Origin of the sequence: Neptunomonas concharum (assembly GCF_008630635.1) — a bacterium.
Taxonomy (GTDB): domain Bacteria; phylum Pseudomonadota; class Gammaproteobacteria; order Pseudomonadales; family Balneatricaceae; genus Neptunomonas; species Neptunomonas concharum.
In genome coordinates this window covers 3,175,001-3,232,500 of sequence record NZ_CP043869.1, presented here as the reverse complement: position 1 = coordinate 3,232,500, position 57,500 = coordinate 3,175,001, and the positions used below count along the sequence as shown (strand labels likewise).

Annotated in this window: 48 protein-coding genes, 2 tRNA genes and 2 rRNA genes (2 of these 52 running past the window's edge); 30 read left to right on the top strand and 22 right to left on the bottom strand. The window is 47.1% G+C overall.

Translation table 11 applies throughout. The features are described 5' to 3' along the window. The 5 genes from F0U83_RS15315 to greA form a co-directional block, all read left to right on the top strand. Window positions 1–2,690, top strand: a 23S ribosomal RNA gene (locus F0U83_RS15315); it begins 200 nt to the left of the window's first position. Between the two features lie 114 nt (window positions 2,691–2,804). After that, a 5S ribosomal RNA gene (gene rrf / locus F0U83_RS15310) occupies window positions 2,805–2,920 on the top strand. 302 nt (window positions 2,921–3,222) lie between these two features. Then, entirely contained in the window at window positions 3,223–4,359 is a 1,137-nt protein-coding gene (gene carA / locus F0U83_RS15305) for a glutamine-hydrolyzing carbamoyl-phosphate synthase small subunit (protein ID WP_138989052.1), read from the top strand. A 48-nt stretch (window positions 4,360–4,407) separates the two neighbouring features. Further along, window positions 4,408–7,614, top strand: coding sequence for a carbamoyl-phosphate synthase large subunit (carB, locus tag F0U83_RS15300; protein ID WP_138989053.1), 3,207 nt, complete (start codon window positions 4,408–4,410; stop codon window positions 7,612–7,614). Window positions 7,615–7,624: 10 nt separating this feature from the next. Beyond that, a complete protein-coding gene (greA, locus tag F0U83_RS15295; protein WP_138989054.1) occupies window positions 7,625–8,101 on the top strand; it encodes a transcription elongation factor GreA in 477 nt (158 codons plus the stop codon). 41 nt (window positions 8,102–8,142) lie between these two features. Here greA and F0U83_RS15290 read toward each other — a convergent pair whose 3' ends face one another. Further along, a complete protein-coding gene (locus F0U83_RS15290; protein ID WP_138989055.1) occupies window positions 8,143–8,445 on the bottom strand; it encodes a YhbY family RNA-binding protein in 303 nt (100 codons plus the stop codon). Window positions 8,446–8,542: 97 nt separating this feature from the next. On the opposite strand from F0U83_RS15290, the gene rlmE reads away from it, so the two are divergent. From rlmE to F0U83_RS15210, 16 genes are all read left to right on the top strand, one after another. Then, window positions 8,543–9,160, top strand: a complete 618-nt coding sequence (gene rlmE / locus F0U83_RS15285) for a 23S rRNA (uridine(2552)-2'-O)-methyltransferase RlmE (RefSeq protein ID WP_138989056.1) — start codon at window positions 8,543–8,545, stop codon at window positions 9,158–9,160. Window positions 9,161–9,246: 86 nt separating this feature from the next. Beyond that, window positions 9,247–11,214 carry an ATP-dependent zinc metalloprotease FtsH gene (ftsH, locus tag F0U83_RS15280; RefSeq protein ID WP_138989057.1) on the top strand — a complete coding sequence of 656 codons (1,968 nt, stop codon included), beginning with the start codon at window positions 9,247–9,249 and terminating at the stop codon, window positions 11,212–11,214. 68 nt (window positions 11,215–11,282) lie between these two features. Further along, a complete protein-coding gene (folP, locus tag F0U83_RS15275) occupies window positions 11,283–12,143 on the top strand; it encodes a dihydropteroate synthase (protein WP_211343723.1) in 861 nt (286 codons plus the stop codon). Continuing rightward, window positions 12,136–13,491 carry a phosphoglucosamine mutase gene (gene glmM, locus F0U83_RS15270; RefSeq protein WP_138989058.1) on the top strand — a complete coding sequence of 452 codons (1,356 nt, stop codon included), beginning with the start codon at window positions 12,136–12,138 and terminating at the stop codon, window positions 13,489–13,491. The genes folP and glmM overlap by 8 nt, the downstream gene beginning before the upstream one ends. A gap of 38 nt (window positions 13,492–13,529) precedes the next feature. Then, the gene (tpiA, locus tag F0U83_RS15265; protein ID WP_138989059.1) at window positions 13,530–14,297 is read left to right on the top strand and encodes a triose-phosphate isomerase; all 768 of its coding nucleotides are present in this window, start codon (window positions 13,530–13,532) and stop codon (window positions 14,295–14,297) included. A gap of 1 nt (window position 14,298) precedes the next feature. Further along, window positions 14,299–14,655 (top strand): preprotein translocase subunit SecG, encoded by a 357-nt coding sequence (gene secG / locus F0U83_RS15260; RefSeq protein WP_138989060.1) that lies wholly within the window; start codon window positions 14,299–14,301, stop codon window positions 14,653–14,655. Between the two features lie 28 nt (window positions 14,656–14,683). Next, window positions 14,684–14,769: transfer RNA gene (locus F0U83_RS15255), tRNA-Leu, on the top strand. Window positions 14,770–14,821: 52 nt separating this feature from the next. Beyond that, window positions 14,822–14,898, top strand: a tRNA-Met gene (locus F0U83_RS15250). 115 nt (window positions 14,899–15,013) lie between these two features. Then, window positions 15,014–15,469, top strand: a complete 456-nt coding sequence (rimP, locus tag F0U83_RS15245; RefSeq protein WP_150036817.1) for a ribosome maturation factor RimP — start codon at window positions 15,014–15,016, stop codon at window positions 15,467–15,469. Between the two features lie 33 nt (window positions 15,470–15,502). Continuing rightward, complete coding sequence (nusA, locus tag F0U83_RS15240) at window positions 15,503–16,993, top strand: transcription termination factor NusA (RefSeq protein WP_138989062.1); 1,491 nt, start codon at window positions 15,503–15,505, stop codon at window positions 16,991–16,993. A gap of 23 nt (window positions 16,994–17,016) precedes the next feature. Further along, window positions 17,017–19,560, top strand: coding sequence for a translation initiation factor IF-2 (infB, locus tag F0U83_RS15235; protein WP_138989063.1), 2,544 nt, complete (start codon window positions 17,017–17,019; stop codon window positions 19,558–19,560). A gap of 9 nt (window positions 19,561–19,569) precedes the next feature. After that, window positions 19,570–19,956, top strand: coding sequence for a 30S ribosome-binding factor RbfA (rbfA, locus tag F0U83_RS15230; RefSeq protein ID WP_138989064.1), 387 nt, complete (start codon window positions 19,570–19,572; stop codon window positions 19,954–19,956). 2 nt (window positions 19,957–19,958) lie between these two features. Then, window positions 19,959–20,909, top strand: coding sequence for a tRNA pseudouridine(55) synthase TruB (gene truB, locus F0U83_RS15225; RefSeq protein ID WP_138989065.1), 951 nt, complete (start codon window positions 19,959–19,961; stop codon window positions 20,907–20,909). Window positions 20,910–21,040: 131 nt separating this feature from the next. Continuing rightward, entirely contained in the window at window positions 21,041–21,307 is a 267-nt protein-coding gene (gene rpsO / locus F0U83_RS15220) for a 30S ribosomal protein S15 (RefSeq protein ID WP_138989066.1), read from the top strand. Between the two features lie 182 nt (window positions 21,308–21,489). Beyond that, a complete protein-coding gene (pnp, locus tag F0U83_RS15215; RefSeq protein WP_138989067.1) occupies window positions 21,490–23,595 on the top strand; it encodes a polyribonucleotide nucleotidyltransferase in 2,106 nt (701 codons plus the stop codon). 125 nt (window positions 23,596–23,720) lie between these two features. Continuing rightward, window positions 23,721–24,947: an NnrS family protein gene (locus F0U83_RS15210; RefSeq protein ID WP_138989068.1), complete on the top strand. Its 1,227-nt coding sequence runs from the start codon at window positions 23,721–23,723 to the stop codon at window positions 24,945–24,947. Between the two features lie 2 nt (window positions 24,948–24,949). On the opposite strand, the gene F0U83_RS15205 is transcribed toward F0U83_RS15210, so the two are convergent. Genes F0U83_RS15205 through F0U83_RS15195 form a run of 3 tightly spaced genes read right to left on the bottom strand, consistent with a single transcriptional unit; the run spans window position 24,950 to window position 28,278 of the window. Next, window positions 24,950–25,996 (bottom strand): class I SAM-dependent methyltransferase, encoded by a 1,047-nt coding sequence (locus F0U83_RS15205; protein ID WP_138989069.1) that lies wholly within the window; start codon window positions 25,994–25,996, stop codon window positions 24,950–24,952. Further along, on the bottom strand, window positions 25,993–26,691 hold the full coding sequence (rsuA, locus tag F0U83_RS15200) for a 16S rRNA pseudouridine(516) synthase RsuA (RefSeq protein ID WP_138989070.1): 699 nt from the start codon (window positions 26,689–26,691) through the stop codon (window positions 25,993–25,995). Before rsuA ends, F0U83_RS15205 begins: the two co-directional genes overlap by 4 nt. Before the next feature lie 57 nt (window positions 26,692–26,748). Then, complete coding sequence (locus F0U83_RS15195) at window positions 26,749–28,278, bottom strand: DUF3369 domain-containing protein (protein WP_138989071.1); 1,530 nt, start codon at window positions 28,276–28,278, stop codon at window positions 26,749–26,751. 122 nt (window positions 28,279–28,400) lie between these two features. Between F0U83_RS15195 and F0U83_RS15190 the strand changes: the two genes are divergently transcribed. Then, on the top strand, window positions 28,401–29,237 hold the full coding sequence (locus tag F0U83_RS15190) for a 6-carboxytetrahydropterin synthase (protein ID WP_138989072.1): 837 nt from the start codon (window positions 28,401–28,403) through the stop codon (window positions 29,235–29,237). A gap of 47 nt (window positions 29,238–29,284) precedes the next feature. Here F0U83_RS15190 and F0U83_RS15185 read toward each other — a convergent pair whose 3' ends face one another. The 10 genes from F0U83_RS15185 to dksA all read right to left on the bottom strand — a co-directional run bounded on the left by F0U83_RS15185 (window position 29,285) and on the right by dksA (window position 40,615). Beyond that, on the bottom strand, window positions 29,285–30,466 hold the full coding sequence (locus tag F0U83_RS15185; protein ID WP_138989073.1) for an acetyl-CoA C-acetyltransferase: 1,182 nt from the start codon (window positions 30,464–30,466) through the stop codon (window positions 29,285–29,287). 251 nt (window positions 30,467–30,717) lie between these two features. Further along, window positions 30,718–31,566 carry a pantoate--beta-alanine ligase gene (gene panC, locus F0U83_RS15180; RefSeq protein ID WP_138989074.1) on the bottom strand — a complete coding sequence of 283 codons (849 nt, stop codon included), beginning with the start codon at window positions 31,564–31,566 and terminating at the stop codon, window positions 30,718–30,720. A 4-nt stretch (window positions 31,567–31,570) separates the two neighbouring features. Further along, complete coding sequence (gene panB / locus F0U83_RS15175; RefSeq protein ID WP_138989075.1) at window positions 31,571–32,365, bottom strand: 3-methyl-2-oxobutanoate hydroxymethyltransferase; 795 nt, start codon at window positions 32,363–32,365, stop codon at window positions 31,571–31,573. 44 nt (window positions 32,366–32,409) lie between these two features. After that, window positions 32,410–32,907, bottom strand: coding sequence for a 2-amino-4-hydroxy-6-hydroxymethyldihydropteridine diphosphokinase (gene folK, locus F0U83_RS15170; protein ID WP_138989076.1), 498 nt, complete (start codon window positions 32,905–32,907; stop codon window positions 32,410–32,412). Then, window positions 32,888–34,300 (bottom strand): polynucleotide adenylyltransferase PcnB, encoded by a 1,413-nt coding sequence (pcnB, locus tag F0U83_RS15165; RefSeq protein WP_138989077.1) that lies wholly within the window; start codon window positions 34,298–34,300, stop codon window positions 32,888–32,890. Before pcnB ends, folK begins: the two co-directional genes overlap by 20 nt. A 455-nt stretch (window positions 34,301–34,755) precedes the next feature. After that, on the bottom strand, window positions 34,756–36,138 hold the full coding sequence (locus F0U83_RS15160) for a sigma-54-dependent transcriptional regulator (protein ID WP_138989078.1): 1,383 nt from the start codon (window positions 36,136–36,138) through the stop codon (window positions 34,756–34,758). A gap of 42 nt (window positions 36,139–36,180) precedes the next feature. After that, the gene (locus F0U83_RS15155) at window positions 36,181–39,081 is read right to left on the bottom strand and encodes an ATP-binding protein (protein ID WP_138989079.1); all 2,901 of its coding nucleotides are present in this window, start codon (window positions 39,079–39,081) and stop codon (window positions 36,181–36,183) included. Beyond that, the gene (locus tag F0U83_RS16980) at window positions 39,078–39,248 is read right to left on the bottom strand and encodes a hypothetical protein (protein ID WP_170221950.1); all 171 of its coding nucleotides are present in this window, start codon (window positions 39,246–39,248) and stop codon (window positions 39,078–39,080) included. The genes F0U83_RS15155 and F0U83_RS16980 overlap by 4 nt, the downstream gene beginning before the upstream one ends. Window positions 39,249–39,254: 6 nt before the next feature. After that, the gene (gluQRS, locus tag F0U83_RS15150) at window positions 39,255–40,133 is read right to left on the bottom strand and encodes a tRNA glutamyl-Q(34) synthetase GluQRS (RefSeq protein ID WP_138989080.1); all 879 of its coding nucleotides are present in this window, start codon (window positions 40,131–40,133) and stop codon (window positions 39,255–39,257) included. Between the two features lie 50 nt (window positions 40,134–40,183). Further along, complete coding sequence (gene dksA, locus F0U83_RS15145) at window positions 40,184–40,615, bottom strand: RNA polymerase-binding protein DksA (RefSeq protein ID WP_138989081.1); 432 nt, start codon at window positions 40,613–40,615, stop codon at window positions 40,184–40,186. 265 nt (window positions 40,616–40,880) lie between these two features. Between dksA and F0U83_RS15140 the strand changes: the two genes are divergently transcribed. Continuing rightward, the gene (locus tag F0U83_RS15140; RefSeq protein WP_138989082.1) at window positions 40,881–42,044 is read left to right on the top strand and encodes a pyridoxal phosphate-dependent aminotransferase; all 1,164 of its coding nucleotides are present in this window, start codon (window positions 40,881–40,883) and stop codon (window positions 42,042–42,044) included. 2 nt (window positions 42,045–42,046) lie between these two features. Here the strand turns inward: F0U83_RS15140 and F0U83_RS15135 are convergent, their stop codons facing one another. After that, entirely contained in the window at window positions 42,047–42,361 is a 315-nt protein-coding gene (locus F0U83_RS15135) for a Rieske (2Fe-2S) protein (RefSeq protein ID WP_138989083.1), read from the bottom strand. A 203-nt stretch (window positions 42,362–42,564) separates the two neighbouring features. On the opposite strand from F0U83_RS15135, the gene F0U83_RS15130 reads away from it, so the two are divergent. Together F0U83_RS15130 and F0U83_RS15125 are read left to right on the top strand one after the other, a co-directional pair. Next, a complete protein-coding gene (locus tag F0U83_RS15130; protein WP_138989084.1) occupies window positions 42,565–43,521 on the top strand; it encodes a FecCD family ABC transporter permease in 957 nt (318 codons plus the stop codon). After that, window positions 43,518–44,273 carry a heme ABC transporter ATP-binding protein gene (locus F0U83_RS15125; protein WP_138989085.1) on the top strand — a complete coding sequence of 252 codons (756 nt, stop codon included), beginning with the start codon at window positions 43,518–43,520 and terminating at the stop codon, window positions 44,271–44,273. The genes F0U83_RS15130 and F0U83_RS15125 overlap by 4 nt, the downstream gene beginning before the upstream one ends. 18 nt (window positions 44,274–44,291) lie before the next feature. Here the strand turns inward: F0U83_RS15125 and F0U83_RS15120 are convergent, their stop codons facing one another. Further along, window positions 44,292–45,839 (bottom strand): bifunctional aminoglycoside phosphotransferase/ATP-binding protein, encoded by a 1,548-nt coding sequence (locus F0U83_RS15120; protein ID WP_138989086.1) that lies wholly within the window; start codon window positions 45,837–45,839, stop codon window positions 44,292–44,294. Window positions 45,840–45,885: 46 nt separating this feature from the next. Between F0U83_RS15120 and mrcB the strand changes: the two genes are divergently transcribed. Together mrcB and F0U83_RS15110 are read left to right on the top strand one after the other, a co-directional pair. Then, a complete protein-coding gene (gene mrcB, locus F0U83_RS15115) occupies window positions 45,886–48,240 on the top strand; it encodes a penicillin-binding protein 1B (RefSeq protein ID WP_138989087.1) in 2,355 nt (784 codons plus the stop codon). A gap of 2 nt (window positions 48,241–48,242) precedes the next feature. Continuing rightward, the gene (locus F0U83_RS15110; RefSeq protein WP_138989088.1) at window positions 48,243–48,833 is read left to right on the top strand and encodes a tetratricopeptide repeat protein; all 591 of its coding nucleotides are present in this window, start codon (window positions 48,243–48,245) and stop codon (window positions 48,831–48,833) included. 44 nt (window positions 48,834–48,877) lie between these two features. Here F0U83_RS15110 and F0U83_RS15105 read toward each other — a convergent pair whose 3' ends face one another. From F0U83_RS15105 to F0U83_RS15090, 4 genes are read right to left on the bottom strand one after another with little or no spacing between them, the layout of a single operon-like run. Then, window positions 48,878–49,501 carry a hypothetical protein gene (locus F0U83_RS15105; RefSeq protein WP_138989089.1) on the bottom strand — a complete coding sequence of 208 codons (624 nt, stop codon included), beginning with the start codon at window positions 49,499–49,501 and terminating at the stop codon, window positions 48,878–48,880. Further along, complete coding sequence (hemL, locus tag F0U83_RS15100) at window positions 49,498–50,784, bottom strand: glutamate-1-semialdehyde 2,1-aminomutase (RefSeq protein ID WP_138989090.1); 1,287 nt, start codon at window positions 50,782–50,784, stop codon at window positions 49,498–49,500. The genes F0U83_RS15105 and hemL overlap by 4 nt, the downstream gene beginning before the upstream one ends. 20 nt (window positions 50,785–50,804) lie before the next feature. Continuing rightward, window positions 50,805–51,428 carry a thiamine phosphate synthase gene (gene thiE / locus F0U83_RS15095; RefSeq protein WP_138989091.1) on the bottom strand — a complete coding sequence of 208 codons (624 nt, stop codon included), beginning with the start codon at window positions 51,426–51,428 and terminating at the stop codon, window positions 50,805–50,807. Continuing rightward, window positions 51,425–53,143 (bottom strand): chloride channel protein, encoded by a 1,719-nt coding sequence (locus tag F0U83_RS15090; protein ID WP_138989092.1) that lies wholly within the window; start codon window positions 53,141–53,143, stop codon window positions 51,425–51,427. The genes thiE and F0U83_RS15090 overlap by 4 nt, the downstream gene beginning before the upstream one ends. A gap of 88 nt (window positions 53,144–53,231) precedes the next feature. Between F0U83_RS15090 and argC the strand changes: the two genes are divergently transcribed. Both argC and erpA read left to right on the top strand, forming a co-directional pair. Continuing rightward, on the top strand, window positions 53,232–54,263 hold the full coding sequence (gene argC, locus F0U83_RS15085; RefSeq protein WP_138989093.1) for an N-acetyl-gamma-glutamyl-phosphate reductase: 1,032 nt from the start codon (window positions 53,232–53,234) through the stop codon (window positions 54,261–54,263). 64 nt (window positions 54,264–54,327) lie between these two features. Continuing rightward, a complete protein-coding gene (gene erpA / locus F0U83_RS15080) occupies window positions 54,328–54,678 on the top strand; it encodes an iron-sulfur cluster insertion protein ErpA (RefSeq protein WP_138989094.1) in 351 nt (116 codons plus the stop codon). A gap of 36 nt (window positions 54,679–54,714) precedes the next feature. On the opposite strand, the gene F0U83_RS15075 is transcribed toward erpA, so the two are convergent. Together F0U83_RS15075 and F0U83_RS15070 are read right to left on the bottom strand one after the other, a co-directional pair. Further along, window positions 54,715–55,827, bottom strand: a complete 1,113-nt coding sequence (locus F0U83_RS15075) for an anhydro-N-acetylmuramic acid kinase (RefSeq protein ID WP_138989095.1) — start codon at window positions 55,825–55,827, stop codon at window positions 54,715–54,717. Beyond that, the gene (locus F0U83_RS15070) at window positions 55,824–57,230 is read right to left on the bottom strand and encodes a peptidoglycan DD-metalloendopeptidase family protein (protein WP_138989096.1); all 1,407 of its coding nucleotides are present in this window, start codon (window positions 57,228–57,230) and stop codon (window positions 55,824–55,826) included. The genes F0U83_RS15075 and F0U83_RS15070 overlap by 4 nt, the downstream gene beginning before the upstream one ends. A 184-nt stretch (window positions 57,231–57,414) precedes the next feature. Between F0U83_RS15070 and tyrS the strand changes: the two genes are divergently transcribed. After that, on the top strand, window positions 57,415–57,500 hold the 5' portion of the coding sequence (gene tyrS, locus F0U83_RS15065) for a tyrosine--tRNA ligase (protein ID WP_138989097.1). It continues 1,207 nt past the right edge of the window; the window shows 86 of its 1,293 coding nt (coding positions 1–86); it begins with the start codon at window positions 57,415–57,417; its stop codon lies off the right edge, out of view.

Sequence of the window (57,500 nt, the reverse complement as noted above, 5' to 3'; positions counted from 1 at the left end):
AAGTACCCGGAGGAAAAGAAATCAACCGAGATTCCCTTAGTAGCGGCGAGCGAACGGGGACCAGCCCTTAAGCTGTGTTGTAGTTAGAAGAACGCTCTGGAAAGTGCGGCCATAGTGGGTGATAGCCCCGTATTTAAAAACTTATACACAGTGAAATCGAGTAGGACGGGACACGTGTTATCCTGTCTGAACATGGGGGGACCATCCTCCAAGGCTAAATACTCCTGACTGACCGATAGTGAACCAGTACCGTGAGGGAAAGGCGAAAAGAACCCCTGTGAGGGGAGTGAAATAGATCCTGAAACCGTGTACGTACAAGCAGTGGGAGCGGTTCTTGAGACCGTGACTGCGTACCTTTTGTATAATGGGTCAGCGACTTAATTTCAGTAGCAAGCTTAACCGTTTAGGGGAGGCGTAGGGAAACCGAGTCTTAATAGGGCGTATAGTTGCTGGGATTAGACCCGAAACCGAGCGATCTATCCATGGGCAGGTTGAAGGTTGAGTAACATCAACTGGAGGACCGAACCGACTACCGTTGAAAAGTTAGCGGATGACCTGTGGATCGGAGTGAAAGGCTAATCAAGCTCGGAGATAGCTGGTTCTCCTCGAAAGCTATTTAGGTAGCGCCTCGTGTCTCACCATTGGGGGTAGAGCACTGTTTCGGCTAGGGGGTCATCCCGACTTACCAACCCGATGCAAACTCCGAATACCAATGAGTGCAATCACGGGAGACACACGGCGGGTGCTAACGTCCGTCGTGGAAAGGGAAACAACCCAGACCGCCAGCTAAGGTCCCAAAGTTCTAGTTAAGTGGGAAACGATGTGGGAAGGCTTAGACAGCTAGGAGGTTGGCTTAGAAGCAGCCACCCTTTAAAGAAAGCGTAATAGCTCACTAGTCGAGTCGGCCTGCGCGGAAGATATAACGGGGCTAAAACTAGACACCGAAGCTGCGGATGCCATTTATGGCATGGTAGAGGAGCGTTCTGTAAGCCGTTGAAGCGGAAGCCGGGAGGCACCGTGGAGGTATCAGAAGTGCGAATGCTGACATGAGTAACGATAAGGGAGGTGAAAAACCTCCCCGCCGGAAGACCAAGGGTTCCTGTCCAACGCTATTCGAGGCAGGGTGAGTCGGCCCCTAAGGCGAGGCAGAGATGCGTAGTCGATGGGAAACGGGTTAATATTCCCGTACTTTTTATAACTGCGATGGAGGGACGGAGAAGGCTAGGCTAGCGCGGCGTTGGTTGTCCGCGTTTAAGGTAGTAGGTTTAGGACTTAGGCAAATCCGGGTCCTTTTAAGACTGAGAACTGATGACGAGCTCCCATGTGGAGTGAAGTAGTTGATGCCATGCTTCCAGGAAAAGCTTCTAAGCTTCAGGTTATAAAGAACCGTACCCCAAACCGACACAGGTGGTCAGGTAGAGAATACTAAGGCGTTTGAGAGAACTCGGGTGAAGGAACTAGGCAAAATGGTGCCGTAACTTCGGGAGAAGGCACGCCGCTGATGGTGATCGGATTTACTCCGTAAGCTGTTGGTGGTCGAAGATACCAGGTGGCTGCGACTGTTTATTAAAAACATAGCACTCTGCAAACACGAAAGTGGACGTATAGGGTGTGACGCCTGCCCGGTGCCGGAAGGTTAATTGATGGGGTTAGCTTCGGCGAAGCTCTTGATCGAAGCCCCGGTAAACGGCGGCCGTAACTATAACGGTCCTAAGGTAGCGAAATTCCTTGTCGGGTAAGTTCCGACCTGCACGAATGGCGTAACGATGGCCACACTGTCTCCACCCGAGACTCAGTGAAATTGAACTCGCTGTGAAGATGCAGCGTACCCGCGGCTAGACGGAAAGACCCCGTGAACCTTTACTATAGCTTCACAGTGGACTTTGACATTACTTGTGTAGGATAGCTGGGAGGCTTTGAAGCGTGTACGCCAGTATGCGTGGAGCCAATCTTGAAATACCAGCCTGGTACTGTTGAGGTTCTAACTCAGGTCCGTAATCCGGATCGAGGACATTGTGTGGTGGGTAGTTTGACTGGGGCGGTCTCCTCCCAAAGAGTAACGGAGGAGCACGAAGGTACCCTCAGGCTGGTCGGAAATCAGCCAATGAGTGCAAGCGCATAAGGGTGCTTAACTGCGAGACAGACACGTCGAGCAGGTACGAAAGTAGGTGCTAGTGATCCGGTGGTTCTGTATGGAAGGGCCATCGCTCAACGGATAAAAGGTACTCCGGGGATAACAGGCTGATTCCTCCCAAGAGTTCACATCGACGGGGGAGTTTGGCACCTCGATGTCGGCTCATCACATCCTGGGGCTGAAGCCGGTCCCAAGGGTATGGCTGTTCGCCATTTAAAGTGGTACGCGAGCTGGGTTTAGAACGTCGTGAGACAGTTCGGTCCCTATCTGCCGTGGGCGTTTGAGATTTGAGAAGAGTTGCTCCTAGTACGAGAGGACCGGAGTGAACGAACCTCTGGTGTTCCGGTTGTCACGCCAGTGGCATTGCCGGGTAGCTACGTTCGGACGGGATAACCGCTGAAAGCATCTAAGCGGGAAGCCCCCTTCAAGATGAGATCTCGCTGGGGCCTTGAGCCCCCTAAAGAGCCGTTTAAGACTAAGACGTTGATAGGCTGGGTGTGGAAGCGTTGTGAGGCGTTGAGCTAACCAGTACTAATTGCTCGTGAGGCTTGACCATATAACGCCAAAGGCGTGTGGAAGAGACAGAGTTGACGTAAAGAAGATAGAGTCCCATAGGGCTTGTGTTAGAGACAGGTTGTTATTCATCGAATCCGTATTGTGACAGTTTATGCTTGGCGACCATAGCGAGTTGGCCCCACCTGATCCCATCCCGAACTCAGTAGTGAAACGACTTAGCGCCGATGGTAGTGTGGGGTCTCCCCATGTGAGAGTAGGTCATTGCCAAGCGCCTTTTAGAGAACCCCGGTTACGCTGTAGCCGGGGTTTTTGCTTTGACACTATGGGAATGAATGTATACCGATAATCCCAGCAACTAGATTTGTTATGATAGAGATCTGAAAATGCCATTCAAGCTACCCTGTTGCTTATAACTAGCATGGACACTGGGTTAACTATCGTCTAGAATACCGCCGTTTACCTGCAGCTTGCAGGACACACAAATCATTCCAGTAAAAAACGAGGCTCTTCCTCGTTTTTTTACAGGTGTCGTATCGTTATCTGTAAGTCGCAACACACGCGGGGAGGTTCAATTGACAAGACCAGCCATTCTGGCTCTTGAAGACGGCAGTGTATTCAAGGGTATTGCTATTGGCGCGGACGGTCAATCTAGTGGAGAAGTGGTGTTTAATACTTCTATGACCGGCTATCAAGAAATTTTGACAGATCCTTCCTATTGCCAACAAATAGTAACTTTGACCTATCCTCATATAGGTAATGTTGGCACGAATGATGAAGATGAAGAGTCAGCTGGAACTTGGGTTTCAGGACTAGTAATTCGTGATCTACCATTGATATCCAGTAATTTTCGTCAGCAGAAGACGTTGGATCAGTACCTGAAAGATCACAATATCGTTGGTATAGCTGATATAGATACTCGCCGTTTAACACGTATTCTGCGTGAAAAAGGCTCTCTTAATGGTTGTATTATGGCGGGTGATCTTGATCAGGATGCGGCGTTGGCTGCTGCAAGAGCTTTTCCTGGTTTGAAGGGTATGGATCTTGCCAAGGTGGTTACAACCCAAGAAAAATATGAATGGAATTCATCTACTTGGAAGCTTGGCGAAGGTCATGCCACTATTGCCCCTGATTCTCAGCCCTATCATGTTGTTGCGTTTGATTTTGGTGTGAAACGTAACATTTTGAGAATGTTGGTCGAACGAGGTTGTCGCCTGACGGTTGTTCCCGCCCAAACTTCGGCAGCTGAAGTTTTAGCCTTGGCTCCAGACGGAGTGTTTCTTTCAAATGGTCCGGGTGATCCAGAGCCTTGTGATTACGCAATAGAAGCGATCAAAGAGATTAATAAAACGGATTTACCTGTTTTTGGTATCTGTTTAGGACATCAGCTCTTGGCGCTTGCCTCGGGTGCTCAGACGGTAAAAATGAAGTTTGGCCATCATGGAGCCAATCACCCGGTTCAAGATATTGATACAGGGCGAGTCATGATTACTAGTCAGAACCATGGTTTTGCAGTAGATGAGGAAACGTTACCTAATACACTACGCGCCACACACAAATCATTGTTCGACCAATCGCTTCAGGGAATAGAGCGAACAGATCGCCCAGCTTTCAGTTTTCAAGGGCATCCAGAAGCAAGTCCCGGGCCTCGTGATGTAGCCCCATTATTTGATCGCTTTATTGCGGAAATGAAAGCAAAAAAACACGCCTGATTAATTCAGATTGATCAGATAAGTAAATAGATTCGACCGGTTTAAACAATGCCAAAACGCACGGATATTAAAAGTATACTGATTCTTGGGGCAGGCCCGATCATTATTGGTCAGGCATGTGAATTCGATTACTCGGGTGCACAAGCATGTAAGGCACTGCGTGAAGAAGGGTATCGGGTTATTCTTGTAAACTCTAACCCTGCCACTATTATGACAGATCCAGCGATGGCTGATGCGACTTACATTGAGCCGATCAACTGGAAAACTGTTGCAAAAATTATTGAAAAAGAGCGCCCAGACGCCCTGCTGCCAACAATGGGGGGGCAAACAGCGCTAAACTGTGCATTGGACCTCGAACGTGAAGGTGTTTTGGAACAGTTTGGCGTAGAGATGATCGGTGCTAATGCTGATACTATCGATAAAGCTGAAGACCGTGATCGTTTTGATAAGGCGATGAAAAAAATCGGCTTAGAATGCCCGCGGGCAGCTATTGCCCACAGCATGGAAGAGGCCTTACAAGTGCAAGCGCAACTAGGCTTTCCTTGTATTATTCGTCCATCCTTCACTATGGGTGGTAGCGGTGGTGGTATTGCTTATAACGTTGATGAGTTTGTTGAAATTTGTGAGCGTGGTCTAGATCTGTCCCCTACCAATGAGCTGCTTATTGATGAATCTCTTATTGGTTGGAAAGAGTATGAGATGGAAGTTGTGCGTGATAAAAACGACAACTGCATTATCATCTGTGCCATCGAAAACTTCGACGCGATGGGTGTTCACACGGGTGACTCTATCACTGTAGCGCCTGCACAAACGCTGACCGATAAAGAATACCAGATCATGCGTGATGCATCTTTGGCTGTATTGCGTGAGATTGGTGTTGAAACAGGCGGTTCAAACGTACAATTTGGTGTTGATCCTAAAACAGGACGCATGGTTGTCATTGAAATGAATCCGCGCGTGTCTCGCTCGTCCGCTTTAGCTTCCAAGGCAACGGGCTTTCCGATTGCAAAAGTTGCTGCTAAATTGGCGGTTGGCTATACCTTGGATGAGTTGCAAAACGACATAACAGGCGGAGCAACGCCAGCGTCTTTTGAGCCAGCGATAGATTATGTTGTTACGAAGATTCCTCGTTTTACTTTTGAAAAATTCCCGCAAGCGAATGATCGCCTTACGACACAGATGAAATCTGTTGGTGAGGTGATGGCAATTGGGCGTACTCAGCAAGAGTCCCTGCAAAAGGCACTGCGTGGTTTAGAGGTCGGCGCTACGGGGTTTGACCCAATCGTAGATTTGAACAGTGAAGATGCCCGTTCAGATATTGTGAGAGAAATGAAACAACCGGGTGCTGAGCGTATATGGTATGTCGGTGATGCTTTCCGTTTGGGTATGTCGGTTGATGAACTGTATGAAATTTCAGGCATCGATCCTTGGTTTCTTGTACAGATTGAAGATTTGATTAAGGAAGAAAAACGCGTATCTGAAATGGCACTGTCCGACTTGGATTCAGATACAATTTATCGGCTGAAGCGAAAAGGTTTCTCTGACGCGCGTTTAGCAACTTTACTGGGTGTTAGTGAGAAGCAGTTCCGTAAACAGCGCCAGAAGTTGAATATTCGACCTGTCTATAAACGTGTTGATACTTGTGCTGCGGAGTTCGCAACAGATACTGCGTACATGTACTCCACTTATGAAGAAGAGTGTGAAGCGAATCCGACGGATCGTGAGAAAATTATGGTAATCGGCGGAGGACCTAACCGTATTGGTCAAGGTATCGAGTTTGATTACTGCTGCGTACATGCGGCGCTGGCTGCTCGTGAAGCTGGTTTTGAGACTATCATGGTTAACTGTAACCCTGAGACCGTTTCTACTGATTATGATACTTCTGATCGTCTGTTCTTTGAGCCTATTACGCTTGAAGATGTTTTGGAAATTGTACACGTTGAGAAGCCTGTCGGTGTGATTGTTCAATTTGGCGGTCAAACGCCACTGAAGTTGGCCGTAGCTTTAGAGCAAGCAGGCGTTCCGATTATTGGTACGTCGCCTGAAGCGATTGATCGTGCAGAAGATCGTGAGCAATTTCAGCAGATGTTAAAACGCCTTGGTTTGAAACAACCAGATAACGCGACTGTGCGCTCCCTTGAAGAAGCAGTGATTGAAGCAGAGAAGCTTGGCTATCCGTTAGTGGTTCGTCCCTCTTACGTCTTAGGCGGACGTGCGATGGAGATCGTTTATAAAGAGGAAGAGCTGCGCCGTTATATGAATACGGCGGTAAAAGTTTCTAACGACGCGCCTGTCTTGCTGGACCATTTCTTAAACGCAGCCGTTGAAGTTGATATTGATGCGGTTTGTGATGGAGAAACGGTCGTGATTGGGGCCATTATGCAGCATATCGAGCAAGCGGGTGTTCATTCCGGTGACTCGGCGTGCTCCTTCCCACCATATAGCCTGCCTTCTGACGTGCAGGATGAGATGCGTGAGCAAGTGAAGAAAATGGCCTTAGAGCTAGGTGTGGTAGGCCTGATGAATACTCAGCTTGCGTACCAAGATGGCGAAATTTATGTCATTGAGGTCAACCCACGTGCATCTCGAACAGTGCCTTTCGTTTCTAAGTGTATCGGAGTATCTCTTGCGAAAGTGGCTGCTTTGGTGATGACGGGTAAGAAATTGGCAGAAATTGGTTTCACGAAAGAGATTATCCCGGCGTTTTATCATGTGAAGGAAGCAGTCTTTCCATTTAACAAGTTTCAAGGTGTTGACCCTATCCTGTCGCCTGAGATGAAGTCTACTGGTGAGGTTATGGGGACTGGTGAAACGTTTGGTGAGGCTTTCATGAAGGCTACTATTGGTGCAGGTGAAAAAATGCCTACGCCAGGGCGGGCTTTCATTTCTGTAAGAAATGTTGATAAGGATGGTGCTTTGCCTGTGGCTAAGTCGCTGATTAATCTTGGCTTCTCACTTGTTGCTACAGGTGGAACAGCAGCGTTTTTGAAGGCAAATGGCCTTGATGTGGATACGGTAAACAAGGTGACAGAAGGGCGTCCTAATGTTATCGATTTGATTAAGAATCGTGAAATTGTTTACGTAGTCAATACAACAGAAGGGCGTAAGGCGATCGCTGACTCAGCTGAAATACGCCGTAGCGCGCTACAGCATAAAATTCCTTATACCACTACGCTGGCAGGTGCTGAGGCAATTGTGATGGCACTTGAATATGGCGAAGAAAAAGTTGTACGCCGCCTTCAAGACCTTCACTAAGGAGATAGATATGAGTCGAGTACCTATGACGGCCGCCGGTGAACAAGCATTACGTGCAGAGTTAGATCGGCTCAAAAGCACAGATCGGCCGAGAGTTATTCAGGCAATCGCAGAAGCGCGAGAGCATGGTGACTTGAAAGAAAATGCTGAATATCATGCGGCGCGTGAAGAACAGGGATTTATTGAAGGTCGTATTCAGGAGCTTGAAGGGAAACTTTCTCATGCTCAGGTGATTGATGTAAAAAGCATCCCGCATTCAGGAAAGGTCATCTTTGGAACAACCGTTGTCATTATTAATTGTGAAACGGACGAATCTGTTCGTTATCAAATTGTCGGTGATGATGAGGCTGATATTAAGTCTGGAAAATTGTCTGTTAATTCCCCGATTGCACGAGGTTTAATTGGCAAGTCTGAAGGTGATGTCGCGGGTATTCAAACACCTAAGGGCATCGTTGAATACGAGATTGAAGAGGTTTTGCACCTGTAATCTTGAAAGTTAAAAAGCCGCCCTCGGGCGGCCTTTTATTATTAGCGGAGCAGGTTGGATAGTTTAGGGTTGGGATCAATCGAAGGTCGGTAGATTAAGGCAATATTGCCAATTTCTTGTACGATAGTGGCTTCAACGATGGTGCAAAGTTCTTTGATTAGCTGTTTTTTAATCTCACGATCTCCAACAGCAAACTTCACCTTGATTAGCTCGTGATCTTCTAAGGCGCGGTCTACCTCTAATTGAATATTTTCTGTCAGTCCTTTACCTGCAACCGTAACGATAGGGTTTAGGTTGTGGCCGATAGTGCGGTACTGTTTCTTTTGCTCGGGCGTCAGGCTCATACTAAAATAGGATTCTCGGGTTAGGTGGCATTTGCCACGTGCTAAAAGATCTATTCTACCTGAGAGCCGCCCAGCGTAAAACAATAGAGATAAATTCGTGTCCAGATCAAAAAGTAGTGGCCAATGGTTGAAAGAACATTTCGATGACCATTATGTGAAATTATCAAAAGAGAAAGGCTATCGCTCAAGAGCTAGCTTTAAGTTGCTTGAACTGCAGGAAAAGGATCGCCTCATTAAGCCAGGTATGATGGTGGTTGATTTAGGTGCAGCGCCTGGAGGTTGGTCGCAAGTTGCAGCGGAGCTTGTTGGGGAAAGTGGACGGGTTGTCGCTTCTGATATATTACCCATGGACTCCATGGTGGGTGTTGAGTTTGTGCAGGGCGACTTCACAGAGGAGGCTGTCCTTAATGAAATCCTCTCTGTGCTGGGCGAAGATTTGGCAGACCTTGTAATTTCGGATATGGCCCCCAATATGAGTGGTATGAACTCAATAGATCAGCCGGCAGCGATGTACTTGGTGGAACTAGCCTTAGATATGGCACGGCAAGTTTTGAAACCAAATGGTGTGTTTGTTGCCAAAGTGTTTCAAGGCGAGGGTTTTGATCAATATTTGGCAGATGTACGTACAAGCTTTAAGAAGGTTGTAACACGAAAGCCTGACTCTTCTCGAGCTCGTTCTCGAGAAGTGTATATTATAGGTCATGGTTATCAATGAGTTTCGTTAGTCAAACACATGAATCTGGTGTAGTTTAGCCGGGGTGTTTGAGGAAGGTTTAATTAGAGGGTTATCTTTTGAACGATATGGCTAAGAACTTGGTGCTCTGGCTGGTTATAGCGGCGGTCCTTTTGACGGTCTTTAATAACTTTGGTGCTGAGGCTGAACAGGGGCGCTTGAACTATTCTGACTTTGTAGCTGAGGTTCAAGCAGACCGTGTATCCAAAGTGGTTATTGATGGATACACCATCTTTGGTGAAAAAACCAATGGGGACCGTTTTCAAACGGTACGGCCAGCATTGCAGGATCCAAAACTAGTAGATGACTTGTTACAACATAATGTCATTATTGAAGGCAAACAGCCTGAGCAGCAAAGTATTTGGACGCAGTTGTTGGTTGCCTCTTTCCCTATTTTGGTCATTATTGCGATTTTCATGTTCTTCATGCGTCAGATGCAAGGCGGTGGCGGAAAAGGTGGCCCAATGTCTTTCGGTAAGTCTAAGGCTCGAATGATGGGTGAGGATCAGATTAAAACAACGTTCGAAGATGTCGCCGGGGTTGAAGAGGCAAAAGAGGAAGTCAAAGAGTTAGTTGATTATCTTCGAGATCCAGGCAAGTTTCAGCGTCTTGGAGGACATATCCCACGAGGTGTATTAATGGCGGGCAGCCCGGGTACGGGTAAAACGTTATTGGCGAAAGCGATTGCAGGTGAAGCTAAAGTTCCGTTCTTTTCAATATCCGGTTCAGACTTCGTTGAGATGTTTGTGGGCGTTGGTGCGTCTCGTGTTCGAGATATGTTCGAGCAGGCTAAAAAGCATGCTCCTTGTATCATTTTTATAGATGAAATTGATGCTGTTGGACGTCATCGTGGTGTTGGTATGGGTGGTGGTAATGATGAGCGCGAACAAACGCTTAACCAGTTGCTTGTTGAAATGGATGGTTTTGAGGGCACAGAAGGTATCATTGTCATTGCTGCGACTAACCGTCCTGATGTGTTAGACCCTGCGCTATTGCGTCCGGGACGATTTGATCGTCAGGTTCATGTTGGATTGCCTGATATTCGTGGCCGAGAGCAGATTATCAAAGTGCATATGCGTAAGGTGCCTATTGGTGATGATGTTAAGCCTGAGTTGATCGCTCGTGGTACGCCAGGCTTCTCGGGTGCGGATTTGGCAAATTTGGTGAATGAGGCAGCACTGTTTGCTGCACGTGAGAATAAACGCACAGTGGGTATGGATCAGTTTGAACGTGCTAAAGACAAAATCATGATGGGTGCTGAGCGCAAGTCTATGGTGATGTCATATAAAGAGCGTTTAAATACCGCTTACCATGAGTCGGGACATGCGATTGTTGGACGCCTAGTTCCTGGGCATGATCCTGTTTATAAAGTTTCGATTATTCCACGAGGCAGGGCATTGGGCGTGACGATGTTCTTGCCAACCGAAGACCGCTACAGCTATAGCCGTGAAACTATTATATCTAATATTTGCTCCCTGTATGGTGGGCGAATTGCTGAAGAGATGACGCTAGGTAAAGAAGGTGTAACTACGGGGGCATCAAACGATATTCAGCGTGCTACTTCCATGGCTAGAAATATGGTCACTAAATGGGGGTTGTCTGAAACATTAGGGCCGCTTCTCTATGATGATGAAGAGGGTGATCCCTTTGGTCGTGGGTATGGCCAGGGCGCTAAACCGCTCGCAGAAGAGACTCAGCGACAGATTGATGCTGAAGTTAGGCGTATCATTGATGAGTGTTATGCTCGGGCTCAGACTATCTTGGAAGAAAATCGAGATATACTAGAGGCGATGACTCAAGCGCTTATTAAATATGAAACGATTAGTAGCGAACAGATTGATCAATTGATGGCTAGGCAGCCTGTCTCTGATCCCGAGGGGTGGGTAGATGACCAAGACCAGTCACCTACAGGTGAAGTTGAAGGTGATGCACCTAGTCCAGTCTCAGAAGCTGACGCCAATGAAACAGATTCAGAACAGCCGGAAAATCAAGAACCGGATGAGCCTGAGTCTGATGGAAATGGCAAGGCTGTATAGTTTGGTAGTTTGAGTATAAAAAGACTGGGTGTGCTACATCCGGTCTTTTTTGTTTTTGGTAGAAAATCATGCAGCTACAATGTGGTAAAAAAGCACTTAACTTAAATCATGCCCATGTCATGGGTATTCTGAATGTTACTCCTGATTCATTCTCCGATGGTGGAAACCTCTATAGTAAGTCTCAACTCTCTGTTGACAGGGCTCTGGTAAAAGCCGCTGAGATGGTGGATGAAGGTGCGACCCTTATTGATGTAGGAGGAGAGTCGACTCGCCCTGGTGCACAAACCGTATCTCTACAAGAGGAACTTGACAGAGTATTGCCGGTGGTCGAGGTGCTAAACAAAGAGCTGGATATTGTAATATCAGTAGATAGTAGCTCTGCACAAGTGATTACAGAAGCGGCTTCCCACGGTGCGGGTTTAATTAACGATGTGCGTGCTTTGACGCGGAGCGGGGCGCTTGCAGCTGCAGTCGAAGTGGGACTGCCCGTATGCCTCATGCATATGCAGGGGAACCCTGAAACCATGCAGGAGCACCCTGAATATGAGAATATTCTCCCCGACGTAGCAGCTTTTCTTGAGGCGCGCATTTTAGCTTGTATGCAAGCGGGTATCCCAAAAGATCGTATCATATTGGACCCTGGTTTTGGATTTGGTAAGACCTTGGAGCATAATCTGACGCTGCTGAATCGTTTGGAACAACTGAATACGATTGGGTTGCCCCTAATGGTAGGCACATCTAGGAAAAGTATGATAGCTGGCGTGCTAGATAAGGAAGTTGATCAGCGTTTGGCTGGGGGGTTGGCAACGGTGGCTATTGCGGTCATGAAAGGCGCTAAAATACTCCGGGTGCATGATATAGCCGAAACTGTCGATGTTGTCAGAATGACTGAGTCTGTAATGCAAGAAAAGCGGGTAAGTTATGAGTAAAAGGTATTTTGGGACAGATGGTATTCGTGGAAAAGTAGGGCAGTTTCCGATTACGCCGGATTTTATGCTGAAGTTGGGTTGGGCGGCAGGTAAGGTGTTTGCTCGAGAGGGGCATAGTAAAATCCTGATTGGCAAAGATACGCGGATTTCTGGATATATGTTTGAATCTGCATTAGAAGCTGGATTGTCGGCAGCAGGGGTTGATGTTCTGTTAACAGGACCAATGCCTACTCCGGCAATTGCCTATTTGACACGAACATTTCAGGCGAATGCAGGGATTGTTATTTCGGCATCCCATAATGCATTTGGCGATAATGGCATTAAGTTTTTCTCTACAGAAGGCACTAAACTTCCGGACGCGTTAGAGCACGCAATAGAGGCACAGATGGATCTGGTCATGACAACAGTGGACTCTGCCAGCTTAGGCAAAGTTCGTCGAGTTCCCGATGCTCCGGGGAGATATATTGAGTTTTGTAAATCTACGGTGCCGTTGGGATTTAGTCTGAGTGGGCTGAAAATTGTGTTGGATTGTGCCAATGGTGCTACTTACCATGTGGCTCCTGAGGTGCTTAGGGAGTTAGGGGCCGTCGTTATTGAAGTAGCTTCCGCGCCTGATGGTCTCAATATTAACGAAGCGTGTGGTGCAACTGCACCACAGCGACTTCAAAAGGTTGTCGTGGCGGAAAAAGCTGACTTAGGTATTGCGCTGGACGGCGATGGCGATCGCTTGATCATGGTGGATCATTTAGGCGAAGTAATCGATGGAGACGAAGTGCTCTTCATTATTGTGCAGAGAATGCATGAACGAGAAGCTTTATCCGGAGGCGTGGTTGGCACATTGATGACCAACTTCGGGTTTGAAAGAGCAATGAATGAGATGAGCGTGCCTTTTATTCGTGCCGATGTTGGTGATCGCTATGTTATGGCGGCTTTGGCTGAACGAGACTGGATCCTAGGCGGAGAAAGTTCCGGGCATATAGTTTGTCGCCATCTCACCAGTACCGGTGATGGTATCATATCGGCCCTGCAGGTGCTTAGAGCGATGCGTGAAACAGGCAAGTCACTACATGATTTGAAGTGCGGGATGAGTAAGCTGCCGCAAGTTATGATTAATGTAAAAATGCCCAAAAGAGTTGATCTGAGGGGGGTTGATGCTGTTCAAAGCGCTGTAAAAGATACAGAATCTCAATTAGGTGATTCTGGTCGGGTATTGCTAAGGCCTTCTGGTACGGAGCCTGTTGTGCGCGTTATGATTGAAGGCGAAGATAAGTGCTTTATTGAAAAACTTTGTAAAGAGCTAGCTGAAGAGGTAAGAAATGCTTTAGAAGCGCTTGTCACCCAGGACTAACTCGGTTAATATCTGCGCCTCTTTTGTGGAGGGTGGCAATGCGTCAGAAAATAGTCGCTGGTAACTGGAAAATGAACGGGAGTCTAGAGTTTGCTAATGACTTCGTTTCTGGTGTAAATCGAGCTGTATTACCTGATGCTATTGATGTTGTAATCTGTCCGCCTGCCCCTTATTTGCTGACTGTATCTAGTCAGATTAAAGGCGCAAAAGTTGGCGCTCAGAATGTTTACTTTGAAACCTCGGGTGCTTATACGGGTGAGTTATCCCCGAAGATCCTTCAAGACGTAGGCTGTAAATATGTCTTGGTTGGTCACTCTGAACGCAGAGCGTTATTGTCAGAAGTTGATGGCCAGATTGCAAAGAAGGTCAAAGCAGCTATTGATTGTGATCTGAAAGTAATTCTGTGTGTTGGAGAAACGTTAGAGCAAAGAGCTTCTGGAAAGCTGGAAGAGGTAATTTCAGCACAAGTTTTAGCGGGAACCAGTCTATTAGATGTAGTGGAGTTTGGTTCTCTTGTTGTTGCATATGAGCCAGTCTGGGCTATTGGTACGGGGCAGACCGCTTCGCCACAACAGGCCCAAGAGGTTCATGCGCTTATTCGCTCGCTTTTGGTGAAACTGGCGGGAGAAACAGCTGCTGAGAATGTCTCCATTTTATATGGTGGTAGTGTAAGTGCTAGTACAGCTGCTGAGATCTTTGCGCAGGCAGATATTGATGGGGGCCTCGTTGGCGGGGCTTCATTGAAGTTAGAAGAATTTTTGGTGATTTGCGATCATTGTGCAAACGCTATAGTAGGTGGTAAATAATATGGAAACTCTTGTTCTTGCTTCGCATGTGTTGCTTGCTGCTGGCATTATTGCTCTAGTATTGCTTCAACAGGGTAAAGGTGCTGAAGCGGGTGCTGCGTTTGGTGGCGGAGCTTCTCAAACCGTGTTTGGAAGCCAGGGTACAGGTAATTTCCTGAGCCGTATGACAGCGGTTTTGGCAACAGGCTTGTTTGTAACAAGCTTTGTTTTGGCTGTGTACGCTAAGCAGCAAGCCGCATCTGTTGGTAATGCTGGAATACCTTCTGTTGAAGTGATCGAAGAGAGTTCAGCGTTGCCGGCTCTTGAGGCTGAAAAGGCTCCAAGTGCTGCAGAAACAGATATACCCAAAACCGAGTGATCTTTTAATATCTGTTGTTAAAGTTTATGCCCAAGTGGTGGAATTGGTAGACACGCTATCTTGAGGGGGTAGTGGCCTACGGCTGTGCCGGTTCGAGTCCGGCCTTGGGCACCATATTTGTTTGCAGCGGGAGTATATTGTATGTATAATATGCCCCTGTTTCTGATGCGGGGTGGAGCAGCTTGGTAGCTCGTCGGGCTCATAACCCGAAGGTCGTTGGTTCAAATCCAGCCCCCGCTACCATATTCTCGAAGGCCCCTTTTAAGGGGCTTTTTCGTAGGTATGTGATTTTTATTTTTCAGAAATGGGTCCAATGGGCCCATTTTTTGTTTCTGCTAAATGTTATTGGGGTTGGTTAGTGTCAGCGAAGCTGAAGTTAATACAGGATATGTTAGAGCCTATTGTGCACTCTTTGGGGTGTGAGCTTTGGGGGGTGGACTATATATCACAGGGAAGGCATAGCACATTACGCATCTATATTGATAAAGAAGATGGTGTAAGTGTTGATGATTGCGCTGCGGTAAGCCATCAAATAAGCGGTATTCTGGACGTAGAAGACCCAATTAGTGGTGAATATGTTTTAGAGGTCTCATCTCCTGGTATGGATAGGCCTCTATTTAAATTAGAACAGTTTGCTGCTTATCAGGGCAACAAAGTACAAATCAAACTTCGTATTCCATTTGAAGGACGACGCAATTTTAAAGGCGTTCTTAATGGGGTCGAAGGGGACGATATTTTGCTGGTTGTGGATGATGAAGAGTTCTTGTTGCCGATTGATTTAATCGACAGGGCGCAGGTTGTTCCACAGTTTTAAGAAGCACTTTCGAGGAATAGGCGAGGCAGTAGCATGAATAAAGAGATCCTACTGGTTGCAGAAGCGGTATCTAATGAAAAGGACGTTGCGAAAGACGTCATTTTCGAAGCAATTGAACTAGCATTGGCAACAGCAACTAAAAAGCGTTATGACGAAGATGCCGAAATTCGTGTGGTTATTGATCGCGCGACGGGCGGCTACGAAACTTTCCGTAGTTGGAAAGTGGTAAGTAACGATGACGTTCCCTTACTGGGGACTGAGTTGACCCTGCAAGAAGCTGAAGAGATTGATCCTGCACTAAAGCCAGGTGATATTTATGAAGAACAGGTTGAGTCTGTCGCTTTTGGACGTATTGCCGCACAAACCGCCAAGCAAGTGATCGTACAGAAAGTACGTGAAGCAGAGCGGACAAAAGTTGTTGAACTTTATCGAGAGCGCCTAGGAGAGTTGATCTCGGCCAGTGTCAAAAAAGTTACACGCGATAATATTATCGTAGACCTAGGTAACAATGCCGAAGCTTTATTACCTAGAGATAACGTGTTGCCCCGTGAAATGTTTCGTATGGGTGACCGAGTACGTGCGGTATTGACGGAAGTGCGTGCTGAAGGGCGTGGGCCACAACTGATTTTGAGTCGAACCTGTGAAGAGATGTTGATTGAGCTTTTCCGTATAGAAGTTCCGGAAATATCCGAAGAGGTTATTGAGATTCGTGCGGCTGCTCGTGATCCAGGCTCTCGTGCGAAAATTGCAGTGAAGACCAACGATGGCCGTATTGATCCTGTAGGTGCTTGTGTAGGTATGCGTGGCGCACGTGTTCAGGCAGTGTCTAATGAGCTGGGTGGTGAGCGTGTCGATATCATTTTGTGGGATGACAACCCTGCGCAGTTAGTTATTAACGCAATGTCTCCTGCAGATGTCGCTTCTATCGTGATAGAAGAAGAGAGTCATTCAATGGATGTTGCGGTTGCTCAAGAGGTTTTGGCTATGGCCATTGGGCGTAACGGACAGAATGTGCGTTTAGCGTCTGAGCTGACAGGCTGGGAACTCAATGTAATGACTGAGGAAGATGCCGCTGCGAAACAGCAGTCAGAGATTGGCTCTGTTATGGATGTGTTTGTGAAGCATCTGGATGTAGATGAAGATGTCGCTGAAGTTTTAGTAGAAGAAGGCTTTAGTACGCTTGAAGAAATAGCCTATGTACCAGTCGATGAGATGCTACAAATCGACGGTTTTGATGAAGATATAGTAAATGAGCTTCGTACTCGTGCAAAAGATGCTCTATTGAATATGGCACTAGCCAACGAAGAGCAGCTCGAGAAATCCGAACCAGCGGATGATCTGCTGGAAATGGAAGGTATGGAACGGCACTTAGCGTTCCTGCTGGCGGCTAAAGGCGTGATTACCATGGAAGACTTGGCAGAGCAGTCTGTTGAAGAACTTCTTGAGATTGAAGGTATGAACGAAGAAAAGGCTGCAGAGTTAATCATGACTGCGCGTGCACCATGGTTCGCGGATGAAGCCTAATTCAACGGAGGAGATATACCAATATGGCAGAAGTCACTGTTAAACAACTTGCCGATGTGGTTGGTGTTCCCGTTGAGCGTTTGATAGCGCAGATGCAGGAAGCGGGAATCGCAGGTAAAAAAGAAGAATCAATGGTCTCTGAATCAGAGCGCCAAACGCTCCTAACGCACCTTAAACGTTCACACGGTGAAGAGGATGAAAGCGTCACCTCACCTAAAAAAATCACTTTGAAGCGTAAGACAACCTCTCAGCTCAAAGTTGCTGGTGCGTCGGGCAAGAAGAAAACGGTTAACGTAGAAGTCCGTAAAACCCGCACTTATGTTAAACGTTCTGAAGTTGAAGGCGAGTCTAAAACTCAAGAAGCGCTAGAGGCGGAAGAGCTTGCACGTAAAGCAGCAGAAGAGCAGCAGCGCTTAGAAGAAGAGCGACTAAAGCAAGAGGCAGCTGCACAAAAAGAAGCTGAGCAGAAAGCACGCGAAGCTGCTGAACAAAAAGCCAAGGAAGAGGCTGAATTAAAGGCAAAAGTTGAAGTTGTTGCGGCTCCGTCCGTTAAGGAAGCCCCTGAGGCTAAGCCTGCTGCAGCACCAAGTAAGCCGGTGAAAAAAGTGGAAGATCAAGACAATAAAAAACGCGCCTTTAGAGGTGAAGATAAAAAGCCTACTAAAAACTCCCGCGGGGGAGGGCGTGGTGGATTTTCTGAAAATGGCGGCGAGCGCCGCGGCGGTAAAATTTCAAGAAATGCATCTAAAGGTCGAAAGTCAGCACCTAAGCATGATAATGCCCATGGATTTACTGAGCCTCAAGCGCCGAAAGTGCATGAAGTCAGTATTCCTGAGAGTATCACTGTTGCTGAACTTGCGAAGAAAATGACCGTTAAAGCGGCTGAAGTGATCAAAGTTATGTTTAAAATGGGCGCTATGGCGACCATTAACCAAGTTATTGATCAAGATACCGCCGTATTGGTTGTTGAAGAGATGGGGCATGTTGCTAAGCCACTTCAAGAGAATGCAATTGAAGAGGCGTTGCTGGAAAGTATGCAGGGCGCAGAAGGTGACGAACAAGAACGTGCACCTATCGTTACCGTGATGGGTCATGTTGACCATGGTAAAACCTCATTGCTTGACTATATCCGTCGCACACGTGTCGCTGCGGGTGAGTCCGGTGGTATTACACAGCATATCGGTGCTTATCATGTTGAAACCGATAATGGCATGGTTACCTTTTTGGATACACCAGGTCACGCGGCGTTTACTGCGATGCGAGCACGTGGTGCTAAGTTAACGGATATTGTTATTCTTGTGGTAGCGGCTGATGATGGTGTCATGCCGCAGACTGAGGAAGCCGTGCAGCATGCGAAAGCAGCAGGCGTACCTTTGGTTATCGCGGTTAACAAAATAGATAAAGAAGATGCAGATCCTGATCGAGTTAAAAACGAATTAGCTCAGCGTGATGTTATCCCGGAAGAATGGGGTGGCGATGTCCAGTTCATCAACGTGTCCGCCAAAACAGGTGAAGGTATTGATGAACTGTTGGAAGCGGTGCTTCTGCAATCTGAAGTACTAGAGCTTAAAGCTGTGCCAAGTGCACCGGGTCAAGGTGTAGTTGTAGAGTCTCGTCTTGATAAAGGGCGTGGTCCTGTTGCTACGCTACTGGTTCAGACCGGTACATTGCGTAAAGGCGATATCGTGTTAGCGGGTCTTCACTACGGCCGAATTCGTGCCATGTTGGATGAAAACGGTAATCCTGTAGATGAAGCTGGCCCTGCGATCCCTGTTGAAATTTTAGGCTTAGATGGTACGCCAGCAGCAGGTGATGAATTCACCATGGTAACTAACGAGAAAAAAGCGCGTGAAGTTGCGTTGTTCCGTCAAGGAAAATATCGTGAAGTTAAGTTGGCGCGTCAGCAAGCATCTAAGCTGGAAAACCTATTTGCCAATATGGAAGCAGGTGAAGTTAAGAACTTGAATATCGTACTTAAAGCCGATGTGCGCGGTTCATTAGAAGCGTTAACGAACGCACTCGAAGAGCTTTCTACTGATGAAGTGAAAGTGGTTATCGTTTCCAGCGGTGTTGGTGGTATTTCAGAAACTGAAGCTAACCTTGCACTAGCATCATCTGCACTGATTGTTGGTTTTAACGTGCGAGCTGATGCTCAAGCCAAAGCTATTGTTGATCGTGAAGGCATTCAATTACGTTACTACAGCGTCATTTACGACATTATCGATGATGTGAAGCAAGCGATGTCAGGGCTGCTATCGCCTGAGTTCCGTGAAGAGATCGTTGGTATTGCAGAAGTACGTGATGTCTTCCGCTCGCCAAAACTCGGTTTGGTCGCAGGCTGTATGGTTGTGGATGGTACGGTATATCGTAATAAGCAGATCCGTGTATTGCGTGACAACGTTGTTATTTACGAAGGTGAATTGGAATCCCTACGCCGCTTTAAAGATGCTGTGAGTGAAGTTCGTCAAGGTATGGAGTGCGGTATCGGGGTCAAAAACTATAACGATGTGAAAGTCGGCGATCAGATCGAGGTATTCTCGACCGTCGAAGTTCAGCGCACACTTTAACGGAGCGCTATGGCACGGGAATTCAGTCGAACTCAACGGATAGCTGACCAGATGCAAAAAGATCTGGCTCAGCTGATCCAGTTTGAAGTTAAAGATCCTCGTATGGGGATGGTAACGATCAGTCATGTCAAGGTAGCAAAAGACCTTGGCTATGCTGATGTTTATATTACGGTATTGCCAATTGGTGAGCAGACTCAGGAGGATGCGGTAGCCGTTTCTCTTGAGGTGCTGCGTAGCGCGGCAGGCTTTCTGCGGCATGAACTAGCAAAGAAAATCAAGTTGCGAGTGATGCCTCAGTTGCGTTTTCATTTTGATGCAAGCATAGAGCGTGGCCGCCACCTACATAGCTTAATTGAAAAAGCAGCGCGTGAATTGCGGGAAAAAGAGAAGGAATAACGGTGGGGCGACGTCATAAGGGTCGTCCTGTGGATGGTATATTCCTGCTCGATAAACCACAGGGCGTTAGTTCAAACTATGTTCTACAGGGGGTTAAGCGCATTTATGGTGCGGCGAAAGCTGGTCACACGGGTGCGCTAGATCCTTTGGCTACGGGTATGCTGCCAATTACTTTTGGCGAAGCAACCAAATTTTCACAGTTTTTATTAGATGCGGATAAGCGTTACATTACCACTGCGAAGTTAGGCGTCCGTACCGATAGTAGTGATGCTGACGGTGAGGTGATTGCGACGGCGGTGATTGGGGAGCATGTTACAAAGGAGCGAATACAAGCGCTGCTGGACGAACACTTCAGCGGAGAGATTGAACAGGTTCCCTCGATGTTTTCAGCCCTCAAACATAATGGTCAACCGCTCTATAAGCTGGCTCGTCAAGGCGTTCAGGTAGAAGTTAAACCCCGAACGGTGATTATCAGAGAGATCCATCTCCTTGATTTTCGTGGCGATGAGGTTGATTTGGATATTCGTTGCTCAAAAGGCACTTATATCCGGTCTATTGTAGAAGATTTAGGGTTGCTGTTAGGCTGCGGTGCACATGTGCAGGCACTGCGTCGATTAGACTCAGGGCCTTACAAAGCAGACCAGATGATGACGCTGGAGCAGTTACGCTCTATGGCTGAAATGAAGCGAGAGAATGAGCCGCTAGAAAGCATACAAAACCGTCTGGATGCGTTATTATTACCCGCTTGGTCAGCAATTAATGATGTGCCTGTGATTCAATTAGATGAAGAGCAGTGCCGTCTGGTGAGAAACGGGATTGTTATCGTTGTCGATGATGAGCCGCAATCACTTGTTCGACTCGTAGAGAAGGGTTCCGAAAAATTTATCGGAATAGCAGAAATTACTCAGGATAAGCGACTGGTTTCCCGGCGTCTATTGTCGACCCAGTCATAATCTCTGAGCGAGTTGGTAGCTCCCCTTCGTTGCCAGCTCACGACGATGAACTGAAAATATGCTCGGTTCACCGTGTCCATTAATCCTGCAACCTCAATGGTTGTCTGCATATTGAAACTGGAGAAAAACACATGTTAACAGCTGAACAGAAAGCTCAGATCGTTGCTGACTTCGGACGTGGCGAAGCTGATACGGGTTCTACAGAAGTACAGGTTGCTCTGCTGAGCGCGAATATTGAAGGTCTGCAAGGGCACTTCAAAGCGCATAAACACGATCACCACTCTCGTCGTGGTTTGATTCGTATGGTTAACCAGCGTCGTAAGCTGCTGGATTACTTGAAAAAGAATGATGCAGATCGTTACCTGGCGCTGATTGGCCGTTTGGGTCTACGTCGCTAATTGTGTTTTCAGGGGCCATACAATGTATGGCCCCTGTTTTATCTGCCTGTAAATAAGAGAATCGTTCAACCGGCCTGTACTCATTTGTGTTTCGTCTATGACTGAATGCAAATGAGTACTGGCAGCAAAGATGGTATTGAAACGGTTTCTCTCAGGTTTTATTTTTTAGAGAGGAAATATTCGTGCAAGCGATTACAAAAACTTTTGAGTTTGGTGGCCAGCAGGTCACATTAGAAACAGGCCGTATTGCTCGTCAAGCAACGGGTGCTGTTTTAGTCACCATGGGAGAGATTCAGGTACTGTGTACCGTTGTCGGAGCAAAAGAAGCAAAAGACGGCCAGGACTTCTTTCCATTGTCTGTTCACTACATCGAAAAAACCTACTCGGTAGGTAAGATTCCTGGTGGTTTCTTTAAGCGTGAAGCGCGCCCTTCAGAGAAAGAGACACTGACGTCCCGTCTGATCGATCGCCCGATTCGTCCATTGTTTCCGAAAGGCTTCATGAACGAAGTGCAAGTGGTTTGTACTGTTATGTCGGCTGACAAGTCGAATGACCCAGATATCGCTGCAATGATTGGTACATCAGCGGCTTTATCTATCTCAGGTATTCCTTTCATGGGGCCTATTGGTGGCGCGCGTGTAGGTTTTACTGAAGAAGATGGCTACATTCTTAATCCTACGTATGAACAGTTGGAAGTTTCTGAACTAGATATGGTGGTCGCAGGTACATCTGACGCTGTATTAATGGTTGAATCTGAAGCACAAGAGCTAACAGAAGATGAGATGCTAGGGGCTGTCCTGTTTGCTCACACAGAGATGCAAGGTGTCATCAACGCCATTAATGAGCTTAAAGTCGAAGCGGGTAAGCCTGTTTGGGATTGGCAGCCAGCTGCTAAAAATGAAGCACTCATTGCGCAAGTCAACGAGTTGGTTGGCCAAGGTATTGCCGATGCGTACCAGGTTGCCGATAAAATGCAGCGTCAGTCAGCGCTGAATGATTTACGTGCGAAAGCTGTTGCTGAGCTGTCTGGTTCTGAAGAAGGTCAGCCTTCTGAGAAAGAAGTGTCTGGTGTTGTCAGCTCAGTCGAAAAGACTATCGTGCGTCAACGTATTGTTGATGGTGCGCCACGTATCGATGGCCGTGATACGAAAACTGTACGTGCTATTGCTGTTGAAATCGATGTGCTTAAAGGCACGCATGGTTCTGCGCTCTTTACTCGTGGAGAAACGCAAGCCATTGCTACTTGTACGTTAGGTACTGCTCGTGACCAACAACTGATTGATGCTTTGGAAGGTGAGCGTAAAGATCCATTTATGCTGCACTATAACTTCCCTCCTTATTCTGTCGGTGAAGCCGGTCGAATGGGTGCTACTGGACGTCGTGAAATTGGTCATGGTCGTCTGGCGCGCCGCGGTGTGGCAGCTATGTTACCTTCTCAGGAAGAGTTCCCTTATACCATTCGTGTGGTATCTGAAATCACCGAGTCAAATGGTTCGAGCTCAATGGCTTCTGTTTGTGGTGCGTCTTTGGCGATGATGGACGCTGGTGTTCCTTTGAAAGCTCCTGTTGCGGGTATTGCGATGGGTCTGGTTAAGGAAGGTGATAAGTTTGCTGTCCTGACAGATATCTTGGGTGATGAAGACCACTTAGGTGATATGGACTTTAAAGTGGCTGGTACGGAACAAGGTATCACGGCATTGCAAATGGATATCAAGATTACGGGTATTACTGAAGAGATTATGGAAATTGCATTGGAGCAAGCGCTGCATGCACGTACCCATATCTTAAAAGAGATGGCTAAAGTTATTGGCTATGCTCGCCCAGAGTTGCCAGATAATGCTCCGGCAATGACTCAGCTGAAAATCAATCCAGAGAAAATTCGTGATGTCATCGGTAAAGGTGGTGCAACCATTCGTGCGCTGACCGAAGAAACCGGCGCGATGATTGATATCGAAGATGACGGTACTGTTCGCATTTATGCAGCTGATAAAGCAGCGGCTAAAGCAGCGACAGATAAAGTAATCGAAATTACAGCTGAAGCTGAAGTAGGAAAAATCTACGAAGGTAAAGTTGTACGTTTAGAAGAGTTTGGTGCGTTTGTAAATATCCTGCCTGGAAAAGATGGTTTGGTGCACATCTCTCAGATAGACAACAAGCGTGTTGAGAAAGTGACTGATTACGTCAAAATGGATGACATCATTAAAGTTAAGGTTCTGGAAGTTGACCCGCGCGGTCGAATCAAACTTTCAATGAAAGACCTAATTGAAGATGAATCTGTTTCTGGCTGATTCTTTTTACTAAAAAAGCCCTCCGAGTGAGGGCTTTTTTGTGTCTGAACGGTCGTGAGATAGACTACCTCTTTGCCTATAAACATGTATAATATTTACATATTATATTTCTTTAGGTGTCTCTAATGGCGACTATTATGTTCGAAAAATATCCCGCCTCTCGCTGGGAAACGCTCTTTAGCAACGCTTTCAGGCCTCTTTTTCTCTGTGTGGGCTTGGGTGGGTTGTTTTTGATGGGGTTATGGCTTTTGTATCTGCAAGGTACGTGGCAGGCCGGGTCGCTAAGGGTGCCAATTATCTCGTGGCATGCTCATGAAATGTTATTTGGGTTTGTAGGGGCGGCAATGGGTGGCTTTTTACTTGCTGCAGTTTCTAAATGGACGGGCAGACTACCGGTGAGTGGTGTCCCGTTGGTTATGCTAGTAACGTCTTGGCTAATAGGGCGGGCTGTACTACTGTTTTCTGCGGATATTCCTTACGGGGTCGTTGCCGTTGTCGATTGTCTTTATGGTGGATTGCTTATGATGCTCGTTGCTAGGGAGGTTGTGCTAGCGGGTAACAAGCGTAACTACAAAGTAGTGGTCCTGCTGTTGCTCTTTCTTGGTTTTAATGTGCTTTTTCATATAGGTGTTTACTATCAACCAGCCCTGACTGATTTAGCCATTAGAGGAGTGATTATGCAGATTTGTGTCATGATTGCTCTGATCGGTGGTCGAATTACACCCTCTTTTACGAGGAACTATTTAGTTTTACAGGATAAAGAGAGAGGGGAGGAGGGTGCGTTACCTGTACTGTTCAACCGATTAGATATATTTGCCAGCATATCTCTTGGGTTAGCGGCACTAAGTTGGATATTTATGCCTGCACAATTGGTTACGGGTCTGCTGCTCTGCGGGGCTGGCGCCATGCAGTGGGTGCGAGTGATGCGGTGGCAGCTAAAACGTATTCTTTCTGAGCCGCTTTTATGGATCTTGCATGTCAGTTTTATATGGTTAGGTGCAGGACTAATCTTGTTGGGCTTATCATCCTTGGGCGTGGTCAGTGAAAGCGCAGGTGTTCATGCGATTGCTATAGGGGCGATGGCAGGGATGATTCTAGGGGTGGCCTCTCGGGCTGCGCTGGGTCATACCCAGAGAGCTTTGGTCGCTGGTCGTATAATGAGTGTGGCTTATGTTTTGATTAGTATAGCTGCGCTAATACGAACACTGGCGTCATTAACCGTAGGGGTATCTTACAATCATATGATTCTTACGGCAGGGGTTATTTGGCTGGTTGTATTTAGCTTGTTTTGCATTCGCTATCTGCCTATTTTGGTTTCACCGGCGCCTAGTTGGCGCCATCCCGGCAAGTAGGTCTACTTTTTGGGTAGACTCAGTCGAACTAGTTTAAAGTGCCCATTGTTGATCATGGTTTCAGTACGTTGAAAGAAATGTGAGGCTTTTCTTTCAAGGGGAATATGTAAATTAGTGACAAAAATAGCTACACCTGTTTTTGTCAGGTGGTCTGCCGCCGAAGCAAGGAAGCGATCCGTCAAATCGTTATCCACCGAAAAGCCGCTATGAAAGGGCGGGTTGCAAATGACTAAAGGGAACTCGCCCTCTACATGCGTTCCACAATCATCCAAGGTGACGTCCCCTTGGCGTTGAGCTTGGGCTAGATTGTGTTGGCATGCGAATACGGCAGCAGCATTGTTATCAGTAGCGACTACAGGAATATTTAACAATCGTCCGGTATGAAGGGTTAGATAGCCATAACCACACCCTAAGTCTAATGCGCAGTTGATGTCACTATAGGGCTGAATAAGGGAGGGCAAATGTGATACCAGTAAGGCGCTTCCTTGATCAATTTTATCCCAGCCAAAAATGCCAGGCTTGCTTAGGAAATGGAAATGATCATCTTGTGGTGCCGGTCGAAGGATACGATAGTCTTTATCTTCTAAAGGTTCACCCATAGGGCCTTCGAATCTGATCTCGCCTGCCCAGGTTTGTTTATCCGCTTTCCAAAGATCGGCGGACTGGCCGGACAATTTAGCGGCTCGATCAATGAAGCCTTTGATACCTTCTTGTTTCATACCGCTGAGAAAAAGGGAGCCTCCATGACAAAGGAGCTGCCCCGATTGGTTGATCAAATAATGACCCTGTGCTTTCTCTTTAGGTATACGTAAAAAGATACTCGCAAAGTGTTCTCTAGGTTGAGCTTCCAGTAGGTAATCATTGAGCTGATAGTCCCAGCCTTTGGTCTCCAGTGCCTGTGCAACATCAAAACGGTTTGTTATGGCACTGAAGCCATGAAGGCCGTCGGGAATGTCTGCTATATCAATATTCTCATCAACGACCCATAGCGCGGGTGTTCGAGCCGTTTTGAAGGTGTCATAAAGAAGCGCAAATGCGAGATCTCTCATGGGGTCGCCAGACCTATCTCATCAGCAGTGAGCTCTCGGTATTCGCCGGGCAGCAGATCTTCGTCCAGTACGATTTCCCCAATGCGATCGCGATGAAGCGCAACGACTTTGTTGCCCAATGCGGCAAACATGCGCTTAACTTGGTGGTAACGCCCCTCGCGTAGGGTGAGGTAGGCCTCGTGACTACCAATAATTTCTAAATCGGCGGGTTTGGTGAGGTGCTTTTCGTTAATCAACTGCACGCCTTGAAGGAAGGTCTCAATCGTGGACTCAGGTATAGGATCTGCTGTGGTGACATGGTAGCGCTTCCCTAATTTATGCTTTGGAGAGGTTATGCGGTGCGACCATTGGCCATCATCAGTGATCAAGAGCAAGCCCGTTGTGTCGATATCTAAACGTCCTGCCAGATGTAGGTCTTCTGGGCGAGGTTCGTCAATAAGTAGCCCCATGACTGTTGCATTGTTTGGATCATCACTTGAGCACACATATCCCAAGGGTTTATGCATCATGAAATATCGAGGGCGAGGTGGGGAAATTTCCCGGTCATCAAGGTGAACTGTATCTGTTTCTTTGATGTGTAAAGAGGTGTCGCGTGTCGATATGCCATTAACGGTGACCAAGTCTTTATGCATCAGTCGCTTTACTTCTTTGCGAGAAAGCCCAGTGGCTTGGGAAAGGTATTTATCTACGCGCATAACAACCTGCTTTAAAATAAAAGAGGTATTATAGCGGTTTGTGGTCAGAGTCAGAACCTAGTCTGGGTATTCTAGACAGATCTCTTGTATTTTATCCAGATGTAAAAAGAGAAGGTCAACCAAGCTTGGATCAAAGTGTTTTCCTTTCTGATTCTGGATCAGTTCCAATGTTTGCTCAAGGGGCCAAGCAGGTTTATAGCAGCGTGAATTATTGAGTGCATCGAAGACATCTGCAAGAGCGGTTATGCGACCGGCAATATGTATATCTGTACCTTTGAGGGCCCTAGGGTAACCACTACCGTCCCATTTCTCATGGTGTTGCCCGGCAATGATAGCTGCTAGATTAAATAAAGGCTTATTGGACAATTGCAGCATGTGCTCGCCCAATTCTGCATGGGTTTGCATGATTGCCCATTCATGGGCGTCTAGCTTACCTGGTTTATTAAGTATGTTATCGGGTATCGCGATTTTCCCTAAATCATGCAAAGGCGAGGCGAGTTTAATGTACTTGGCCTCGCTATTGGATAATCCCGCAGCCTTAGCCAGCAGCTCTGAAATCAGTGCGACTCGCTTTACGTGCCCCCCCGTTTCTTTGGAGCGCTTCTCGACCGCTTCACCCAGCATATAGATGAGTTCGCGTTGGGTGACTTCAACATCTTCCTTCAGCACTAGCGTATGATAAGTGGCTGCCACATTCGCGCAATAAACTTCTAATAACTGTCTGGCATCGTGATCCAGCTCCTGCGTAAGTTCGACGTATAGTAACTTGCTGCTACCCGCAGGCGCCGTGTAGTAGCCAACATAGTAATTTTGTGTATGTATGGAGCTTTGTGTTACCAACGCATCTGTTAGTGCTTGGCGTGGAGCTTCCGGTATGGCATCTAGCTCTATCTCATCCGTTAGCGTGGTCATGTTACCTGTGGCTGCCAGAATATGTAATTTACCTGGCATATCTTCTAAGGTCTGTACTGCGCAATAGAGAGTGTTCGGCCGAATGTGCAATAGGCCGATGAGTTGTTCTAGCACGGCGGAAGCAAAGCGCTTGAGTGTGCTTGATTCATTGACGGCGGTGATAGCATTGAGCACCAGACGTAAGCTGTCTCTTTGTTGTTCGATAGTGCAGATATCTCTGTATGAACGGAGCGTGGAGTAAAGGAGAGTATGCAACTTCGTTCGGGTCAGCTCTGTCTTATCTTTGTAATCATGTATGTCGTAGCGCTGAATCACTTCTTCCTCGGGAGCTTGGCCGGGCTGTCCCGTTCTTAATACGATACGTATGCGATTATTCTTTTTGTCTTTACGTATATATTCGACAAGGTGTAAACCTGCATGATCTGACTCCATAACAACATCGATGAGTGCGACGGCGATATTGTCATGCTCCGATAGCTTTTGGATGCCTTCCTCGCCGCTAAGCGCTTTGATGATATGCAATGGACGACCTTCGAAGGTGAAATTCCTGAGGACAATTTCAGTCACCTTGTGTACATCAGGCTCATCATCGACTACTAGAACCGTCCAAGGCTCGCCAGTCGCTATCGGTACATCCTCCGTTTGAACGTCATTGAATACCAGTTCGTCAGACATATCCTTCCCATCGCTATCGTATTATCCAGTAGTCAGTATAGATCAGCATTTTCAGCTTGCTATTTTTATGCATCAATACTCGCCATGGGATAGAATATGTCTATCTCTAAAAGGTGGGCGCTGTGAAACTATTTGTAAATAATTTAACCAATGTTGATTTCTCGTATCTGCATACCGAGCGTGGGTTGATGGGTGAGTCTTGGCTGCTTCAGTTGGAGCTGGACGGTGCTTTAAATGAGCAGGGAATGGTGTGTGATTTTGGTATTGTCAAAAGACTCGCACGAGACTGGATGGATGATACGATCGACCATGCTTTGTTAGTTCCTGCGTTAGCACCTGGGGTGACGATCACTCAGTCGGCTGGGATGACCGAAGTTGTGTGGACGTATGCCGACGGTCAGATTCTGACGTGTCGTTCACCTAGTGCTGCTATCGTAGCGGTGGATGCGCAAGAGATCACTGAAGCTAGTTTGGCTGCATGGTGTGAGGCGCGATTAATCTCTCTCTTTCCAAGTGAGGTGAAAGGCATGAGTTTGCACTTTGTACCGGAGGAGATAGATGGGGCGTTTTATCATTACAGTCATGGCTTGCATCAGCATGAGGGCAACTGCCAGCGAATAGCTCATGGTCATAGATCTCGGATCGAGATACTGGTGAATGGTGAACGAGATTCTGAGCTTGAAGCGCTATGGGCACAACGCTGGAAAGATATCTATATTGGTACCCAGTCTCATCGTATGGAATCTCCCGAAGGCACTAACAGTTATGCCTATAAAGCACCACAAGGTGATTTCTCGCTTTCTCTACCGTCTGCTTATTGTTATGACATTGATACGGAAAGTACTGTCGAACAGATAGCCCGCCATCTTGCCGCTCGCATCAAGCAGGTACGTCCCTTGGATACGATTGAAGTCAGGGCTTATGAGGGAATAGGGAAGGGAGCTATTTCTAGAGGTTGAACAAAAAACCGCAGCTAGGCTGCGGTTTTTTATGCGATTACCGAAAGTTAGTCGCGTTCGATAGCTAGCGCGGTGCCCATGCCGCCACCGATACATAAGGTAGCCAAAGCTTTCTTCGCATCGCGACGATTCATTTCATGAACAAGAGATACAAGGATACGACATCCTGATGCACCGATCGGATGGCCCAGTGCAATCGCACCGCCATTAACGTTAACAATATCGGTATTCCATCCCAGGTCTTTGTTTACAGACATTGCTTGGGCAGCAAAGGCTTCGTTCGCTTCAACCAATTCTAAATCGTTAATAGACCAGCCAGCTTTTTCTAAGGCTTTCTGTGTCGCGCAGATTGGGCCGGTACCCATGATGGCTGGATCAACACCAGCAGAAGCATAAGCTTTAATACGAGCGAGTACCGGAAGGCCTAGCTCAGCGGCTTTTTCTGCAGAGCAAAGAATGACTGCAGCAGCGCCATCATTAATAGTGGAACTGTTACCTGCGGTGACAGTACCGTCTTTTTTGAAAGCAGGGCGTAATTTTGCCAGCGCGTCTGGTGTGCAACCAAAACGTGGCTGCTCATCGGTATCAAAAATAACAGGGTCGCCTTTACGCTGAGGAATGCTAACAGGGATGATTTCCTCTTTAAAACGACCGGCAGTAACAGCTGCTTCAGCTTTATTTTGAGAGGCAGATGCGAAAGCATCCTGCTCTTCACGTGTGAAACCGTACTTCTCGACGATGTTTTCAGTTGTGATGCCCATATGGTAGTTGTTGAACGCATCCCACAGACCATCAGTAATCATGGTATCAACCATTTTCCAGTCGCCCATGCGAGCACCGTTGCGTGAGTTAGGTAGTACATGAGGAGATTGGCTCATGTTTTCCTGACCACCGGCAATGATGATATCTGCATCGCCGCAACGAATCGCTTGAGTAGCTAATTGGATAGCTTTTAAACCAGAGCCGCACACTTTGTTGATAGTCATTGCAGGAACTTCAATAGGTAAGCCTGCATTAATCACCGCTTGGCGAGCGGTATTCTGTCCGCAACCAGCTGTTAGTACTTGGCCTAAAATGACTTCATCGATCTGTGCTGGGTCAATTTTGGTTCTTTCCAGTAATCCTTTTAGTACTGTCGCGCCTAAATCGGAAGCTTTTACGCCAGCCAAAGAACCATTAAATGTACCAACCGCTGTACGGCCAGCTGCAACAATAACGACTTCACGCATGATTGTGCCTCTTATCAAAAAATTCAGAAAACCCAGTATGAACTAATGTAGCAGGAAAAAATGACTCGGATGTTGCAACGAATATTTGGTGTTGGCTATCAGAGGCTTGCTCTTAGTTCATGTAATTATTATTTGCTGCATCGCAGCAAGTGTCCAGTCTGCGCGACTAAACAAAGTAATGCAAGCACCTTAATATCACTAAAAGGTGCCTGTATCAAAAGTATCAAGGCCTAGGCAATGTGGGAAGGAGACTAAAGGTTAACAACCTGATTATCGATTAAACGGGCAGGGCCTAGATAGGCTGCAGCAAGAATCACTAAGGACTGGTCGTCGTTATTGGCCTGCATTAAATCGGACTGGCGAGCAATGACGAAGTAATCTCGTTTAAATCCAGCGGCTTCTAAGGATTGTTGAGCTCGCTCGCATAGAGCACTAAAGTCTTTCTCTCCTTGATGGATAGCATCAGCGGTTTGGCGTAGCGCCTTATTTAGGGCAGTTGCAGCCTCGAGTTGTTCGTCACTCAGGTAGCCATTTCGTGAGCTTAGGGCCAGCCCCTTATTATTGCGAACAATAGGAGAGCCTTGAATCTCTATTGGCAGACTTAAATCGCGCGCCATTTTTCGGATGACAAAGAGCTGTTGAAAATCTTTCTCGCCAAAGACAGCTACATCTGGCTGTACCATGCAGAACAGCTTGCAAACAATGGTCGCCACGCCTTCAAAATGGCCGGGTCGACTTGCGCCGCAATAAAGATTTGATACCTCAGGAACTGTTACCATGGTTTGCTTATCTCGCCCGTCGGGGTAAACCTCGTCGTCAGAGGGGGCAAACAAGTAGTCGCAGTGGGCGGCTTCAAGTTTCTCCTGATCCTGCTGTAATGTCCTTGGGTATTTGTCGAGATCTTCGTTGGCACTAAACTGTAGTGGGTTAACAAAAATAGTTGCAACGACAATATCAGAGCATTCGTTGGCTTGTTTTACCAACGCAAGGTGACCTTCGTGAAGGTTGCCCATGGTCGGTACAAGTCCAATTTTTTTGCCAGTACGGCGCTCCTGCGCCAAAATTTGGCGCAGCTCTTGTAAGGTGTGAATGGTTTTCATGTGGTTATTCGAAGCTGTGTTCCTGTCCCGGAAAGCTGCCTTGCTTAACTGCGGAAACATAGTTTTTTAGAGCAGACTGAATGCTGTCAGCCTCTGCCATAAAGTTTTTAACAAACTTAGGTGTATGGCCTGGATTGAGTCCTAGCATGTCGTGGATCACTAACACCTGAGCATCGGTTTCTACGCCCGCACCAATACCAATGACGGGTATATCCACAGCTTGAGTAATCTCTTGTGCTAAGATAGACGGAACACATTCCAGTAACAACATGCTGGCGCCTGCTTGCTCTAAGCGCACAGCGTCTTCGATCATCTCTTTGGCGCTTTCACGATCACGCCCTTGTACTTTATAACCGCCTAGCTTATTAACAGCTTGAGGTGTAAGTCCCAAATGTACGCAGGTAGGAATACCGCGATCAGATAGCAAGGAGACGCTCTCAGCTAACCACGATCCGCCCTCTATTTTGACGATATGAGCACCGGCTTGCATGAGCAGGGCTGCGTTTTCCATGGTTTGCTCGGGAGTGGCATAACTCATGAAAGGCATATCTGCCATAACCATGGCCCCTTGATTGCCTTTAGCAACGCTCGCTGTGTGGTAGATCATGTCATCCATTGTGACAGGTAGGGTACTGTCTTGCCCTTGGAGAACCATGCCAAGTGAATCGCCTACCAGAATCACTTCTACCCCAGCTTCACTGACGGCATGAGCAAAACATGCATCATATGCGGTCAGGACGGCGAACTTTTCGCCAGCCTTTTTGCAGGCGGATAATGTATGTAATGTGACTTTGTTCATAGGCAACTCGATTAGTTAATAGGGATGCACTCTTCTTGGGCAGATTATACAGAGATCTTTTCTAGTGTGCCCAGCGGACATGCGACTAATAGATCGTTTATTGATCTGCCATCGGGGAAAAAAAGTGCAGGGTCAACTTCGGCTAAAGGCCAAAGTACGAAATTGCGTTGAGTGGCAAAGGGGTGGGGCACTGATAAACGATCTGTAGATATATGACGTTCACCAAACAATATAATGTCGAGATCCAATGTTCTTGGCCCCCAGTGTATTTCTCGCACACGATGGTGTGATTGCTCTATAGCCTGAAGGTGATCTAGTAGCTGTTCAGGCAATAAATGGGTCTCTAGTTCTGCGACTGCATTGATATAATCCGGCTGCCCCGGTGGGCCAACAGGGTCAGAGCGATACAGCGAGGACTGAGCAACAAGGTGGCTATGAGGTAAAGCCGACAGTGCGGCTAAGGCACGTTCGACTTGTTGCTTAGGGTTGTTTAAATTGCTGCCAAGACCAATAAAGCAGCGTTCAGCTGTTTCGAGGATCATTCTTCGCTCTTCTTCGGCGCCGAGGTTTAGGGCTGGATGACTTGGATTTTGTCGGAAGTTGATCCACCATTGCTTGGCGCTGTTGTGCATCGGCTGATTGGTAATCAGTCCACCATTGTCCTAGGTTATCTAGTTGTTCTCCGCTTTGTTCTCTTAGGAGTAATAGGTCGTAGGCGGCACGAAAACGAGGTTGCTCAAGCGTTTGCTGAGCACGGTTACCAAAGCGTTTAGGTAAACGTAATTGTAATTCCCAAATTTCCCTGACAGGGCCAGAAAAGCGTTTAGGGATAGCGGTTCTTCGAATTTGCTGGCCTATAACGTCATTGGCGGCCGCATGGAGAATCGCGAGTTGTGGCATGCGTGAGTTTTGTTCGCTTATCTCAGCTATCCGTCTTTGCAGTGGGTGCCATAGTAATGTGGCAAACAGGAAGGCTGGGGTAACACTTTTACGTTGATTGATACGTCGATCAGTATTTTTTAGCCCTTGAATGACCAGAGGCTCCGCTAGTGAATTTTCATCATTAAGAACATCGTTCGTCAGCGGGAGTACTTGCTGTAGTAAGTTATATTCTCGCAGTAATCGTAGCGATTCAACACCATGACCGGACTGCAATAGTTTTAGGACTTCGTCAAACAAACGAGCCGGTGCAATATCCTGCAGCAGGTGCGCGAGCGGCTTGATAGGCGCTGCGGTATGTTTCTCTATTTGAAAGTCGAGTTTAGCGGCAAATCGAATTGCTCTTAGCATGCGCACTGGATCTTCGCGATAACGGCTATCCGGATCTCCAATCATGCGGATCATTCGGTCGCCTATATCTTGATAGCCGTTAGTAAAGTCATAGATGCTATGATCGGTTACCGAGTAATACAGAGCGTTGATGGTGAAATCACGGCGTAAGGCATCTTCTTCAATGGTACCATAGACGTTATCTCTTAATATTAGCCCCGAATCTGCTTGTTTACCGTGTGTCTCGTTTTCTTGGGAGTCGTGGCCTGCGCGAAACGTGGCAACTTCTATAATCTCTCTGCCAAAGCGAACATGCAATAGTTTGAAGCGCCTGCCTATGAGGCGTGATCGTTTGAACAGTTCATGTGCTTCTTCTGGGTGCGCGCTGGTGGCTACATCAAAATCTTTTGGGCGCTTTTTTAAGAGCAGATCTCGTATGCAGCCGCCTACTAAATAGCCTTGATGGCCTGCATCGGTAAGCCGGTAAACAACTTTGGCTGCATTATCATCCAAATATTTTCGGGGAATGTTGTGCTTGTCTTCAGTAATAATCAAGGGACCTTTTATGGCTTCGGCTTGGCTCTGAATAACAGCCGGTTTAGCTGAGTCATGTTTGGACTCGCTGCGAAAAAGACTAACAACTTTCTTGATTAAACGATTTGGCATGAGGATTAAATTATCTGCTCGAAAGAATTTGTGCTGTGCATCATATCACTGTTAGCTGAACACATTAAGTAAGCAGGGAAAACAATTACTAAGGAGAGATGGAGAGCTGACCGCAAGCTGAGAGTAACATTGCTTGTTGTTATTTTTTTGAGCACCGAAGTGTGTTATCACACAGTCCAGCGATCAGCTATTTCAAACCTCATTTTTATTATTATTTGAGGTGGATAACTTTTCTACACCAGGCCTATTTTTATTTTTATTGATGGTTAGTGTGTCTAAGTTTAATTGTTGTTGTTTGTACATTCTAGATAAAGCATTTGCTGTGCCATTATTTGTAACTATTTGTTTTTAAAATAAATTTATGTTTTTGGTCTTTAAGGTGCTATTGGTTGTTACGCACGTTACTTCAAGTTTGTTACCTTTGGGAACATAGGGGTAACACTGTTACTGAAGTGTTACCCCTTTGGCTTGCGAGGTATTCCCAATTTTTGACGCCTTTCCCATAAGCACTTACGACTAACGCCTAGTTTCTTGGCAAGTTCTGTTTCGCTCATGTCTGCCTGATGCTCAATAACAAAGCGCTGAAAATAGTCGTCAAGGGAAAGTCCTGCTTTGCGCTTAGGCTCTAAATGGCCTGATTCGTGTTGCAGTGCTCGTGATGCATACTGAGATTCCTGCTGCTCCAACGAGGGGCTCGATTCGATATCTAGCCCTAATAGTTCAGGCGTAATGACATGATCATCTGCCAGAATAACTGCTCGCTCTATAGCATTTTCTAATTCTCGGACATTTCCCGGCCAAGGATATTGAAGCATCATGTGTTTTGCTTCAGTGCTTAGATAAGCAGGCTCGCAGTTCATTCGCTCGCAGGCTTTTATCAAGAAGCGTTGGGCTAGCTCTATGATGTCGTCTCCACGTGCTTTAAGAGGCGGCATGTTAAGCTCCATCACATAGAGACGGTAGTAAAGGTCTTCTCGAAATTTGCCGGTACGCGCCAGTTCTTTTAGGTTACGGTGTGTCGCAGCAATCAGTCGGACGTCGACTTTTTGGGATTGTACGGAGCCTACTTTGCGGATTTCGCTTTCTTGTAGAAAACGCAATAAACGTGCTTGAGCTTCAAGGGGGAGCTCGCCAATCTCATCCAAGAATAGCGTGCCACCGTGAGCAGCCTCTATTAGGCCACTTCTGCTGGTGTTTGCGCCAGTAAAGGCGCCTTTTTCATGACCAAAGAGCTCGGATTCAATCAGGCTTTCTGGGATAGCTGCACAGTTGACTGAAATCATTGGGGCGTGAGCGCGATCACTTTGCTCATGAATCGCCCGCGCGGCAAGTTCCTTTCCTGTGCCTGACTCTCCTAACACCAAGACCGTTGCGTCCGTGTGTGCGACCTTCGCAATGCGGGAAAAAAGCTTTTGCATAGCTTCGCATTGACCAATAATTTCGGTCTGCTGAGGGGCGGTTTTAGACTTTTTCTTGGGGAGGAGTTCTTTGCTGCGGTTCAAAATGGTTTCGATGGTGGTAAGCATCTCATCATGATTAAAGGGTTTGGCGATGTAATCAACCGCGCCCATCTTCATGGCATCCACCGCAGACTTTAAGCTCGCGTAGCTGGTCATGATGAGCACAGGGATGTTATTAGCAAGCTTGATGAGTTCTGTCCCCGGTGCGCCGGGTAGTCGTAAGTCGCTAATAATTAGATGAAAATCGCTGAGATTAAAGCGTGATGTTGCTTCATCTACAGACCCTGCGTCGTCAACTAAATAGTTGTTTTTTTCTAACAGACGTTTTAACGCTGCTCGGATGATCGTTTCATCCTCTACAATCAGAATGCGGCTCATTGCTCTCTACCTTCTCCAAAACAGGGCCTGTCTGATATCAAATCAGGCCTGGAGCCCGGGTAAGGTGATTATCACCTGAGTGCCTTTATTCTGCTTTTTATTGGCGGGGCTTATTATCTCAATACTACCATAATGCTCGGTAAGAATATTGTATACTAAAGGTAGCCCTAATCCGGTACCTTTTCCAGCTTCTTTTGTTGTGAAAAAGGGCTCAAAGAGCTTGTCTTGTATATCCATAGGTATGCCACTGCCCTCATCCGTTATCGTGAGCTTGATACGCTGATCGTGCTGCTCTGCGTCAATATAGATGTGGCTATCGGGTGGCGAAGCATCGCAGGCATTATTGAGTAGATTAACAAACACTTGCAGGAGCAATTGTGGGTCGCCTTCGACAAGGAGGCTGGTGTTTACATTGTTGTGAAACTGCTGTTGACGCGCGTGGGTATCTAAAGATACCAAATGAACTGCTTCAGCTATGCAGTTTTGTAAGTTGGTGGGCTCTGGGTGGATATCATTAATGTTCTGCCCTGTGTGTGCGAAGCGCACCAATGACTGTACGATTCGACTTATGCGCTTGGTCTGATCGACAATCTGCTCACCTGTCTCCAATACCTCAGGCTGGTCCGTTTCTAGAGATAAATTTTGTGCCAAGCAGGCTATTCCGGTGACTGGATTGCCGATTTCATGGGCGACACCTGCAGCAAATCGTCCGATAGACGCTAAGCGTTCACTATGGGCAAGTTTGTCTTTGAGCTGATGATGCTCGGTTTGATCCTCTACCAACACAACAATGGAGCTATCGGGTTTGTCTGATAGTTGGCTCTTGTGCAGCGTTAAACGGTAGTTGTGTTCGAGTTGAGAGATAACTAGATCACTAAGGTGGTTTTCTGGCTGTGATAAAAATGTTTGCAGTAGGGATGACCAAGGTTCTGGTAACTCGTTTAGGGAGCGGTCTGTTACATCGCTAGCGGATAAGTGTGTGAGCTTAGCGATTTCATTATTCCAGAAAAGGATATGCTGAGAAGGTGTTATGGTGCAGGCGCCAATAGGTAGCTTTTCCAGTGTGGTACGGTGGAAGCGGCGAAGTTCATCAAGTTCAGCTGCCAGTCCGCCTAAGCGGGCTTGGTAAGTTTCTAAATGCGATTCTAAAAGATGGATGTCTCTAGACTGAAAGCCTTTATCTTCCGATTGAGGGGCCAGCGGCTCTAATAGCGTTGCGGCTTCCACTGGGCCGACTAGCGCGGATAAGTTTTGTTCCAGTGTGTTTCTCAATCGGAGTAGATCGAGCGGTCTCATTCGGGGTGGATCGAGGCTAAGACGTTGCAGGGCGTGTTGTAATTCTCGGCGTGCGGCTGATTCCCCTAACTTAGGGGTCAGCAGGCGAATAATATCTTGAGTCTTAAATGAAGGGCGCTCAACACTGGGAGTGTCCATTGCATTCAGTAGGCAGGCTTCTCCGGCTTTTTGCTCATCTGCATGGGTTTTCGTCAGGCGTGAAACCAGAATGAAGGCGCTGATATTGATCAATAAAGAAATAATCGCTGATGATTGCCAGTCTAGCTCGTCAAGTGATAGCTCACTGGGCAGTGTCCCTTGAAGCTTGAGTACTGGATAAAATGTCGTTAAGCCCCAGCTGATCATGCCTAAGATTAAGCCACTTAAAAAGCCCGCACGGTTTGCTCCAATCCAGAAAAGTGTCGCTATGATGCCCGGTAAAAACTGTAAGAAAGCACCAAAAGCACTTAATCCCAGTAAGTGTAACTGTTGTTGAGACCCGAAAGTGACATAAAAGAGGTAACTGCAAAGTACGACAAGAGAAATAAATATGCGCCGTAGCCAAAGTAGCCAAGCGTAAAATTTTACGTTCTCGGGCGTTTTTACTAAGGGTAAAAAAAGATGATTCTGTAACATGGATGCGAGCGAAATGGAGGCAACAATGATAATGCCGCTTGCTGCCGTTAATCCGCCGAGAAATGCAAGAATGACAATCCAGTCAGAGAGCATGATCTGACTGATATAGAGCAGCATGTAAGCTGATTGATCGATATTTAATTTGTACCCTGCCCAAGAGATTATTGGCACACAGGCTGCGAGCAATAATAGGTAGAGGGGCATAATCCAGGATGCTCTATGTAAGCTCTCCCCAGAACGGTTTTCAGTAAATGCCAAATGAAACATATGTGGCATAACTAAGGCGGCGGTAAAAAATGCTAGGAGCAGTGTACGCCAACTTTCGCCATCGTGATTCTTCTGGAGTTGTGTCAGCAGTTGAGGGTGTGATTCCAGTAACGTTAGTGTTTGTTGAGGACCACCGAGAACGTTGAATAGCAAATACAATGCGATGCACAGCAAAATCCCCAGCTTTATCACACTGCTAGTGGCGAGTGCCATGACGAGCCCACGATTTCTGGCCCTCATAGAGGGGTGTCGGGTACCAAAGAGTAAAGCAAACATTGTTATCAGGGAGCAAAATGCAGCGGCAATCTGGGTTGAAGAAAAGTCGCTATTCAAAATATGCAAGGAGTCAGCAACCGCTTGTATTTGAATAGACAGTAGAGGCAAGCTTGCCATCAGCAGTAGTATCGTTGTAATGCTACCCACCCAGCCGCTCCTGAATCTAAAGGCAAATAGGTCCGCTAAAGAGCTGAGTTTGTATCGGTTGGTAATATTAAATATGGGAACTAACAATATGGGAGCCAGCATAAAGATAGCGGTGGCGCCTAAGTATGATGACAAAAATAACAATCCGGAATGAGCGAACATGTCGAACGCGCCATAGAAAGTCCAGACACTGGCATAAACACCCAATGAAAATGTATGGGTTAATGGGTGTTGGGCTATGCGTTTGGGAATCAACTCTCTCTCTGTGGCGTAAGCGATGCCAAACAAAAAAAGTAAGTATGCGGTAACAACAAAAAAAAGCTCTGTGGCTGAAAAGTTCATAGGTGTTGTTTCCGAATATCAGCGATTGCCAAAAGCAAGGTAATCACACCCCAAATAATAAAAGTAATCAGTAGCACATGCTCAAGTGCTAGCCACCACTCAAGAATCGCTGGCAAAAAAAGCCAGCAGGCGATGATAATGAGTAACGCCACACGATGTAATATCATAGATCCTCAGCTATTCGGCCAGATGCGACTGGGAAGGGCCGGAACATGGACAATATTCCAGTGCTCAATTGCCCATTGAAGAATGTGCTGCACCGAGCTTTTTCTCAGCATAACCGGAACCGTGTGGCCAAGGAAGGCAAGTGCTTCGCATAGTTGAAGGTTTGCATTTTGCGTATCGAGAGGCGTGGCAAAATTTTGTTTGCTGAGTTTCTGACCCGTGGCGGAGGTGGCGATAGGAATATGGGCGTAACTAGGAATAGACCATCCTAAGGCGGTATATAGTTGGATGTGTTTGTCGGTTTCGTTCAGAAGATCATAACCTCGGACAACATGCGTAACCTTTTGAGCATAATCATCGCAAACGACAGCGAGTTGGTATGACCATAAACCATCCTTCCTTTGAAGAATAAAATCATCTGGCTCGGTGTTAGAGGCGTTGATAGTTCCTTGTATTCTATCTGTCCAAGGCACATAAGGGATGTTTGCTAAGAAACGTGTAGCGCAATTTGGTGCATCACAAAGTGCTTTTGAACGGCAAAAGTTATCGTATCGATTAGCGCCAGACCTCAGTAGCAGTGCCTTTCTGGAGCAATCGCACGCGTAAGTCAGGCCGAGTGTAGATAGCTTTGCAAGCGTCTCTTGATAGCGCTCATGGTTGTCGCTTTGATAGCTGATCTCACCATCCCAGCAAAGCCCAAATTGTTCGAGTGTTTGAGGTATCTTGTGAATGCGGGATTCGACCTCACGAGGAGGGTCAATGTTTTCTATACGAAGGAACCACTCCCCTTTGTGAGCCCGAGCGTCTAGAAAGCTGGCAACTGCAGCAAGGAGAGAGCCGAAGTGCAAGGGGCCAGTAGGGGAGGGGGCGAAGCGTCCGATATACATCGACACAAGTCCAGAGGTCAGGCGAAGGTATTCACCTAACCTCGAAAAGCTTAGCCGCCGACCTGTTTTTCTTTAATTTCAGCAAGCGTTTTGCAGTCGATACACATGGTAGCCGTAGGACGCGCTTCTAAACGGCGAATGCCAATCTCAATACCGCATGCTTCACAGTAACCATATTCATCTTCGTCGATACGTTCCATGGCTTCATTGATCTTCTTGATCAACTTGCGCTCACGGTCGCGAGTACGAAGCTCAAGGCTGAATTCCTCTTCCTGGCTGGCACGGTCACTAGGGTCAGCAAAGTTAGATGCTTCTTCTTGCAGATGGTGGATCGTACTATCGACCTCTTCCATCAGCTCCTGTTTCCAGGCCAGCAGAATTTGACTAAAATGCTCTTTTTGAGCATCGCTCATATATTCTTCACCCTTTTTTGCCTCGTAAGGGACAAATTGGGTGAACTGTGTGTCGTTAGTGTTTGGCATGGGGTGCCTCACTTCTCCGAAATGACTGAGTTCCCGATGGAAATCAGCAGTCTTAAACAGTTAATTCCGTTACTTCCTGAAGCCGGAAGGTTGGTGAAATTACCAGAACACCAACCTTTAGGCTAGTCCTGATTTTGAAAAAATATAGCCTAAATCAATGATAGTTTCAGGATAAAGGCTATAAGTTAGGGAAAATGCGTATCTTCTGGATATGTATAATACGACTTATGTATAATCGTTATGCGATATATCAGGAGAGCGTTTCATGCAAGATAAGTGGACAAGTCGGGCAAAGGAAATTGAGTCTTTTAAAGTAATGGACTTACTCAAAAGGGCAAAACAACTGGACGCCGAAGGTTTTGATGTTATTCATATGGAAGCAGGTGAGCCTGATTTCGGGACGGCACCACGGGTCAAGGAGGCTGCGCACCAAGCCATTGATCAGGGGCTGACTCAATACACACCAGCAGCGGGTATTCCTGAGTTACGTCAGGCCATTGCTCGCTTTTATGAGCAACGCTATGGATTGAAAATTGATGCCAGCCGAGTGATTGTTACATCGGGTGCTTCGGGCGCGTTGTTGATGGTTTTTGGTTTATTAGCAGATCCTGAAACGACATTTATGATGGCTGACCCAGGCTATCCTTGTAACCGGCAGTTTTTACGTATGCTGGATGCCAGAAGCCAGCTGGTACCGACTACGGCTGCCGAGAAGTTCCAACTGACTCCTGATTTGATTAAGCGTGAATGGCATCAGAGAACAGCCGGTGTATTGATTGCATCACCTGCCAACCCTACAGGTTCTGTGCTCCATAAAGAGGAGCTACAAGGGGTGGCTGATGCCGTTAAGCAACAAGGTGGGGTGTTGGTTGTCGATGAACTTTACCATGGCTTAACTTATGGCTTTGATGCGCCCTCTATTTTAGAGATAGAACCCGATGCTTTCGTTATCAATAGCTTCTCGAAGTACTTTGGCATGACGGGATGGCGTTTGGGGTGGATTGTTGCGCCAGAATCGGCAGTTCCAGAATTGGAGAAACTTGCACAAAATCTCTATATCTCTCCACCGACAGTTTCACAATATGCAGCTTTGGCTGCGTTTGATGATGAGAGCCTAGAGGAGTTTGAAAGGCGGCGTCACCAATTCGAATTGCGTCGGGATTTGCTGGTTGAAGGGCTGCGTAAACTAGGCTTTGATATCCCTTTAATGCCTGAGGGGGCATTCTATGTGTATGCGGATGCTTCTCACCTGACAGATAACACCTATGACTACTGTTGGAGGTTGCTGGAAGAGGCTCATGTGGCTGCGACACCAGGGCTCGACTTCGGCAGCTATCGTGCAAATCAGTTTATTCGTTTCTCTTACACGACGGGCTTAGATCGAATTGAACTGATGCTGAAACGTTTGGCGGCGTTTATCAAAAACTAGCATTAGGTAAGGAAAATGTGCTCATTTTCCACATGAATCTCTAGGGGGGTGAGGGTTTCACCAGGGCATGGGCCTGCGACACACTCCCCATCTTCAATACGAAAGAGTGCACCGTGGGTTGCGCACTGTATGAAGTTCTTTTCGACATCTAAAAACTGATTCGGTTGCCACTCCAGTGCGATGCCTCTATGGGGGCACTTGTTCAGATAAGCAAAATATTCCCCGTTGTGATGCACCACAAAAAGTGATTTCTCGTCCAATGAGAACCCTTTTGCTGTGCTTTCGGGGATTTCTTGTGTGGTGCAAAGCTTGATCATCGTGGAAGTGTCCAATTCGCTATTGAAGGAAATCTCAACCCGTTATGTGGGTTTCTGTTTATAATCCCTGTCTATCTTAACCTATATTGGGCAACTGTCGGGGTTCTGTATTTCGTTTTTAATAGTGAGAGGATGCGGTGCTGATAGCAAAATCAATAGCTAAACCTCTGAGATACAAGGGCGTATTGTTCAGCGGTTTGGGGATGATGTTATTGATGCTTACGATGGCATCTGTGCAGTGGGGTGCGGTTTCACTCTCCTTGGGCGACGTTTGGTCTGGGGATGAAGTGGCTCGCCGTATTGTGTTGGAAATTCGTTTACCTCGGGCTCTGTTGGTTATGCTAGCCGGTGGACTGTTGGCTATCACCGGTGCTGTGGTCCAATCCTTATTTCGTAACCCGTTGGCGGATCCTGGCCTTATTGGTGTTTCCGCTGGGGCAGCGTTGGCAGCGGTTGGATGGCAAGTAGCTGTAACCTTATTGGGCGGCGGCTTATTGGTATCTTTAGGGATGCCGTTAGCGGCTTTCTTAGGTGGTATGTTGGTAACTCTGCTTGTTATGCGAATTGCGCAAACCACCGAGGGGATATCTTCAATCACCTTATTACTTGCTGGCGTTGCCATTAATGCGATGGCTGGTGCAGGAATAGCGGGCTTGAAATATCTTTCCGATAGTATGACATTGCGCCAGGTGACTTTCTGGCTGATGGGCAACGTGCAAGGCGTAGGCTGGTGGCATGTCGTATTGCTTACGATAGTTGCCGTGGTCTGTATTCCATGGGTGTTGCGCTTCGCTAGCGTGCTTAACTTACTGCTATTAGGTGAGCAACAAGCTCAGTTGCTGGGTGTTGATACTCAAAAGACCTATCGTCAGCTTGTATTAATGACGGCATTGGTTGTGGGTTCAGTGGTTTCGTTAGTGGGTATGATTGGCTTTGTGGGATTGGTGGTGCCTCATGTGATTCGTCTACTGTTCGGGCCTGACAATCGGCAGTTGCTACCTCTCTCTTTCTTGCTGGGTGCCGGCCTGCTTTTATTTGCGGATCTCTTATCACGGACGTTGGTTGCTCCCGCAGAACTTCCTATCGGATTGATTACTGCGTTAGTGGGAAGTCCTGTGTTTCTTTTGATGATTCGTGCCGGACGGAGGAGAGCGGGATGATACAGGCTCGAGGGCTGACATATCGTCGAGAAGATCGATCTATTGTGGAACGTGTAGATCTGTCACTCGAAGCGGGTAAATTGCACGCTTTAATTGGCCCCAATGGCAGTGGCAAAAGCACATTACTGAAGCTCTTGTCTGGTGTTATTGAGCCAAATGAGGGTGGGGTATTTCTCAGTGATAAGCAGCTTAAAGAGTACGGAGTTAGCGAGCGCTCACTCTTATTGGCAGTGCTATTGCAAGAGCAGTGGTTAGATTTTCCTTTTCGTGCGTGGGATGTGGTTGCTATGGGGGGGTATCCTCTGGGCGAACTAGAATCGGTTTTGCAGGTGCAAATTACGCAGGCCTTAAAGGCTTTGGATATTGAGGAACTGGCTGAGCACGCTTACACCCATTTATCCGGTGGGGAAAAACAGCGTGTGCACCTAGCAAGGCTTCTGGTTCAAATAGGTGATTTGACCCGTTGTGTTTTACTTGATGAGCCCTTAAAAGCGATCGATTTGACTCATCAAATCAGCGTTATGCGCTTGCTAAAAGGCTTGGCTAAGCAGGGAAAGTCGGTTTTTGTTGTGATGCATGATTTGTCATTAGCCGCTCAGTTTGCAGATAGCATATCGTTAATGAGCGCAGGCCGAATTGTGCATACGGGTACGCCTGATGATGCGCTTGAGACAACTCGCCTTTCTGAGGTTTATCAGACGCAGGTTGAGTCAGTTAGGGTAGACGGGCAACGGCTTTTTTATGTGCGTTAGCCCGTTTCCAATAAGGGTTTAAGGCGCGATGAGACCTTCAGCAATCATCTGGCTTAGCAGCACATTAATCGCGTCATCATCATCCGTGTCCACGGCAATGGTATAGTCTTGCTCGGCCTCAGTTAGGCGTTGTTGATGTTTCAGTTGGTCTTGCATAACCTTGATGTCGGCATCGGAAGCGTCGCCGCCTTGTGCTTGACGCCTTTTCAGTCGTGCTTCAATCAGCTTCTGTTCGCAGTGGCAGCTAATAATGCGTAAAGGAATCTCCAGAGATTGTGCAAGGTCGGCATAGCTCACGCGAGTACGCTTTCGAATAAAGGTTGCGTCGACGATGACGGAGTAGCCGCTTTGGAGCAGGGAGCGAGAGAGATTGAGCAAGTGCTGAAAAGTACGAGCATTCATCTCTTGCCCGTATAACTCTAAACGCTCTCCCCGGCGGCTAAGCTCTCGATATAGTCGCTTGCGCTCAACATCGGAGCGTAAACGGATGCAGTCTATCCTCTCGACCAACTGACTACTCAGGTGACTTTTCCCGCTACCGGAGACGCCGTGCATTAAAAAAAGAGCTGGCTTTTGTTTATGTGTGTACTGTTGAGTCAGATTAAGGTAGCGCCGGAACGTAGTCAGGTCAGGTGTATCCCCAAGCATTGCTACCTTTGCTCTGACCATGGAGCGATACGATTTGTAAAAATTGAGTAAAGAGAGGGACTCATAATCGCCTGTTAGCTCTAGGTAACGATTCAGGCAGCGATTAGACCAACGATATTGCCCTTTAACTTCTAAATCCATCAAAAGGAACGCAAGGTCACAAATCGTGTCTATCCAGCGGAACTGTAGGTTAAACTCGATGCAATCGAATAGTCGTAACTGCCCATGGTATAGCGTGACATTGCCTAGGTGTAAATCGCCATGGCACTCCCTGATATGACCTTCTTGTTTACGGCGGGCAATGACCGGCGCTAGCTTACGAAACTGCTGCGCTGTCCTATGGGATAAAAACTGCAGCTGCTGCCAGTCGTTTGAACTGATCTTTTGTTCGCTGATATGGGTATAATTGTCCGAAACGACATCCCAGATGGTATCAGGCTCTCCCCAGGGGCTGTCTTGTGCAACACGGGGAATCCGAGTGTGAAAGTGTGCGATTTGTTCGGCTAGCATGTCGATCCAAGCGGGTTCAAAGCGACGGCGATCAAGGATAAGATCCAGCCGCAGTTCAGGATCGAACTGGTACATTCGCACCGCATACTCGATTGGCGTTGCTTCATCCAGTTGGTCCAACTCGTTAAGTTGGGGGTTATCGACAGAGCCTGTGATGGCTATGAGCGTATCATAAATGTCGGGTGCTAAGCGTTGATTGAGGCGAAGTTCCTCTTCGCAAAAATGTTTACGCAGTGCCAAGGTGGTAAAATCCAGAAAGCCAAAATCGACCGGCTTTTTAATTTTATAAGCATACTCTCCTGTCAGAAGCAACCAGGAGATATGTGTTTCAATTACACGTACAGGGCTATCAACGTGATGCGGATAGTGCTCAGGGCGCGTTAGTGCTTTGATCAAATCGGGTTGCATGAAACCTTCGGTATTCTCATAAACGTTAAGGAATTATACTGGGCTGATGGCTAAAAAGAGAACACCAGCAAAGAAAACGTCTTCAAGGGCGAAAAAAGCACCAGCATCGCGTTCGATCTGGCGAAAGTTACTGAGCTTGCTCTTTAAGTTGAGCTTGGTTGCGTTCGTCTTAGGCGGGATAGGTATGATCTATCTGGATGCCCAGATTCGTGAGCAATTCGAAGGCAAGCGTTGGGCACTTCCTGCCAAGGTATTTGCGAGGCCGTTGGAGCTTTACCCCGGCGCTCCTTTCTCTATAACGGATCTCAAATTAGAACTCAAAGGTTTGGGGTATCAGCAGACGACTCATGCCAGTAAACCTGGCCAAGCCGCTTTCTCTAAAAGCACTGCACATATATACACTCGCGGCTTCGATTTTCCTGATGGAAGAGAAAGTGCACAGCGACTGATTCTCGATTTTTCGGGCAATACGCTGTCCCGAATTAAGAGCGCGCAGGGGCAAACACTTCATTTAGCCAGACTTGAGCCTGTTTTAATCGGGGGTATTTATCCGCAAAATAATGAAGATAGGGACCTGATTCGCTTAGAGGATGCGCCTGTTGGCTTAAAAGATGCCTTGATTGCAATTGAGGATAGAAGTTATTACGAACACTTTGGTATATCCCTGAAAGGGATTGCCCGAGCCATGTGGATCAATCTACAAGCGGGTCGGTTTGTGCAGGGCGGTAGTACGCTTACGCAGCAGTTGATAAAGAATTTTTACCTCACTTCAGAACGAACATTGGCAAGAAAGCTGATGGAAATCCCCATGGCCGTGTTATTGGATTTTCATTACAGCAAAGAGGAAATTCTCGAGGCTTACCTGAATGAGGTTTATTTAGGACAGGAAGGCTCTCGAGCAATTCATGGTTTTGGGTTGGCCGCACAGTATTATTTTGCGCTACCTATTCAGGAACTTCAGTTGCATCAAGTGGCGCTGCTGGCGGGTTTGGTTAAAGGGCCCTCATATTACGACCCACGGCGTAACCCTGAGCGTGCAAAAAAACGTCGGGATTTGGTACTGAGTGTACTAAGGGACGAAGGCACTATATCGGAGTCGCTATATCAAGACACCATTAAAATGCCGCTTGGGGTTGTGAAGCAAAAAAGCTTGCTCAAAGGAGCGTATCCCGCTTATCTGGATATAGTTAAGCGACAGCTCAGAGAAAGTTATCGTGATGAGGACCTGAGAACCGAAGGGCTCAGGGTTTTCACCAGCCTGAATCCGATTGTTCAGGCAAAAGCGGAAGCGGCCCTGACTAAAACGATAAGCAGCTTGGAAAAACGCTATGGCAAGCGGCTCTCAGAACTAGAAGGCAGTATGGTCGTCACAGACCCCCAAACGGGAGAAGTGCTCAGTATTATCGGAGGGCGGAGTACACGTTACCAAGGGTTTAATCGGGCCTTGGATGCTGTGAGGCCGATTGGTTCATTAGTTAAACCGGCTGTTTATCTGTCGGCATTAGAGCGTGGATACACGCTGGTTTCGCCCATAGAAGATGAACCTTTCAGTGTCGATATGCCTAATGGGCAAGTATGGCAGCCACAAAACTTTGATAAACAACCTCATGGTGTGGTGCCTCTCCATCGTGCGCTTGCTCAATCCTATAACTTATCCACTGCTCGTTTAGGTATGGATGTAGGGCTGGATAATGTGATCAAAACGTTGCGTCAGTTAGGAGTTGAGCGGGAGATTGATCCCTATCCGTCGTTACTATTAGGTGCTCAAGGCCTTCCAGTGGCTGAGGTTGCAAGCGTTTATCAGACGATTGCGGCTAACGGTTTTCAAATGCCGCTACGCTCAATTCGACAAGTAACCGATAGCAGCGGTGTAGAATTATCACGTTATCCGTTTCAGGTAAGACAAACGGTTTCTGGTGAGAGTGTACACTTACTTCAATATGCCATGCAGGAGGTAGCACGCAGTGGAACTGCGCGGTCCATCTACAGCAGTTTGCCTTCTGACCTGAATGTAGGGGGGAAAACGGGTACCTCGAATGATCAGCGCGATAGCTGGTTTGCGGGCTTTACCGGTAATCGTCTGGCGGTTGTGTGGCTTGGCCGTGATGATAATGAACCGCTGCCTTTTACGGGCTCCGGAGGAGCGCTCAAGGTTTGGACTGAATTTATGAAAAATGAGCGCCCAGAACCTTTTATTACACCGGTACCTGAAGGTGTGGAGTACTTATGGGTTGATCAGGAGACCGGATATTTATCGGATGAGCGTTGCCAAGGGGCTGTTCAGATCCCTTTCTTGAAAGGAACAAAACCTCAGTACCGAGTTGATTGCGGGGTTGAACCCGTACAGAATAGAGGGGCGGAGCCGCTGGATTGGTTCCGACGCTGGTTTAGGCAGGAGTGATGATGCGCAAGAAAACAGGTATTAAACTGGGCACGCTAGGAATTTTTCTAGTGATGGCAGGCTGTTCGACACAGAATCTTTACAATACACCCATAGAAGATCGTTCTACATCGACAAAACCACTAAGAGGAAATAACAGTGTTGTAACACCCGTTGACCCTTCTAGTGGTGTTACAGTGACACCCGTTGCGCCGACGCCTGTTTTCCGTACGCAACGGGATAGCAGTGAGCCGGGGGTGAATAGTGCGCCTAAAACGGTGGTGCGTTCGGAGCAAAATCCTGCTGCTTTAGCTTTGCTGGACACCGCCCGGCAACAGACAAATAGCGGGCGTTTGCGCGATGCGCAAACCAGCTTGCAGCGGGCACAGCGCATATCACCTAAGAATCCTGAAGTTTACTATTCCTTGGCTGATACCCACCGGCGTTTAGGTGAGTTTTTGCAAGCAGAGCAAGTCGCGCTAAAGGGTGTTGCTGTTGCTCAAGGACAAAATAATTATCTGCGGCGTTTATGGTTATTAATAGCATCCATTCGAACCGATACCGGTGACATCGAAGGCGCAAATAAAGCAGCTGTTATTGCAAAGCGCTATTAATCGCCACACAGCCAATTGTTTGATAATGAATGAAAAGCCGACCCTTACGAGTCGGTTTTTTGTTGATAACTGATCATGTGCCTGCAAGCTAGTCCAATAAAGATGAGTCCTGCTGCCATCATCAGGTTCTCTGTGGGCATATGCTGGTGGGTAGGCAATAGAGACGCTTTACTATAAATCAGCAAGCTTGATGAGATCAGTAGTGCTCCCACTACTCCTAGGTTGCGAATTGATGGCTGTCGAAAGCTTACTAAGGAGATAAGCAGCGATAGAGCACACAAAACGGAGAGTACTTGAGTGTATTCGACACCTAATCCCATTCTTCGCATCAGTTCAAACATAGCAAACAGGGCTAAAACCCAACGTCCCCAAGCAGCTCGACTAAAAAAATATCCGAATCTCGCGGCTGTGATTAACGAGCTGATAAGGGGAATAGCGATAAAAATTTTCAGCTGAGTCAATAATCGAGCCATAGTTTGCGAGTCTTGATTCTCACCGCTGAGCAAGATTTCACCTAACGCTGAAGCAGCAATGAACCCAAGCGATAGCGTTATCAGCATGGCAAACGTCTTGGTTTGCTCTGTCAGTTTTTCAGGTTGCCTGAATAGCTGGGCAGCAGCAAAAATGCTGCCCAGTATTAGAAGGAACTCAGATATGGCTGCTATCATTTTAGCGTCGCAAAGACTCGGCCAGCCGCTTCAATCGTTTTTTCTATGTCTGCAGCGGAAATAGCTGCTGACATAAAGCCAGCTTCATAGGCGGACGGGGCAAGATAGACCCCTTCTTTTAGCATACCTTGGAAGAAGGCGGCAAAGCGCTCGGTATCGCACGCCGTTGCAGCGGCATAACTATTTACTTCAGTTTGTTCTGTAAAGAAGAGGCCGAACATACCGCCTACGGCAGATGTTGTGAATGGAGTGTTGTGCAGCAGTGCCTGCGATTCCAGCCCTTGGGTCAGCAACTCTGTTTTTGCTGCCAATTGCTCATGAATACCTGATGTTTGTTGCAAAGCGTTGAGCATAGCTAAGCCTGCGCTCATGGATAGCGGGTTGCCCGACAAAGTTCCCGCCTGATAAACCGGACCTAGCGGTGCAATATGTTCCATTATCTCGCGTTTACCGCCGAAAGCGCCAACTGGAAGGCCTCCTCCGATGACTTTACCTAAAGTGGTTAGGTCAGGCTTGATGTCGTAATAGGCTTGTGCGCCGCCAAGAGCAACACGAAAACCTGTCATAACCTCATCAAAGATCAATACCGAACCATATTCATCACAAACCTCTCTCAAGCCTTCGAGAAAGCCCTCCTTAGGAGGAATGCAGTTCATATTGCCAGCAACCGGTTCAACGATGATGCAGGCAACCTGATCGCCGACTTCTGCAAATGCCTGACGAACATTATCGATATCGTTAAAGGTGAGCGTGATGGTGTGTTCTGCTAAAGAGGCAGGTACGCCAGGAGAGTTAGGCTCGCCGAGCGTCAGTGCCCCAGAACCGGCCTTGACCAATAGAGAGTCAGAGTGACCGTGGTAGCATCCTTCAAATTTCACAATTTTATCTCGACCGGTATAGCCACGGGCTAGACGAATGGCACTCATGGTGGCTTCAGTTCCCGAGCTTACCATACGTACCATCTCAATAGAGGGCATGATCTCGCACACTTTATCAGCCATAACCGTTTCGATTGCGGTAGGTGCACCAAAACCTAGTCCATTATCTAAGACGTCACGCACCGCGTTAATGACATCGGGATGGGCATGGCCCAGAATCATCGGGCCCCATGAGCCGACATAGTCGATATATTGGTTATCATCCTCATCAAATAGGTAGGCACCTTCTCCTTTTTTAAAGAAAACCGGCGTGCCTCCGACCCCTTTGAACGCTCGCACAGGTGAATTTACGCCGCCGGGGATATGTGTTTGGGCCGCTTTAAAAAGATCTTCTGAACGTGACATTGTAATAACCTTTAATCATTCTATTTGAAGACATCAGCAAAGGCTTGTGCCTGCTGAGTCACTGATGGGGCGGTAAATAGAGAATGGACAACAGCAACCATGTCCGCGCCAGCAGCGATAACCTGATGGGCATTATCCACAGTAATACCGCCTATCGCTACTATTGGTGATGAGAGCTGCTGGCGTGCTTCCTGCAAGAGAGTTAGGGGTGCAGGTATAGCATGTGGCTTCGTTTGGGAGCGGAAAAATGCGCCAAAAGCTACATAGGACGCTCCTTGCTTCTCGGCTTTTTGTGCAAGACTCAGGCTATCATGGCATGTTACGCCAATGATAGCGTTGGCTGAAAGTCGAGACTTTGCATCGCTTAGGGAGCCATCGCTCTGGCCTAGATGTACGCCGCTAGCACCACAGGAAAAAGCAAGTTCAATATCATCATTAATAATAAAATAGCGCTGGTGATGCTCACATAGGCTATTTAGTGCGCTTGCTTGCCGTAAACGTTTACCTTTATCGTTTGATTTATCTCGATATTGGATAATTTGAGCGCCCCCTAAAATGGCGTCTTCCACTTGGCACAGTAGGGTGTCGTCATCAGGCATGAGTGTACTATCCGTTATCGCGTAGAGGCCTTTCAGTGAGTTCATAATGTCTGCTTATGGGTGTAGTAATATTCAATTTGGCTGCGGGTTATCATGCCCATTAATTCATTTTTGTTACTTACAACGCAGAGCAGGTTGATATGCTGCTCGTTCATTTTAGTGAGCGCTTCATGAAGCGTTGCCCTAAAGCTAATCTCGACTACGTTAAAGCGTTCCGCAGGAATATCGAGTAGATTGATAGGATCGTTAATGTTGTCTCTGGCGACCCAATCGTTTAAATCTTTGGGGAGCATAACCCGTGAGTTCTGCTCTTGAGGGTCTTTTATGTAGAGCCAGCGAGGGGATTCCGTAACGATTTGCTGGGCGGCTTTAAGGCTGATTTCGGCATCCGTTGTGATGAAGCTTCTTTCCATTAGACTACCTGTGGCCGCGCGAGACAGTGACTGTGCAATGGGCTCCTGACGATAATCAAGGCCCTGTGCTTGCAGTGCGGACTGGAAGATCGAGGGTAGGTTAAACAGGTAGCGAACCGTGAGATTACTAATCACAATTGCAATCATGCCGGGGAGAATAATATTGGGATTGCCGGTTAACTCCAGCAGCGCGACTAAAGCGGCTAATGGAGCATTCAATACGGCTGCCATCATCGCGCCCATGCCGAGCATTGCATATAGCCCTTGGTGAGATACATCCATATCACTGAAAAAATCACCCACTACACCAAAGATTCCACCAATGATGGCGCCAATAAACAGCGTCGGACCAATGAGACCTGCAGGAATACCTAGTCCCAAAATGAATGGTGTTAGTAGGAGTTTGGCAAGTAATAGTCCACATAGTAATTGAAGTTCAATGCGCCCCCATAGTGCATCTGAGATCGTGTCATAGCCGACACCCATAATTTGTGGATAAAAAATAGCAAGGCTCCCGGTCGCTATCCCAGCAATAATAAAGCGCAGCACGACCGGTTTGTTGGAGAAACGATAGGTATAGAGCATGATTTTGTTAAAAGCTGCCGCTGAAATGCCAACACATACGCCTAACAGCATCACCCATGGGATCTCCGCCAATGTACCAATTTGAAAGAGTGGAACGCTAAAGACGGGGTCGTGTCCTAGGACAGTCCGCATTACGAGATCTGCTGAGACGGCTGCCACAATAACAGGCGTGAAACCTATCAGTGTGTATTCCATCAAAACCACTTCCATAGCAAAGATGACCCCGGCTAGAGGCGTATTGAAGGCAGCAGAAATCGCTGCTGCAGCACCGCATCCGACTAATAATCGCAATGAGTTGTTAGGGAGCTGCAAGCGTTGGCCGATTAGGCTGCTGCAAGCGGCACCAAGATAGATAGATGGTCCCTCCCTGCCGACAGAGTGTCCGCTGACAAGGGCGATAGTTGCTGTTACAAATTGGGCTGCCAAGCTGCTTCCGGGGATTTGGCCTTGATGGTAGGCAAGGCGTTCAAACAGGTGCACCATCCCAGCTTGCTTTGCCTTTGGCCAGAGTAAAAAAATTAACGAAAGAGCGATACTGCCTGCAATAGGGAGTAAAAAAAGCTGAAGGGTAGGCAGAGATTCAAACGCTTCGGCGTTCCCTTGCCACCACACTAATGGCCACTCAACGGCAAGCCGGAACAGTACCATCAGTATGCCGGTTGCGACCCCTGACAAAAGCCCCAAAATCACAAGTTGAGGAAGCGCATCGTAGTGGGTCAGCCGCTCTCGAAAATGTTGAAGTGACAAATGGTGCTTTTGCATTCGATGTTTTAACCAACAGCTGATAGTTTTTAATCTTTCTGATCGGTATTATAAGTTAACAGTTTTTACGTGACGATGAGAGGTTGTTGTGATTAAAGTAGGAATCGTAGGTGGAACAGGCTATACCGGAGTTGAATTGCTGCGTTTGCTCGCCAATCATCCAAGCGTAGAGGTTCAAGTCATTACATCGCGTTCGGAAGAGGGTATCGCGGTTGCAGATATGTTCCCTAACTTACGAGGGCACTTTGATTTGTGCTTCACCGTACCCGATGTAGATAGGCTGGCTGAGTGCGATGTGGTTTTCTTCGCAACACCTCATGGGGTTGCTATGAGTATGGCGCCTGATCTGATCAGACGAGGTGTCAGGGTGATTGACTTGGGTGCGGATTTCCGTATCAAAGATGTGTCGCTTTGGTCGCAATGGTACAAGTTGGAGCATACCTGCCCAGATCTGGTTGAAATGGCTGTGTATGGTTTGCCTGAAGTAAATCGCCAACAAATTACAGATGCGCAGTTAATTGCGTGCCCTGGTTGTTATCCTACCGCGACTCAGCTGGGTTTCTTACCGCTATTAGAACAAGGGCTGATTGATCATCGTCGACTGATTGCTGATTGTAAATCGGGAGTCAGTGGTGCCGGTCGTGGTGCAAGTGTGGGTGCGTTGTTATGCGAAACCAGCGAAAGCATGAAAGCGTATGCTGTGGCTGGGCACCGCCATCTTCCAGAGATTCGGCAAGGCCTGAGTGAAGCGGCAGGTCGTCCGGTCGGGCTGACCTTCGTACCCCATTTGACACCAATGATTCGGGGTATTCACTCCACTTTATATGCGACGCTCAAAGATCCGAAAGATGGCCTACAAAGCCTTTTTGAGGAGCGTTATAAAGATGAACCTTTCGTTGATGTTATGCCCGAAGGAAGTCATCCAGAGACCCGTAGTGTCAAAGGTGCTAATACTTGTCGTATCAGTGTATTCCGTCCTCAGAACGACGATACGGTTGTAGTGTTGTCAGTCATTGATAACTTGGTCAAGGGCGCTGCAGGCCAGGCTGTGCAAAATATGAATATCATGTTTGGGCTGGACGAAGCGAGCGGATTAGGAATCGTTGGTTTAATGCCTTGATACTTGACTAAATTGCTTGGTTAATGAACAATAGCGTCAGGTTTATAACGACATAGAGTATGATATGACAGAGACAGTGGCATCCAGTGCTCCGATGGTGTTTACCGATTCGGCCGCTGCAAAGGTAAAAAGCCTGATTGAGGAAGAGCAGAACGATAACCTGAAGCTGAGAGTATTCATCACAGGGGGTGGTTGTGCAGGCTTTTCTTACGGTTTTACTTTTGATGAAGAGGTAGCTGAGGATGATACTCAAATCGAGAACCAAGGTGTGCTTATGGTGGTAGATCCCATGAGCTTTCAATATTTAGAAGGTTCAGAAGTGGATTACACCGAAGGCCTACAAGGTTCTCAATTTAAGATCAATAATCCCAACGCCACGACAACGTGTGGTTGTGGTTCATCCTTCTCTATCTGAATACTTTCAGGCAGCTTGTTTTCTCAGGCTGTCTTTTTATCCTGCTTGATATATTCCGCCTAGAATAGTTTCTTTGCTTGCTCCTGTTACCGAAGGTAGGTTGCCACTCAGGCCATTTAATGCTCGATAAGCCAGCCATGCAAAGGCGGCTGCTTCGACCCAGTCAGGATGCATGCCTAAAGACTCTGTGGTTGCAATGGATGAGGGCTCTAGAAGTTGTTTCAAGCGTTGAATCAGTGCTGTATTGTGGGCGCCACCACCACAAATATAGATTTCAGGGGCGTTGTGCTTTTCTGAAATAATCGCATCTGAAATGGATCGAGCAGTTAATTCGAGGAGTGTTGCTTGGATGTCTGCGGGACTAAGTTGGTAATCCGCGGATTGATTCAACATGTGCTCCAGCCACTCTATATTGAACTGTTCACGTCCCGTACTTTTCGGTGGTGTTTCGTGAAAAAAGGGAAGCGACATAAGTTTTTCTAGTAATGATGCATTGTATATGCCGCTGGCGGCCCAAGCGCCGGCTTGATCATATGGAAGGCTTCGATGGCGATAGCACCAAGCGTCTAGTAGTACGTTACCTGGTCCTGTGTCATATCCTCTTACTTCCCCTTGCGTGGGCAAAACGGTGATATTGGACATGCCTCCAATATTAAGTATTACCCGGCTGGTATGACTGCTTTTGAATTGGTCAGCATGGAACGCCGGAACTAACGGTGCGCCTTCACCACCATAGGCGAGATCTTTTCTGCGAAAGTCTGCAATGACCTTAATGTTTGTCTGTGCTGCGATAAGGTTGGGATCTCCCGCTTGCAGCGAGAAGCCGGTTTTAGGTCGGTGGCGAATAGTTTGTCCATGGCTGCCAATAGCGAGGATGTCTGATCGGTTAAGATTTAAGTCGTGTAATGTATGGTTGATTGCTGCTGCAAATAGCCGGGCAAGCTCTATATCCAGCTTGCCTAGGCGCTCTATCTCGTTATCCCCCGGTTGAGTTAAACCAAGGATGGCAGTTTTGGTTTCATTGGGTATTGGATAACACTTTGCGCCAATCAATTTCAGCTCTTGCCCTAGCTGTACGACGGCAACATCAATACCATCTAGGCTAGTGCCGGACATGACGCCTATGTATATACCTGCTTGCGTTTTCATTGTTCTCTGGAGGCCAATTGACGACCTGCATTGGTATTTAGCTGAGCAACCATTTGTTGTGCAATTTGATCAAAGGCTACGCGCTCTTTCTTCGCAACAGGTTGAGCCTGAGGGAACTTAACTGTCATTGGATTTTTATGAGAGCCATTAACACGGAACTCGTAGTGTAGGTGGGGGCCGGTTGCAAGGCCTGATTTGCCAACATAGCCAATGACTTGTCCTTGAGAAACGCGGCTCCCTTTCTTGAGCTTGCGGTTGTATTTAGACATATGCGCATAAAGTGTGGTGATATTGCTGCCATGTTGAAGTACGACAGTTCTTCCATAGCCGCCTTTATTGCCTATCCAAATCACCTTTCCGTCGCCGGATGCTTTAATAGGCGTACCCGTTTTTGCAGCATAATCAACACCTTTATGCGCTCTGATCTTATTTAAGACAGGATGTTTTCGTGACAGGTTAAAACGAGAGCTAATGCGGGCAAAATCAACAGGCATACGTAAAAAAGCCTTTCGCATACTATGACCTTCAGGCGTGTAGTAGCTAGTTTGTCCGTCTGAGTCGGTATAGCGAATAGCTGTGTAGGTCTCGCCGTTGTTAACAAATTGTGCGGCGACAACATGTCCGTCGCTTATTTTTTCCCCATCTAAAAATTGTTCATTATAGATGATACGGAATTGATCTCCTTTTCGGATATCCTGAGAAAAGTCGAGGTCCCAAGCAAATAGCGTGGCAAATTGCATAATCATATTGCTGGAAAGACCAGCGCTTTCGGCATCAACAAAAAGAGAGTTATTGATTACGCCCTCGGCGTAGTGCTGTTTTGTCTCAGGTGTTCGCTCAATTGTATTTACGTGGTAAGAGGCGTCGTCACCCTTGCTAAGCACAATTGTTTTGAGTGGGGAAAGCTCATACTTCAATTTCCTCAGATCGTTATCTTCAATCAAAAAGCCTAAGGTTTCACCAGGATAAAGTCTGCTTAGTTGCCCATCTTTAGCGGCAGTGCTGACTTTGTAAACATCTTGTGGTGTGAGTCCTGCGCGCTTAAACAGAGAAGTCAGGTTGTCATTTTTATTAACCGTATAGTAAACCCAATTTTCGGAAGGCTCATTAATAGTAGTAGAGGGTTCGACATCAATGGGTTCTGCGACGGTTAAATCGGAAGCGTCTGGTTGTGTTAGAGCGTTAGCTTCAAGATTTATCTGCACTCGAATGTTTTCTGCATCTCTATCAATTGATTGGCTCATAGGGGAATGAGTCAAAGAGAGTGGAACGGCTTTGGTCGCAGAAACCTCTTCAGAGGGTAAGAGCAATAAAGTCATTGTGATGATAAAGCCACAAATACCAACTGCCGCTAAGTGAACAATAGGAAAGCGGTGTGATGTTTTATTCTCAAGCAAGTGCATGCTTTGCCTCTATGAATTATGTAAACAGAGCGTTTAAAACAATAATATACGATAAGTACTTAAAGTAGTATCGGCCAAATAACCAAACTATTGACATGGGTAATAGAGATTTGTTCAAAACTCGCCCAATGGTTAGAATATGGTCTTTTAACATAGATGATTTTTTACAGGGTATTGATCCGAGATGAGTAACATGACACTGCTAGAGGATTTGAAATCACGGGGCCTAGTGGCTCAAATGACCAGCGAAGAGGAGCTGGAGAAGCACCT

Bases quoted from the DNA above. Each gene is read 5' to 3' on its own strand.
- nusA (WP_138989062.1), top strand. From the start codon at position 15,503: ATGAATAAAGAGATCCTACTGGTTGCAGAAGCGGTATCTAATGAAAAG.
- folK (WP_138989076.1), bottom strand. From the start codon at position 32,907: ATGATCCTCGAAACAGCTGAACGCTGCTTTATTGGTCTTGGCAGCAAT.
- F0U83_RS15125 (WP_138989085.1), top strand. From the start codon at position 43,518: ATGATACAGGCTCGAGGGCTGACATATCGTCGAGAAGATCGATCTATT.
- secG (WP_138989060.1), top strand. From the start codon at position 14,299: ATGGAAACTCTTGTTCTTGCTTCGCATGTGTTGCTTGCTGCTGGCATT.
- F0U83_RS15195 (WP_138989071.1), bottom strand. From the start codon at position 28,278: ATGTCTGACGAACTGGTATTCAATGACGTTCAAACGGAGGATGTACCG.
- hemL (WP_138989090.1), bottom strand. From the start codon at position 50,784: ATGTCACGTTCAGAAGATCTTTTTAAAGCGGCCCAAACACATATCCCC.
- F0U83_RS15135 (WP_138989083.1), bottom strand. From the start codon at position 42,361: ATGATCAAGCTTTGCACCACACAAGAAATCCCCGAAAGCACAGCAAAA.
- panB (WP_138989075.1), bottom strand. From the start codon at position 32,365: ATGAACAAAGTCACATTACATACATTATCCGCCTGCAAAAAGGCTGGC.
- pcnB (WP_138989077.1), bottom strand. From the start codon at position 34,300: ATGCCAAATCGTTTAATCAAGAAAGTTGTTAGTCTTTTTCGCAGCGAG.
- F0U83_RS15185 (WP_138989073.1), bottom strand. From the start codon at position 30,466: ATGCGTGAAGTCGTTATTGTTGCAGCTGGCCGTACAGCGGTTGGTACA.
- dksA (WP_138989081.1), bottom strand. From the start codon at position 40,615: ATGCCAAACACTAACGACACACAGTTCACCCAATTTGTCCCTTACGAG.
- F0U83_RS15205 (WP_138989069.1), bottom strand. From the start codon at position 25,996: ATGAGAGATCTCGCATTTGCGCTTCTTTATGACACCTTCAAAACGGCT.
- F0U83_RS15290 (WP_138989055.1), bottom strand. From the start codon at position 8,445: ATGAGCCTGACGCCCGAGCAAAAGAAACAGTACCGCACTATCGGCCAC.
- F0U83_RS15090 (WP_138989092.1), bottom strand. From the start codon at position 53,143: ATGCAAAAGCACCATTTGTCACTTCAACATTTTCGAGAGCGGCTGACC.
- rpsO (WP_138989066.1), top strand. From the start codon at position 21,041: ATGTTAACAGCTGAACAGAAAGCTCAGATCGTTGCTGACTTCGGACGT.
- thiE (WP_138989091.1), bottom strand. From the start codon at position 51,428: ATGAACTCACTGAAAGGCCTCTACGCGATAACGGATAGTACACTCATG.
- F0U83_RS15110 (WP_138989088.1), top strand. From the start codon at position 48,243: ATGCGCAAGAAAACAGGTATTAAACTGGGCACGCTAGGAATTTTTCTA.
- F0U83_RS16980 (WP_170221950.1), bottom strand. From the start codon at position 39,248: ATGATATTACATCGTGTGGCGTTACTCATTATCATCGCCTGCTGGCTT.
- tpiA (WP_138989059.1), top strand. From the start codon at position 13,530: ATGCGTCAGAAAATAGTCGCTGGTAACTGGAAAATGAACGGGAGTCTA.
- F0U83_RS15140 (WP_138989082.1), top strand. From the start codon at position 40,881: ATGCAAGATAAGTGGACAAGTCGGGCAAAGGAAATTGAGTCTTTTAAA.
- F0U83_RS15105 (WP_138989089.1), bottom strand. From the start codon at position 49,501: ATGATAGCAGCCATATCTGAGTTCCTTCTAATACTGGGCAGCATTTTT.
- F0U83_RS15070 (WP_138989096.1), bottom strand. From the start codon at position 57,230: ATGCACTTGCTTGAGAATAAAACATCACACCGCTTTCCTATTGTTCAC.
- F0U83_RS15120 (WP_138989086.1), bottom strand. From the start codon at position 45,839: ATGCAACCCGATTTGATCAAAGCACTAACGCGCCCTGAGCACTATCCG.
- F0U83_RS15155 (WP_138989079.1), bottom strand. From the start codon at position 39,081: ATGAACTTTTCAGCCACAGAGCTTTTTTTTGTTGTTACCGCATACTTA.
- folP (WP_211343723.1), top strand. From the start codon at position 11,283: ATGCAGCTACAATGTGGTAAAAAAGCACTTAACTTAAATCATGCCCAT.
- F0U83_RS15160 (WP_138989078.1), bottom strand. From the start codon at position 36,138: ATGAGCCGCATTCTGATTGTAGAGGATGAAACGATCATCCGAGCAGCG.
- gluQRS (WP_138989080.1), bottom strand. From the start codon at position 40,133: ATGTATATCGGACGCTTCGCCCCCTCCCCTACTGGCCCCTTGCACTTC.
- carB (WP_138989053.1), top strand. From the start codon at position 4,408: ATGCCAAAACGCACGGATATTAAAAGTATACTGATTCTTGGGGCAGGC.
- infB (WP_138989063.1), top strand. From the start codon at position 17,017: ATGGCAGAAGTCACTGTTAAACAACTTGCCGATGTGGTTGGTGTTCCC.
- greA (WP_138989054.1), top strand. From the start codon at position 7,625: ATGAGTCGAGTACCTATGACGGCCGCCGGTGAACAAGCATTACGTGCA.
- mrcB (WP_138989087.1), top strand. From the start codon at position 45,886: ATGGCTAAAAAGAGAACACCAGCAAAGAAAACGTCTTCAAGGGCGAAA.
- F0U83_RS15075 (WP_138989095.1), bottom strand. From the start codon at position 55,827: ATGAAAACGCAAGCAGGTATATACATAGGCGTCATGTCCGGCACTAGC.
- rbfA (WP_138989064.1), top strand. From the start codon at position 19,570: ATGGCACGGGAATTCAGTCGAACTCAACGGATAGCTGACCAGATGCAA.
- ftsH (WP_138989057.1), top strand. From the start codon at position 9,247: ATGGCTAAGAACTTGGTGCTCTGGCTGGTTATAGCGGCGGTCCTTTTG.
- erpA (WP_138989094.1), top strand. From the start codon at position 54,328: ATGACAGAGACAGTGGCATCCAGTGCTCCGATGGTGTTTACCGATTCG.
- glmM (WP_138989058.1), top strand. From the start codon at position 12,136: ATGAGTAAAAGGTATTTTGGGACAGATGGTATTCGTGGAAAAGTAGGG.
- rsuA (WP_138989070.1), bottom strand. From the start codon at position 26,691: ATGCGCGTAGATAAATACCTTTCCCAAGCCACTGGGCTTTCTCGCAAA.
- F0U83_RS15210 (WP_138989068.1), top strand. From the start codon at position 23,721: ATGGCGACTATTATGTTCGAAAAATATCCCGCCTCTCGCTGGGAAACG.
- F0U83_RS15130 (WP_138989084.1), top strand. From the start codon at position 42,565: ATGATGTTATTGATGCTTACGATGGCATCTGTGCAGTGGGGTGCGGTT.
- panC (WP_138989074.1), bottom strand. From the start codon at position 31,566: ATGAAAACCATTCACACCTTACAAGAGCTGCGCCAAATTTTGGCGCAG.